This window comes from Legionella jordanis (assembly GCF_900637635.1).
Taxonomy (GTDB): Bacteria; Pseudomonadota; Gammaproteobacteria; order Legionellales; family Legionellaceae; genus Tatlockia; species Tatlockia jordanis.
The window spans coordinates 325,172-381,822 of record NZ_LR134383.1 but is presented as its reverse complement, the minus strand read 5'-3'; the positions used below and the strand labels follow the sequence as shown (position 1 = coordinate 381,822).

The following is a 56,651-nucleotide window of genomic DNA, read 5'->3' as shown; positions in this document are numbered from 1 at the left end:
CCAAAAAACCGGCTTTAATTAAAACGATTCGCAATGGCGGTTATTTGTTTACTTCTCGCGTTATGACCCTTAAAGAAGCGAATGAATCCAAGGCTTAGTGTGCTACACAATGTGATTGCCTCAATAGCTGTATTACTTTTTTCTCTTGGCAACTTTCCACATGCGGACCGTTTTGACCATGTTTTCACCCACCTTTAAAATCTCAATCTGAAAGGTTTCTATTTGCAAACAGCAATCGGCTGGAGGAATATAGCCTAAATATTCAATAATCAAACCGCTTAAAGTTCTTGGTCCAATTGCTGGAAACTGCCAAGCTAATGTACGATGCAAATGCCGGAGAGTGATGCTTGCATCAACCAGAAAAGAACCATCCTTTTGTGGAATAATTTCCTGACCGAGGTCGGCCACATCGGTTGTAAATTCACCCACGACTTCCTCCAGAATATCCTCAAGGGTGACTAAGCCCAACAAATCGCCATACTCATCCACAACAAAACAACTTCGTTTTTTAACTTTCTGGAAATTCAAGATTTGAACATTCAGGGGAGTTTCTTCGGGAATGAAATAAGGCGAATCACAAATTTTAAGTAAATTATCCATATCTAAGCGTTCTTCAAGAACCAAATGGAGCACATCTCGCATATGAATAAGGCCAACTAAATTATCAATGGTTCCCCGGTATAAAGGCAGTCGGTTATGCTGGGCTATTTCTAACTCTTCAATCACTTTATGCCAGGGTTGTTCCAAATCCACACCAACAATGTCTGCTTTAGGAATCATGATGTCTTCAACTGTTGCTTGCTCAAGATCGAGCAAACTAATCAGCATGCTTTTGTGCTCCACGGGCATTAAGCTACCCGCCTCATGTACAACGGAGCGCAGCTCATCTCTTGATAATGCTTCGCGCTGCGTTTTTTCCGCCGAAACATTAAATAATCTTAAAATAACATTCGTTATCCAACTGATGGCTTGAATAAGAGGAGCTAACAGTTTTTGTAAAAATTTTATAGGTATTGAAGCAACAAACGCGATTTGTTGCGGGTGAAGTGCTGCAAGCGTTTTAGGAACCATTTCCGAAAACACCAGGATCAACAAGGTTAGCAAAATGGTTGCCACAGCCACTCCAGTGTCACCATATAAACGCTGGCCTATAAGGGTGGCAACCATGGATGCGACTATATTGGCGAAGGTGTTGCCAATTAAAATAACACTTAACAAACGATCTGGGCGAGAGAGCATCTGGTTAACGCGAATGGCCTGCTTATTATTTTTTTTAACGAGATAACGCAAACGATAGCGATTGAGTGACATCATGCCAATTTCTGACCCAGAAAAAAATGCGGACAGAAGGACTAGAAAGAGCAACACTAAAAATAGAGTTGTCAAAGAAAATTGCACTGAGGCTCCATTGCTATAAGAAAGAATGAGCAACCAATATGGCTGCTAGCCAATATTCAGGAACGTTTCATTATGCCAGAGTCAGGTAAAACTATAAACAGACAGCGTTTCAGGAGTTTGGCCATTCGTGATTACCAAACAAAGGTCCAAATGCCTCCGGCTGTTTTGTTATTTTTCCCCATGAAGCATTACCTAAGTCAAAATGCCACCACTCATACTGATAGGAGGTAAAGCCAACTTTCTCCATGGATTGACGCAATAATTCCCGCCTTTCTTTAAAAACGAGGTCTGCCTCGCTAATCTCCGCTTTGAGTGTGAAATAATCTCGATGCGCCACATCGCTTGGATCATCAAATGGAGTTCCCATATCCAGGGGTTGATTTTGACTAAAATCAAACAGAGTTAAATCAATAGCGCCACCACTTAAATGAGGTGAACAATAACGGTCTCCAACTTTAGAGGGAGCTGCCACGTATTTTAACACTTCGGTTTCGAGTTCTTCTTCGTTCAGATGCGGAGAGCGATTGCGGATTTCATTCTTCATCCAGGCAAACAATTTGCCTTGCACCTCTCTCGGACGATAAACATCCCAAATGAGAAAACCATAGTGTTGAGGTAACGATTGCAGAGCTTGTAATAGTCTATCCAAGACAGCAAAGCGGGCAAACATGTGTGGTACGGGGCTGAAACCCAATTCAAAGTACATGGGCTGTATTTTTAAACGAGGATGGCAATTGTCATGAATTTTTATCGCTTTATAATCTTCCTGGGCAAAATAATCACTTTGCGGGATCATGCATAACTCCAGTTGGCTTGGCGCAATTCATTATGCCATGATTTTAAGCAAACTCATCGCTTGTGTTAAGGGCTATTTATCAGGCTTTACTTGTTTTTCAAAATGAATGAGCCACTCATCGGCAAGTACAGCGGCTTTTTGAAGGGATTCCTTCGGAATGGCCGGCTAAATATTGTCTACAGCCTGCTTAATTATCTTCCATTAATTGTTAGTGCATCAGGGTTTAGCAACTCCCTCTGCTATGCTATAGTTATTGTTTTTGCATCTGAGTATTGGCATGTTTGAAAACTTAACCGAACGCTTAACCCAGGCTTTTAAAACCATCAGTGGACAAGCAAGATTAACCGAGGACAATATCAATGCCCCTTTAAGAGAAATCCGCTTATCTCTTCTGGAGGCCGATGTAGCCTTGCCCGTGGTGAAGGAATTTATTGACGGGGTCAAGCAAAAAGCATTAGGTCAAGAAGTATTGGCCAATTTAAAGCCTGATCAGGCCTTCGTTAAAATTGTCCATGACGAATTGGTCCATGTTTTGGGTGACTCGCGGGCAGAGCTCAATTTTAAAACACAACCACCGGCTGTTTTCCTAATGGCTGGCTTACAAGGTTCAGGTAAAACCACCAGTACTGCCAAATTAGCCCGCTATTTAAAGGAAACCGAAAGCAAAAAAGTCATGTTGGTCAGTTTGGACGTTTATCGACCCGCGGCCATCGAGCAACTTAAATTACTTGCTGAGCAAATAGGCGCGGCATTTTACCCCAGCCAAGCCCAGGAGCGGCCTCTAGAGATTGCGCAAAAAGCCTTGGAAAGTGCAAAAAAGCAATTCATGGATGTGGTCATTTTCGATACTGCAGGCCGCCTGCACATTGATAGCGAAATGATGGATGAAATTAAGGTTCTTCATCATGCACTAAATCCCATCGAAACACTTTTTGTCGTAGACAGCATGACCGGTCAAGATGCGGCCAATACCGCCAAAGCCTTTCATGAAGCCCTCCCTTTGACAGGGGTTATTTTGACCAAAACCGACGGCGATGCCCGCGGTGGGGCTGCTCTTTCTGTTAAGCACATTACAGGTCAACCGATTAAATTTTTAGGTAGTGGGGAAAAAGTAGAAGCTCTTGAGCCGTTTTATCCTGACCGAATTGCCTCTCGTATATTGGGCATGGGAGACATTCTTACCTTAATTGAAGAAGTTGAGCGCAAGGCGGATAAACAAGCCAGTGAGAAATTGGCTAAAAAACTGAAGAAAGGTAAGGGTTTTGATTTAGAAGACTTCAAGCAGCAATTGTTGCAAATGAACAATATGGGGGGTATTGCTGGCATGATGAGTAAATTGCCAGGCATGAGCCAACTGCCTCAAAAAGCACTCAGTCAGGTGAATGATAAAGCCATGGCGCAAACCATTGCCATTATCAACTCCATGACGCCAAAGGAGCGCCGTATTCCCAAAATAATCGTTGGTTCACGCAAGAAAAGAATTGCCTTGGGCTCAGGAACACAAATTCAGGATGTGAATCGTTTGCTTAAGCAATTTGAACAAATGCAAAAAATGATGAAGAAATTCACTAAACCCGGTGGCATTAAGCAGATGATGAGGGGAATGGGAGGCATGACGGGCCTCAAAGGTTTATTCCCTGAAGATTGACCATAAATAATTTCTGGAAAATGGGCTTCCAATGCCGAGTTAATTTTCGTACAATACACGGCATTTTTACGTAAACACTCTTAAAGTAGAGGACATAATGGTAGTTATACGTTTATCACGAGCAGGCGCTAAGAAGCGTCCATTCTATAACATGGTTGTTACCGATAGCCGCAAACGCGGTAATTACATCGAGCGAATTGGCTATTTCAATCCGATTGCACGCGGTCAAGAACCTCGCTTGCACTTGGAAATGGATAAATTAGTCCACTGGCAAAAAGTAGGCGCGCAATTATCTGATCGCGTTCGTGCTTTAGTGAAAGAATACAATAAGAAAAGCGCTGAAACCGCTAAATAAAACGTGGACAAGCTTGCTGATTGGATTGTTATTGGTCGCTTTGGCCGCCCCCATGGGATAAAAGGCTTTGTCACGGTTCATTCCTTTACAGAGCCTCGCGATAACATTCTGCAGTACACGGATTGGCACGCTTACATTAATAAGCAGTGGCAGGCTCTTAAGATCGTACGAGTGGAGATGACTGAAAAGTCCATTCTCGTTCGTCTTGAAGGCTTTAATGAACGTGAGCAAGCGGCTGCTCTTGGCAATGTCGAAATTGCAGTCAGTCGTGCCCAGCTTCCCAACCTGGAAGAAGGTGAATACTACTGGCATGAGCTGGTTGGTATGCAGGTTGTGAATCAGCAAGGCATTCTGCTTGGGGTTGTGAAAGAAATCATGCCAACCGGCTCAAATGACGTGTTGGTGATTGTCGGTGAAAAACGACATTTGATCCCCTATTTGCCGGGGCAATTTATTTTGGATATAGATTCTGAGCGCGCTGTTATCAGCGTCGACTGGGATGTGAATTTTTAAATGCTGCATTTGGCTGTAGTGACTTTAATGCCAGAAATGTTTGAAGCATTAAAGTATGGCGTAGTGGGTCGTGCCATTGAGCACGGCTTAGCAAAATTGGATTACTGGAATCCACGAGACTGGGCAACAGGTCCATATCGCCAGGTAGACGATAAACCCTATGGTGGTGGCCCTGGCATGGTGATGATGTATGAACCTCTTGCAGGTGCCATTAATCACGCCAAAGCACAAATGACAGCGGCTTGCAGGACAATATATTTGAGTCCGCAGGGTAAAACCATTCGTCAGCATGACTTGAATAAGTTGGCTGAAGCTCAACAATCCTTAGTCTTTATAGCAGGACGTTACGAAGGAATAGATGAGCGGATCATTACTCAGCATGTAGATGAAGAATGGTCTTTAGGAGATTTTGTTTTAAGTGGTGGTGAATTGGCAGCCATGGTATTTATTGATGCGATTATTCGCCTCTTGCCTGGAAGCCTTGGGCATTTATGTTCAGCTGAGCAAGATTCGTTTATGAATGGCTTATTGGATTGCCCTCATTACACCAGACCCGCAATGATTAATGGTTTGGAAGTACCATCTGTATTATTAAGCGGGCATCATCGAGATATTGAACGTTGGCGTCGAAAACAAAGCCTGGGCAAAACCTGGCTTAAGCGCCCGGATTTATTAGATAAAATCCAATTAAGCGAGCTCGATAAGCAATTGCTTGCCGAGTTTAAAAGCGAACAGGGTACTTCCTTTTGAAGGAATACCAATTTGAGGAGTGACCATGAGCAACATTATTGATCAATTAAACGCCGAGCAAATGAAAGGCAAAACCGTTCCTGATTTTAGCCCTGGCGACACCGTTTTGGTTCAAGTTAAGGTGATGGAAGGAAACCGTGAGCGTTTACAGGCATTTGAAGGTATCGTAATTGCCAAAAGAAACAGAGGATTGAATTCTGCTTTTACCGTGCGCAAGATTTCTCACGGGGTCGGCGTTGAGCGTGTTTTCCAAACGTACAGTCCTATTGTGGACAGTATTATGGTTAAACGTCGCGGTGACGTGCGTCGTGCAAAATTGTATTACCTCCGTGATCTAGCTGGCCGAGCTGCTCGTATTAAAGAAAAATTGGTCAGTAAGAAAGAAGACTAAGGTATTCAATGCTCATTGTCAGCTCGTTCAAGACGCCAGTCGGTTGGCTTGAGGTTAGTTACAATGAGCATTATTTATTTCAGGCAAGCTTCACTGAAACTCCCACGCAAAACAATCAAAGCAACTCTTTAACCACCCTGATATCTCAGGAAATTGAGCAGTATTTTGCAGATCCTCATTATCGCTTTCGACTGTCCCTTAAGCCACAAGGAACGTCTTACCAACAACGGGTTTGGAATGCTTTATTGGTCATACCCGTCGGCCGCAGTTTAAGCTACGGGGAATTAGCCAGCCGCTTACAATCCAGTCCGCGAGCTATTGGCCAAGCCTGCAAGAGCAATCCGATTGCCTTGTTTATTCCATGTCATCGAGTGGTAGGTAAGCATAATCAAGGGGGTTACATGGGAAAACCTGAGGCTTTATGCTATAAAATTGGCCTGCTCAAACATGAAGGACTCTTAAGCATCTGACGACGGCTAATGAGCTAGGGTTTGCTTCTTAGAATTGGATTCCTTAGACGCCACTTTAGGCAACATTGAATCCAGCATTTTAATGGCAAAAAAATGAAAATGATTGGCGGAGGATTCAAAGATCCGGGAAACAAAGGGTTTATTGACTGAGCCATTAGGAAGCATTTTGTCTAAATAGGCCATTTCCCAATCGTGAGGTTCCATTTTTTTTAAGGCTAAAATAAAACTGCTGATTTCTTCAAGAATTTCCTTGGCAGCAATCGTCTTATCTTTTAAGTACATCTGCAAAGACTGTAATAATCCCTGCCTGATCGCGTGAAATTCTCCTTCGGGTGGAACGGAGGTCAGTTTCTCAAGATATAATTTAAGAAGGTGTTTAACTTCCAAAAGACTGTTGATTTGCTCTCTGATGACTCGAGCTTCTGCTAGACTGTCAGCCACAGCCTGGTTTAGAGCAGTATAACGTTTCATCAATTCTTCATTATTTTTTTGTGGCTCTAAACGTTCATGATTTCGCTGCATCCAGGCTTGGATTTCTTTAGGGTCTTTAAGAGAAACATTTGAATAAAAATCGATGACTTGATAATCAAAAAATACCATGACTTGCATCGCTGCGTTACAGAGCACGGTAGCTTGATAAGCATTTTTTTCTATAAACGGCGGCATTTGTTCATACAATAAATCATACAGCAACTGAATGTGGTGAAAGTCTTCAGGAACAAAACCATGATGAATCAACTCAAAGATAGCAATTTGTAACAACAGGTCGGCATCTCCCTCTGATACCTCATAACGTGCCAAAAGAAACTCAAGCCAGTTGACTGCCTGCAGATAATCACCACAGCGCAAAGCATTTAAATACTCCTCTGTCGACGAATTCATGCATTCTCCTCCATTCTAAAGAATTCCAATGAGCCGACGATAATCAACAATAAGCTCGGCATAAAAGCAATTTGCATCTTTATCAGCTAATAAGCTATTCATTAAGAATGACACTGGTCTAAATAACTGAGTTCGGACATGGCCTTTATGATGCCACATACATTAACTTAGCATGGAGTTGCGATTATGGGAAAAGTGGGTATAGCGATAATTTTATTCTTTACGCTTCTTGGAAAATCATTCGCCAATTGCGATTTAACACGATTTCGCTGGGAATGTGATCTACCAGCACATGCAAACCCTCATCCATCCTCATACTCGCTTGTGTATTGCGGCAACACGCGAGTGTATATAAACCAGGCAGAATATGAAATTCTTACCCGCTATCAACGAGCAAACGTCAATATGGTATTAAAAGTAAATGGCGAATACGTTGATAGCCCTTGTGTTCCCGCTGAGCGGTATATGTCTTATCCTTAAATCGCTATCTTGACTCCTCAACCCCTGAGCGCTGGTTTGGCGTAAACTCTTTTTTTGATATAAAGGCTAAGCACTTATCTAAAGTATTAACCGGTAAAATCCTTTTTAAAAAGACAAATAAATGAGCAGGAATGGTCACGCGATATTTTACTTTTGGATGCTTTGATTCTATCGCATGAATGATTTTTGCAACCACAGCATCCGCTTTGCGGGTGAACAAAGATTGATTTTTGTTGCTGCGATACATTCCCGCCAACACTTGATATTGTTCACGGAAATGACTATTTTCCTGATTGATGCGTTTCATTGAATGATCAATACAGTTATCTCGAAATCGGCTTTCAATAGGCCCTGGTTCGATGGTGATCACTTGTATATTTGAAGGCTTAAGTTCCAGACGCAATGTATCGCTTAGACCTTCCACCGCATATTTGGAGGCATTATAAGCGCCACGAAAGGGCATGCTAATTACCCCGAGGATTGAGCTGATATTAATAATTCGCCCATGGCCTTGTTTGCGCATGGTAGGAATGGCAAGCCGGGTTAAATCCATAAGACCAAACACATTGGTTTCAAATTGCGCCCTTAAAGCTTCCCGAGGCAAATCTTCCAAGGCTCCAGCCTGTCCATAACCCGCATTATTAATGATTGCATCCAGACGACCGTCTGCTTTTTTAAGCATTTCATGAAAGGCCAAACGAACGGAATGGCTGTCATCCATATTCATCTGCAAGGTTTCAAGTCCCAACTCTCGCAGTTTTTTAACATCCTCTTCTTTGCGGCAACTGGCGAATACGCGATGTCCCCTTTGTTGTAAGGCCAAAGCCGTATCATAACCAATTCCACTAGAACAACCCGTAATCAGAATAACTTTAGGTTCCATGAATTTCACCAATTTTCCATACATTGAATCTTTATAGTAGCAATAGATGATATGATAAGCACCCAAAATTCATTTTGAGCCGGCTAACTGGCTAAATACCAATTTATATTGATACAACATGTCGAAACATGAAATTGAACTGGATAATCTCGTAATTGAGGTTGTTAAAAAACCCATAAAACATTTGCACCTGCGGGTTTACCCACCCGACGGCAAAGTTAAAGTGAGTGCCCCGTTACGCTATCGCTTGGAAACCATTCGCCAGCTATTGGAAAGCAAACTCCCATGGATTCGCAGCCGAAGAGAGCATTTAATTGCTAAAGAGCCTAAGTTTACATCGGGCGAAGGCATTGAGTTCCTGGGTAAAGCTCTCATTTTGAGTATTGAGGAGCATAAAAGGTTCCATCTGGCTGTGGAGGGAAATATCCTTCACTTTCACACAAAATCAAGCTCCACAAATAAAGAAAAACAACAAATTTTGCTGAATTGGTACCGAAAAGAGATGAAATCCCTGCTTCCAGCACTCATTGAAAAATGGGAAGCCATCATCAACGTTAAGCTAGGCAGTTGGGGAATTAAACTCATGAAAACCCGTTGGGGTTCTTGTAATATAGGTGCCAAGCGCATCTGGCTAAACTTAAGTCTAATTAAAAAGCCCCTTTCCTGCATGGAATATGTTTTAGTGCATGAAATGGTTCATTTACTTGAAAAAAATCACAACAAACGTTTTTATGCCTTAATGGATCATTTTATGCCGGACTGGCGAAAGCAAAAAATTTTGCTGGAAGCAAGATAAACCATAGAGTAGCAACATGAAAGAAACAATCATCGACCATATTTGCGCCAAAGGGTTTCATGTCATTGACCATTTTTTACCCGTTAAGGACTTTAAACATTTACGAGAAAAGGCGGACGGGTTACAGCAGGATGGGCAATTTAGGAGGGCAAAAATTGGTCGGCAACTCAGCTCCATGTTGCATAATGACATCAGGACAGATGAAATTAACTGGCTTGACGAACACATCGAGGATAAAGCCGTTCAACCCTTTCTTGCCCGTATCAGCGAAATAGCCGCCATGCTTAATCAAGCTTTGTTTTTAGGCCTGGTTGAATTTGAGGCCCATTTTGCAGTTTATCAACCCGGTTCTTTCTACAAGAAGCACATTGATCAATTTGCAACAACCCAAGATCGGCAAATTTCCTGCGTTTACTACTTAAATCATTGCTGGCATGAGCAGGATGGCGGGGAGCTAAAGCTTTATAACCATGAAGGTGAATTGCTTTTTAACACAGCACCTTTGCCCAATCGCTTCATCTGTTTTAGAAGCGATTTGCCTCATGAGGTTTGCGTTACAAAAAATAGCCGCTACAGCATTGCCGGATGGCTAAAACGACGAAGTGAGGCTATTTAAATGGTCTGGGTCAACGCTCCAAGCTTATCGGTTAATTTAACATTTTCGGAGTAATCCACTGGGCAATCAATCAGCACCAGCTCATCGGAGTCAAGCGCTGTTTTTAAAGTTGGCAGTAAATCTTTAGTTGATTCAATCCGATAAGCTTTAATTCCAAAGCTTTCGGCGTATTTAACCAAATCAGGATTACTGAAGTAGACATGAGCAGCATGTCCGAATTCCAAGTTTTGCTTCCATTCAATTAAACCATAGGCTTCGTCGCGCCAAATTAAAATCACAAAAGGGGTTTTTTCCCTCTTTGCCGTTTCAATTTCCTGTGAGTTCATGAGGAAAGAGCCATCTCCCATAACTGCAACAATTTTGCGCTCTGGATAAATTAATTTTGCGGCAATGGCACCTGGTAAACTAAAAGCCATGGTAGCCAAACTGTTTGAAATCAAACAGGTATTGGATTCGTAGCAGGGATACAAGCGCGCCATCCACATTTTAAGGGCTCCAGTATCGCATAAAACAATGTCTTCATCGTCGAGCGATTTTCTAAGATCAGCGATGATCCTTTGCGGCTTAACAGGAAAAGAATCATCGTCCTCGTGCTCTTTAATTTCTTGCTCACTGAAGCACCGTAATGATTTTGTAGCCGAAGTTAAATGTTCGCGAGGTTTTATTTCGCTGACTAGGGCATCCAAGGCTGCAGTAATGCTTCCCTCAATACCTACTGCCAAAACATAATTACTGTCGACTTCTGCGACTGTGCCATGAATGTGGATAATTTTCTTATCGTTTTTAGGATTCCAGGATTTGGGAGCGTATTCAACCAGGTCATACCCTACGGTAATGACCACATCAGCCTCATCAAAGCCGAAGTTGCTGTAGTCATGACGCATAAACCCAATTGTGCCAATTGCAAGTGGATTGCGGGCCGAAACCACCCCCTTGGCCATAAATGTGGTGGCAACAGGAATTTTAGTCTGATTTACAAAGCGAGTAAGCCCTTCTTCAGCATGCTGTCGATAAACACCAGCGCCAGCCAAAATAATGGCATTTTGTGCAGAGTTGATAACCGTTGCAGCTTTTTTAATTTGATCCTGATTGGGCATGGTTAACTTTGGTGATTGCGGCTTTAAAGGAAGAACCGTCGTTTTTTCCTTAGCCACGTCTTCAGGAAGAATAAGAGCCACCGCCCCGCTGCGTTCAGCCTGAGCAACTTTGAATGCTTTACGTAGAAGTTCAGAAGCGACCGAAGGCAAGCTAATCATTGCACTCCATTTAGTAACTGGAGAAAATAACTTCACCAGATCAATGATTTGATGTGATTCCTTGTTCAGACGATTTAATGAAGCTTGGGCGGCTATAGCAATTAAGGGAGAGCTGTCCAAATTGGCATCCGCTGTTCCCAGCAACAGGTTAATAGCACCAGGACCGAGGGTGGCTAAGCAAACGCCTGCATTGCCGGTGAGCCGCCCATAAATATCTGCCATGAAGGATGCCCCTTGCTCATGCCTGGTTAAGATAAAGCGAATAGTCGTTGACTGGTTCAAGGCTTCGATGAAATCAATATTTTCTTCACCAGGTAAACCAAATATGTATTCAACTCCCTCCTCTTCCAGGCATTTTACAAGGAGTTCGGCTACTTTAAGCGAGGCTTTCTGGTCCATGGTAGATTCCTTCAGTAAAAAAAACTGCACATGATAAAGATTTTAGATCTTGTGGTGATTTTTACAACCTGGCTTAATTTGCGATCAAGCACTTAATTTGCTTAAAACAAAGGCTGTTAAAAATCCCAATACGGTGATTAAGCCTGCAAAGTCGTGAGTAACTGCAAATGCTTCGGGAATCATCGTATCCACCAACATGGCCAAAATAGCCCCTGCGGCAATTGCCGTAGTAGCTGCTATCACATCGCCGGAAAAATGACGAAAAATGGCATAGCCGCAGAGAGAGGCAATCCCTGAAAACAGTGCAATGCTTAGCCAAAGCCCAAATATATAAGAAGCACTTCTCCCTGCTTTTTTCATCCCTGTTACACTGGATAATCCTTCTGGAATATTAGATAAAAAAATCGCAGCCACAGCGACGTAATTGATGATTTTTCCTTGCAATAAGCTTAAGCCTATTACAATGGATTCAGGAATGCCGTCCAGTAAAGCTCCCACAGCAATGGCTAAACCACTTCCTTCCATCTCTTCTTCTGAAGGCTGAACATTACTCGATCGTTTTCGATGTTTGGCCCCGTTTTGACTAATGAGCCAGTTCGCTGCGGTATATACGAGAGCACCTATTAAGAAACCCAAAGCCGTCGAATCAAAACCACCTGATTGAAATGCCTTGTCCATTAGCTCAAAGGAGAGTGCCGAAATAAGAACCCCACTGCCATAAGCCATAACTGCAGCAGTAACCCGCTGAGAAACTTGCACATAATAGCCGAAAAAAGCCCCTATCAATAAAGCAAATCCTGTAACACCTCCCCACCAAAAGGCTTGTATCCACAGAGGAAACTGATGCATGTAATATCCTTATATCTTTCTTATGAGGTTAACATAATTCGCTCAATGAGAAACAGCTGGCTTCACTTAGTCCTTCCCCCGATATTTATGGACTTTCTTTCTCGTGTATAATGAATTTTTTTTAGCTTAAATCTCACTATGTATGCCTTGGAAATTAAACAACTGAGAAAAATTTACGGCAATGGCGTTGAAGCGCTAAGAGGAATTGATCTCAAGGTCCAGGAAGGAGATTTTTTTGCACTCCTCGGTGCCAATGGTGCAGGCAAATCAACAACCATCGGACTCATTACGACTTTACTGACGAAGACTTCTGGCAGTATCCATATTTGCGGCCACAATTTAGACAGTAAACCAGAGTTGGCCAAATCCTGTCTTGGGCTTGTTCCACAAGAGGTTAATCTCAATATTTTTGAAACTTGCGAGCAAATCCTCATCAATCAAGGGGGTTATTATGGCATTCCGCGCAAAGAAGCCACCGAACGCGCAAAATCCTTAATTGATCAGCTTGGTCTCTGGGACAAACGCGGCACCATCGTGCGACACCTGTCAGGAGGTATGAAAAGACGGCTAATGATAGCTCGAGCTTTGATTCACCGACCCAAGGTATTAATACTTGATGAACCAACCGCCGGCGTAGACATTGAGATTCGCCGCACCATGTGGGATTTTCTAACACGCACCAATAAAGAAGGCACCACGATTATTTTAACCACTCATTATTTGGAAGAAGCCGAGCAGCTTTGCAAGCATATTGCAATCATTGATCAGGGCCAAATTATAGAAAATACATCCATGAAAACGTTGTTGAAGAGCCTGCATCATCAAACCTTCATTTTTAACACATTAAAACCCATTGAATCTTTGCCTGAAATGAAATCTTTTGTAGTGACTTTAATTGATAATAATACCTTTGAACTGCGAGTGGATAACCAATGGTCCTTAAATCAGGTTTTTGCCGAATTGAGCAAACATGATCTTAATATTTCCAGCATGCGCAACAAGACAAATCGTTTAGAAGAATTATTTTTGGATTTGATTAATCATGGCCATTAAACAACAAAGCATTGCGCTATATACCATTGTTCGACGTGAACTGGTCCGAATGTTTCGAATTGCCAGTCAGGTATTTTTGCCACCGGTCATTACCACGGCTCTATATTTTTTAATTTTTGGCAGTCTAATTGGCTCGCGGATTGGTCCTGTCGCTGGCGTCAATTATCCTCTTTTTATAGCCCCAGGCCTGATTATGATGTCAGTTATCACCAACGCCTACAGCAATGTTTCTACTTCTTTATTTAGCGTGCGCTTTCAAAAGAGTATTGAAGAAATGCTAGTCAGTCCCATGCATGACAGCTTACTGCTCCTAGGCTATGTTTTGGGTGGAGTGTTAAGAGGATTGATTGTGGCGATTTTAGTTTTTGTCGTATCTTGTTTTTTCATGACCGTTGAGTTTCATAACATTCTTTTGAGCCTTGTGGTAGTCCTCCTGGTTTCCGCTTTATTTTCTCTCGCAGGATTTACCAATGCCATGTTAGCTCGCAATTTTGATGACGTAATGATCATTCCCACTTTCGTGTTAGCCCCTCTGACTTATTTAGGCGGCGTGTTCTATACCACCAACATGCTGTCACCCTTCTGGCAAAAGATTTCTCATTTAAATCCCATTCTGTACATGGTCAATGCGCTAAGATACGCCATGATAGGCCAACAAGAAGTAAACATATTGACCGCCATGGCCATTATTTGCATAATGGTTATATTGTTGGCTGCACTCAATATGGTTCTTCTAAAAAGAGGTGTCGGTCTACGTGATTGATGAGAGTAGGCGATGGACGATTTAATTAGAAATTATGTACTGTGTTTAGAAAACTTTGGAAAGCACCACAATTCCCGGGACCTTTGCGAATTGTCTTTGAATTTGGCAGCTGTCCTGAGGCAGAAGCATACCGTCTTAGAGCTTTTGCAGTCGATAACACAAGCCGTTGAAGAGGCCCAGCGCTTTATTGGCGTAGAACCATTAATCAAGCAACTTAAACAATGGGAAATTCATCTGGAAACTCTGGCACAATTGGAAGCCAGTGCCGGAAATGTGTTGCTAACATTACAGTTTGTGGGCAAAACCTTTGCGCTGAAGTCGGTGATGGAAGAAATTTTAAAAACCCCCAATTATACCCTTCACAATAATGGTTTAAGTTTTTTAAAGTATTTGCATTCAAACTCATTGCAACCCTTATTAAATTATCTGGACCAGCTTCCTGCGGTTACCCGTTCTACTGTGACTCAAGTGGGCAGCTTTCAGCATAATTCTTCTCTTGGGTTTGCCTATTCACAATGTGTCGACCTTCTAAATAGCAATTCTAAAGCATTTAATGAACGCAATGAACAACAAGTATTTGCTAACAATTTGTTGCAAACTGTATTACTCATCTATCGCGATCTGCATCGGCAAACACAAAATACCATTGAGCTTAGTGTAAGTTCTTGCGTCTTGAGTTAAGCCACTTTAGTTTGTAAGATTCATTTTTTTGATCTAGGGAATTGAGCATGCTGCGACTTGCCAGTTTTGTGCTGCTTTCTGGCTTAAGCTTTTTAAGCTTGGCCAAAGCTTGTGAAACCAAACGGGAATTATTCATCGAAAACTCTGCTGCCAAGGTGTGGAAAACAACCATTTGTCCGCAGCAAATTTTGCCTTTCCATACTCATGAATACGCACGGGTAGTCATACCGGAAGAGTCTGGAGTTTTGAAAGTTGTTTATGCTTCTGGTAAAGAATATACTTTTAAACTCAAGCAGAAAACCCCAATTTTTTTAAGTCAAGCTCAGGGCAAAGATTCTCATCAAGACATCAATGTGGGCTCCAATGTACTGCACGTTATTGTTGTAGAGCTTCGGAACCAGCCAGATGCCAAATAATATTTTGATTGCCGAAATGAATAACCCATTTTGGCAGTTCTCGCTTAGGGTTTATCATTGTAGGCAAGTCAGAGAAAGTTGCCTGAATTTGCAAGATCAATTTCACGTTAACGTGAATTTGCTGCTTCTTTGCCTTTGGCTTTCCATGTATGTTGAACCCATTGAACAAGAAGAGTTTTTAAGCGCTTGCCATGCGATTAAAAACTGGCAAGATTACTTAACAATTCCGTTAAGAAAGCTACGCCAATTTTTAAAAACAGAAATCAGCAACGATTGGCTCAAGAATTTTTACCATCAGCTCTTACAAGATGAGCTGATTTCTGAAGCCTATCAGCAACATCAGCTGTTCCTGCATTTTAAAGACAAGCAAAGGAGCAAACCTGAAGAAAATAAACAATTGGCTTTTTGTTATTTACAATGGCTATTCACCGATTCGCAATTAGATGCTGACGAATCCACTCTAATCAATTTTATTAACATTCTCTGTGCTGCCTTCGAGGATGAATCCTGAAACTCTCAACTGTCCAGATAAGGAAATTCCTGCTTTAAAATAGCCAATGCATTTGGCAAAAGCTGTTTGTTTTTTATAATGAGTATTACCGTATCATCACCGGCTATGGTGCCAATAATTCCTGAAGGGCTTTCCTCCTGAAAAGAGAAACTCACGTATTTTCGGTCAATAAAGGATGCCAGGCTGCTGGCGCTTGCAGGGTGGGTGTGTAGGACAATTAAACCAAAATCAGAGATTTGCATATTTAACACTAATGGCAGGTTAGGAAGTGCAAAATCAACCACCCGGTACACACCTGCCACTTTGGCAATTTTCAGCTTTTTAAGTTTACGTGACAATGTAGCTTGGGGAATATCATAGCCTCTTTCGCTTAGAAAGTGTTGTAAATCGCTTTGCTCCATAATTTCCCGGGTTTGCACAATGCTTAAAATGTGCCCATCAAGAATGCTGTCGTAGGACATTCATCACTCCATTTGAATATAAAATCATTTTTAGAAATTATATTCACTTCTGGTTGACAAGACAATCCCGTCTTCAGTATAGTCATAAAATGAATAAATTCTGGATATGCAATCATGAAGCCGTTTGTAATTACTATTCTATTGAGCAGCTCTCTATTATTGATGGGATGCAATGATGAAAAAAATGAGCAAGTAATCCATTTTGGCATTGCCGCCGAATATCCACCTTTTGAATATCAAAAAGGCAATCAGCTGAAAGGTTTTGATGTGGACTTAGCCAATTTGATTGCCGCCCATCTGGGTAAAAAAGCTGAGTTTGACAACATGCAGTTTAGCACCATTTTACCAGCCCTAAGCAGCGGTAAAGTGGATGCTGCAATATCCACCATCACCATCACTAAAGAACGAAGCAACAATTTTGACTTTAGTAATCCCTACTATTTTGAAGAAATGGCTACTGTGTTTCGCAATGAGAGCCCTGTGCTTGATTTAAAACATTTGAAGGACAAAAAAACGGCCTGTCAATTGGGCAGCACCATGGAAATCTGGCTAAAGAATCATATACCGGGGGAAAATATTGTCAGCCTGGATAATAACAACCAGGCCATTGAGGCATTAAAAGCTGGACATGTTGAAGCAGTACTCATGGACGCTCCTCAGGCTGCATTATTCAGCCAAAAAAACCCAAGGCTGCTATATGCCATTATTGCCCATTCCGAAGATGGCTATGGCATTGCTTTAAAGAAGGGTTCGCCTTTAAGTGCCAAAATCAATCGTGCACTCAACACTCTGAAAGCCAATGGCAAATTGGAAGAATTAAAAAATAAATGGCTTGTGGGGGTAAAATGAGTGCGGTCTATCAAAATCTACTGTTTATTGGACAGGGCATGGTCTTAACTCTCCTGCTCTTAATTGGCGGTTTAGGCCTTGGGCTTTTGCTGGGAACATTTTTAGCAATTAGCCGCCATCTAAATTGGTTTAAAAGCATCATAAACCGGTTTATTTCCCTGGTGCGGGGTACTCCCTTAATCCTGCAATTGAGCTTTGTTTATTTTGCCTTACCCCAGTTATTGGGTTTGAATTTAACCGTTTTGACGGCTGGTATCTTAACCTTTGGATTAAATAGCTCGGCTTACATTGCTGAAATTTTACGGGCCGGAATAGAACATATCCCCAATGGCCAGTTTGAAGCGGCAAAAACTCTCGAAATTCCTGCATTCTACGTTTGGAAAGATATTATTTTACCCCAGGTGCTAAAAAACATTTTACCGGCCCTTATTAATGAAAGTATTGCCCTTCTTAAAGAAACAGCATTAATTTCAACCATCGGTGGCATGGACCTCATGCGAAAAGCCCAAGCACTTGCGGCAGAACAATTCAGCTATTTTCTCCCGCTTTGCATTGCAGGATTGTATTACTATGGTTTTGTAGTGCTCATTGAATACCTAAGCAAAAAAATTGCACAAGGAGAAGCACATGTTGCAGGTTAAAAACGCCTCTAAAAATTTTGGTATTCATAACGTCTTCAATGCAGTTAGTTTCAGCGTTTTCCCTCATGAAATTGTGGGATTAGCCGGAGCCTCTGGCAGTGGAAAATCTACATTACTGCGTTGCCTTCAAGGTTTTGAACGCCTAGACCATGGCTCAATTCATTTTGATGGGCGAAGCGGCTTCATGTTTCAGGATTTTCAATTGTTTCCACACATGACGGTGCTTAACAATTTAATTTATGCCCCGAATCTTAAAGACGGCAAAGAGCACAAAGAAGAAGCATTCTCTTTGCTCAAGCAATTAGGCATTGCGGATAAAGCCCATGTTTTGCCTGCGCGTTTGTCAGGGGGGCAAAAACAACGCGTCGCCTTAGCGCGAAGCTTAATGATGAAACCTTCCCTTTTGTTGTGCGATGAGCCCACTTCAGGGCTTGATTTGGCAAGCATAGAAGACGTAATTGTTTTGCTCAATACTGTAAAAGCATTGGGAGTTAGCATGGTGATTGCATCGCATGATTTAAATTTTTTAAGTCAATTGTCCGATCGCGTGCTCATCATTGGCAATGGGAAATTGCTCGCAGATTTGCAACCCAAGCAATTGGAAAAACCAATTGAAGAATTAAGACAGTATTACCAGGAGAAAAATCATGACTGAAAGCAATCAAAATAAAATTGTACTGGCCTACTCTGGCGGCTTGGATACGTCGGTTATGATCCCCTGGCTTAAGGAAAATTATCACAACGCAGAAGTTATTGCCGTCATTTGCAACCTAGGACAGCAAGAAAATCTTGAGGCAATCAAGGAGAAGGCGATTAAAAGCGGGGCTGCTAAAGCCTGTTTACTCGATGTACAAGAGGAGTTCATTCATAACTACCTCTGGCGCTTGGTCAAAGCGGGTGCCCTCTACGAAAATCAGTACATCTTAGGCACGATTTCTCGCCCCTTAATTGCCAAAAAGATCATTGAAATCGCCCTAAAAGAAAATGCTTATGCGGTGGCCCACGGCGCAACGGGCAAGGGTAACGATCAAGTGCGGTTTGAATACAGCTTTAAAGCCCTTGCCCCGGACTTGAAAATCATAGCCCCATGGCGTGAATGGGACATTAAATCCCGACAAGAAGCCATTCAATATGCCAAACAGCATGGAATTGAAGTTCCGGTAACGCCACAATCCCCATTTTCTCGCGACCAAAACCTTTGGTATGTTTCACATGAAGGAGGAGTATTAGAAGATCCTGCCCATGAATCGCCTAAAGATTTACTGTTGATCACTTCTCCTTTAGAAGAAACTCCCAACGAAACTGAAGCCATCAGCCTCCAGTTCGAGCAGGGAGTGCCCATTGCTCTAAACGGCGAATGCTTATCCCCGAAACTTCTCTTGCAAAGTTTGAATGAAACAGCCGGCAAGCATGGAATTGGCGTTTGCGACATCATTGAAAACCGCTTAGTAGGTATGAAAATTAGAGGGATCTATGAAGCACCTGGCGCTTTTGTTCTTTACAAAGCGCATCAAATGCTAGAAAGCTTATGCCTTGAGCGTCAATTGCTGCATCTAAAACAATCCTTACAGCATAATTACGCTAATTTGGTGTACGAAGGCCGCTGGTTTTCCCAAACCAGGAAAGCTTTGGATGCTTTCATCGATGAAACGCAACGATACATCAGCGGCACTGTCCATTTAAAATTATTTAAGGGGAACATACTGGCCAGCAGCATGTCCTCACCCTACAGCCTTCATAATCCTGCGTTCGCTACCTTTGAAGAAGATTGCGTGTATGATCAAAAAGACGCAGAAGGTTTTATTAATCTGTTTTCATTGTCGGCCAAAATATACGGCATGGTGCACAAAGGAGACCAGCATGACCAGTAAAACATGGGGGGGACGATTCAAAAAAGCCATCGATGAACGTGTGGCTCAATTTAATGCTTCTTTATCTTTTGACTTCCTGCTATTCCCCTACGATATTGCAGGAAGCAAAGCTCATGCCCGCATGCTGGCTAAACAAGGTTTACTCACTGTAGTGGAGGCCAAGCAAATTGAAGAAGCATTAACTGAGATCGAGATGGAACTAAAGGAAGGTCAGCATGTGTTAGATAACTCCTGTGAAGACGTCCATATGTTTATTGAGCAATTGCTCATCAATAAACTTGGTGAAGTCGGCAAAAAGCTCCATACAGGCCGCAGTCGAAATGATCAAGTTGCCTTGGATTTGCGCTTGTATTCTCGCGAAGCAGGCCAACAGATTGAAGAGTTGTTAAGACAACTTATAGCGACATTGAATAGATTGGCAGAACAACATCAAAACGACCGCCTCCCCGGTTATACCCACCTGCAGCCTGCACAACCCATATATTTAGGCTGGTTTTTCAAAGCTTATCTGTCTATGTTTCAACGTGACATGAGCCGTTTTGAAGACTGGCACAAACGCATGAATTTCTCCCCCCTGGGGGCTGGGGCCTTAGCAGGAAGCAACCTTCCCTTAGACAGACACTGGGTGGCTGAACAACTCGGCTTCCAGGGTATTATCGATAACACGATAGATGCTGTAAGCGATAGGGATTTTGTCATTGAATTTTGCAGCGTTGCGGCCATTATCATGATGCATTTGTCACGCCTGTGTGAGGATTTGATTTTGTGGGCTAGCGAAGAATTTCATTTTGTAGAACTTGATGATGCTTTTGCCACTGGCTCGTCTCTTATGCCCAATAAAAAAAACCCGGATGTTTTGGAGTTAATCCGGGGTAAAACAGGGAGAGTTTATGGCCATCTCGCAGCAATATTAACGGTGATGAAGGCTTTGCCTTTAAGCTACAACAAAGACATGCAGGAGGACAAAGAAATATTATTTGATAAGGTTAACACGCTGAAAGCTTGTTTGAGCATCATACGTCCCTTTTTAGAAAACCTGCATTTTAATACCACAGCAATGGAGGAAAGGGCAAACAGCGGTTACTTAGAAGCTACTCATGTACTGGAAGAGCTCGTGTTGCAGGGAGTTCCTTTTCGCGACGCCCATCATCTCGTTGGCCAATGGGTTAAGCAAGCCATTGATGAGCAATGCTCCCTAGCAGAAATTATTCAACAACAAAATAATCATTTAAATCTAGATTCTAAAGACTAACTGAGCTAACTTAGAACATTAACCCGAACCAAACAACCCATGATTATTGCATATCTGGACAATGGTGCCTTGCAAGCCCACGAAATACATAAGCACAATCTGGCTCTGCTTGAACAAGCCCTTTGGATTGACCTGGTTTCACCCAGCATGGATGAGGAAAACTTGCTGGAGCAAACGCTTAACTTAAATATCCCAACCCGCGAAGAGATGTGGGAAATTGAGTTATCAAGTCGTTTGTATAAAAACAAAGATGCCTTGTTCATGACCGCCAATATGATCGCCCATGCGGATTCCCCAAATCCCAAAAACGAAGCAGTCACCTTTGTCTTGACCAAAAGCAAATTAATCACCGTGCGTTATATCGAACCCTCCGCATTTAAGCTGTTCATCATGCAACTGCACAAATTTGAAGTGAATCGCGCAAATGCAGTGATTCTCTTAATTGGTTTATTGGAAGCTGCTGTGGACCGATTTGCAGACATTCTCGAAAGCATAGCTCATAAATTGGAACAGGTATCGAAAAGCATTTTCCGACCTGAATTGATTGCCGATGATCATGAGGAGCAATTGAATTACCAACAAGTCATTTTGAAAATCGGAAATTTGGCTGATTTGAACACCGCTGCAAGAGAATGCCTGGTGAGCTTCAGTCGCCTCATTGCTTTTTTTAGCCAGGCAGCGTCCACACAAGTAGATAATGAAGGCCAAAGCCGCATCGCAACCCTGACGAAAGATATTAATTCCTTAAGCGATCATGCCAGTTTCATTTCCACCAAGGTAAATTTTTTGCTGGATGCCACTTTGGGAATGATCAACATTGAGCAAAACCGAATCATAAAAATCTTTTCGGTGGCAGCCGTTATTTTTTTACCTCCGACGCTAATTGCAAGCATTTATGGCATGAATTTCAAATGGATGCCTGAACTCGAATCACCCTGGGGATATTGGCTTGCTTTGTCTGCGATGCTTCTTTCGGCAATTTTGCCTTATAAATTTTTTAAATATAAAAAATGGTTATAAATTGCCTGGCAAATTCCAGCCAGGATTCACAACCATCAACTGTTGTTGCTGATCAAGCAACCCAAGTTTATGCATTATTTCACGTGGAGCGACACTTCGCGGTAGATTGAATTGATTAAATCTTGGGTTTTTCCGTGATGACTGAAGAAAAAACTGCCGGTTGCGGCATATTTAAATGCCCCACATATCCCAAGCGGAAGAATCATTAAAGCATTCAACAGAACCAGGCCAATTCGTTGTAAAGAATTGTACTTATCCAAGCCACTGTGGATATATAATTCCTGGATATGCTTGGCAATCTCGGATTCATATTCAGTGGTTTCCTCTTTGGTGATGGTATTTATTAGAAAGCTCAGGGTATTTTCTAATACCTGAATCCGATTATCCTTGCCTTGGTATTTTAATTTCAGGCGCTCAATTTCCTCTTCCAGAAGTGGGATCATTTCCTGATTTACAATCATTGGCACATTTGAAGTGATTATCTTTTCCTTTATCAATAATGTTTTTACATATTTGGGAAGATTGGTTTTAAAGTCAGGCCGTATTCTCCATACGCTTTCGCCATCTTCTTCATCATAACTATAAACATCACTCATGCTAAGGATGCCGTGTTCAGTGAATGGTTCAAGGATTGAGCAGATGCTTTTATCAAGATCAGGAGTTAAGGGGATAGGATAGTAAGGTGATAACAGTGAATTAAAGTTAACAACAATATTATTCAGAATAGTCTGGTAATTATAATTTTTTTCAAAATAATCTTTTAACTGGTTCTGAGTTTGATGATTAAGTCCCTGAGGTTTGAACCGTTCATCACTGTACCCTGAAATTTCATTGCTTCCGGGGATGTTCCAACCCAATGTTTCACCATATCTATTACAAAAATAATGGACATGAATACTACTGCCATCCCTTATTTTATGCTTGGCTATCCATTCCTCAGCAAACTCGTGCACAATATTTTTCCTCAGCTCCGCAAGCCAGGAAATGAGGGTTGGTTTTTGGGTTAATTCAAACACGATTTCTGCTAGCTGGGTATGGGCACCGGTTGCACATACCATCACTCGCTCACCCAGAGCCATAATGAATTGGCGTTTTTTTAGCTCTTCCCAATCCCTTATCAGAAAAAAAATAGTTTCAAGATTCTTTTTGTAGCTCAGATAATAGGCCTTTTGAACTTGCGCATTCTCAGATACATAACTGGTATCCTTAAGCTCCTTTTTAAGTATTTCGACCTCTTCCCTGATTCTTCCCACCTCAGGATTGGCAACATTTTTTAAAACAAAGTTGGCCAACACGTCAATTAAAGCAGCAAGCTGTTCTCCATACTGGGGATTTTCATAGGTATAGCATGGCTCAGCTTTGTATAAAGAAAATAAAACCTTTGACCAATCATGTTGCTCGATTTGAATGGCTTCATAGGCTAAGAAAGCTGACGGAGCGGGTGAATACAAAACCTTAGGCATTTCATCTTCTAAACGAAAAATCAGGCCTATATAATAACAATTTGAATTTTTTTGCACAATAATGCCAAGTAAATAGCCACGAAAAAGCCACTAAGCCAACAGGCATGAATCTTTCTGACGTGTAGAACGTTAACGCCTAAATGAATGACTAGTGCTGTAAGGGGAAAACCAAACCGAAACCATCTGTTTACATCAGTCGATGTTGGGTCTCTTGGAGCTTGCTGTTCTTTATTTGGGCTTAAAGCCTAAAGCCCTTAAGCGCTGCTCCAGACTTGGGTGTGTAGAAAACAGATTATTCAGAGATTTTATCGGGTCAATGCTTGAGGGATCAAACAAGTACGAGGCTTGTCGTACTTGTTCATGGGGAGTCTCACCATATTGATGACGATACTGCTCAGCATGCTGCTGATGATCATCTGCTATTTTCAGTAAAGCGCGAGCCATTGGATCATTATCACGCATCAATTCTACCGCTCCCGCATCGGCCATGTATTCCCGGGTGCGGCTTAAAAATAAAGCCAGTACCACAGTTATAATGGGCAGCAGATAGCGCAATAACATGATTACCATAAATAAAACATTATTATTATCATTGCGCCGGTCTCGTCGATATAGGCTTGAATAAAACAGCATATCAATCACGATGAGCAAAATGTTGCTTAATATGGCCACCGTGAGCGTCAGTTTAATGTCGTGATGCCTGATATGGCTTAATTCATGCGACATCACAGCCTGCATTTCAGCCCGGTTTAACTTTTCCATTAAGCCACGGGTAATTGCAACCATCGCTGACTTTTCGCTGTATCCTGCAGCGAATGCATTCATATAATCGGCTTCAATCAAAAAAACCTTCGGCATAAAATGCAATCCGGCAGCCACTTTCATTTCCTCAACTACATTATACAATTGCTGCTCTTGTAAATTTTGCGCCGTTTCAGCTGTTATTTCACGGTACTCCGTCCCTAACAACATGATGCGATCATAAAACGAGTAAGTAATTAATAAGGAGATTACTGCAACCACCAGCATGATCATGGTGCCATAAGGCCAGACCCTAAAGCTGAGCAAAGCCCACAAGCATTGCTCAAGGGTTGCATTTGGATAATTATTCACCAGGATAACCATGTCTGCTAGCAAACCGATTGCCAGATAAATGGCAAAAAAAATGGCAATGACCAGACGAGTTTTACGTTCATTTTTACGTAACTGCTCTCGCCAGTCGCCCACGGAAGCATGATAATCCTTCAAGGCCATAATGTACTCAGAATTTTACGGTATAAGCCTCACGGGCCTGAATTTGCTCTTCAGGTAATGCCCAATAATCATATTCTTTGTCTAATTTAGAGGAAAACATACTGACAACCATCGATTCAAAAAAGGATTTCTTTTTTGCGTAGTAACGTTCAATGCTGTCATTGTAAGCCTGTTTGGCATAAGACAGTTTATTTTCAGTATTGACTATTTCCTCTTGCAGCTGCAGCGCATTGGTATTCGCTTTTAGATCGGGATATTGTTCAAAAACCACATTAAGTCCCGAAGCAATTTGTGAAATTTGATTCTCGGCATTCATTCGTGCCTTTTCATCCCCAGCGGCTTTGGCCGCTTGAGCCTGGTTACGCAAAGCAACCACATCTTTAAGCGTGGTTTGCTCATAATTCATGTATTTTTTCACCGTCTCAATGAGGGATTCGAATACTTTATAGCGGCGATCCAGTTGGATATCAATTTGCCGTTTGTTGTTATTTATCGCCTCTATCATGCCAATCAACTTGTTAAATACGCCGATTGCCCAGAAAAATATAAGTACAACCAGGACTAAAATGATAATAACCGCAGTACTCATTGCAATTTTCCTTTCATTATTCTTCTTAATGTTATAGTCCTAAAATAAAGGAAAAAGCAAACACTCCTTCAGATTCCAGAACAACTCTAACTGTTCCATGAGTTAGTCCATTTGTACATGTGCTTTCGACACGGGACTGAAAACAACTGCTGGATAAGGAAAAAATCATGATTAACACTAAAAAAATAATTGAAGAGGATGCAAAAATCGCTGCTTTTGTGCTGCCATTGTCTGAGATCGTTAATACTCCCAAAGGAAAGATTGAAATTCTCCATCTAAGCAGCAATTTCAGACCTGCAAAATCTTCAGATGCACCTACGATACTCTTAATTCATGGTGCTATTGGTGGCCATGATCAGAGCGTATGGTTATTTGATTTTCTATTTGGCCTTGGTTTTAATGTCCTGGGTTTATCTCGACCTGGTTATTGCAGAACTCCTCTCGCGCCATCACAAACATTTGTTGAGCAAGCGGATCTGATTGCGGCTGTTCTCGATGAACTAGGCATCAATCAAGTCATCGCCATAGGCCTAAGCGCAGGCGGACCTACACTTTACCAATTAGCCATTCGCCATCCAGATAAAGTAAAGGCTTTAGTCGCCATTAACTGCATCTCCAGGCGCTTTCAAATACTTCGCACTATTCCCAAATTTATGCCTTATTTATTGGGACGGGTAGGAAGCTGGTTCTTGAATCAGTTGGTAAGACTTAAACCTGTGTTGAGCGCGAAGCTCTTTTTAAAAATCAATTCTTTATTAAGCGAAGAAGAGATTGAGGCACGCGCTTTTGAAATCGCAACTGATCCCGCACGATTTAAATACATTAACCGATTCTACAAATGCATTTTACAGTTCAACAAGCTGCGGAAGAATGGCGTAAACAATGATTTAAAACAAGTCCGTGATTTAAAATCTTTGGCTTTGAAAGACATCAAATGCCCAAGCCTGATAATCCATGGGACTGCCGATGCCGCGGTGTTATTTTACGATGGCCTGTATGCTGCATCTTGCATCTTAAAGGCAAAGCCTATTTGGATTGAAGAGGGTTCGCATTTTGGCTTATGGTTAAGTCCACAAGCCAAAGAGATCCAGAGTCAACTTATCCATTTTGTCAAGCAATATGGCGATAGCAATGAGAGTTCTTAGGGGTTATGAACCGCATTGTTTGTAGGTTCAGGCGCCTCCACTGGCACATCAGGTGTGGAGTCAAGTTTTTTGGTCACTGGGGTACTAAAGTTGTCGAAGTAAATGAATCCAAGGATGGCTACCAGGATAACGATAATCATTGTGGCTATACCAACGTTCTTATTTTTCATGATTAGCTCCTTTCCCTACTTGTCTTCAGTATAGCGACAAATAGTTCTTTTATATTAATATTTTATTGTAAAGATTGAGTTAGAAAATTAGTTTTTACTGCCTATTTCTCTTTAGCAAACGCGAATATTCAGGAACTGCCAGGGATCAGTTTCATCAATCTTTTCTTCAAACAATCGGCCGCGATGCTTAAGTGGAGTCCAATCGCTATAATATCCTGCCACTCTTCCCAAGTAAGGCATGGCTATTTCGAGAACATCTCGATAATCCATCTCTTCTGGTTCTACGATTCCGCGAACAGGATTTTGAATGGCCCAAATGAGTCCTGAAAGTATACCTGCTGCGACTTGTAAACTGGTGGCATTATTATAAGGAGCCAGTTTCCGGGCTTCTTGAATCGATAACTGGGAGCCAAACCAATAAGCCCCTCGTTTATTTCCCATTAGCAACACTCCAAGCTCATCAATACCTTGCGTGATCTCAGAAAACAGTAATCGTTTATTTTCTTGAGGAAACCATTCCTGTCCTTGCAGTTCATACAAGGAAAGAACGGCATCAGGACAAGGGTGGTAAGCATAGTGCACAGTAGGTCGGTAAAGCTCCTTTTCTTTTAAAGTCAGGTAGTTCCCTATCGAGATGGATTCCGCATGCGTTATTAAAAAACCATGATAGGCTCCAAAAGTGGGAGTCCAGGAACGAACCCTGGTGCTGGCGCCTGGCCGATTAAGATAAATAGCCGTGTTAGGGCCAAATTCATGCTGGTGAGCATCTTCAGGCCAATGTTTTTCATGCGAGCCCCAGCTCAGCTCAGCCGGTTGACTCCCCTCCGAAATGAAACCATCAACAGACCAGGTGTTTACAAACTCATTAGGATCTTTCACTCGAGTACTGCGCTGGCTATCATGCTCGGCAATGTGAATGCTTTTAATATTTAATTTTTGAGCTAATTTTGCCCATTCAGAGGCCCTTTGTGGATGGGGACAAGATAAGCCATTGTCCTTGGCCATATTCCAAAGTGCCTGTTTCACAAAATGAGAAACTAATCCTGGATTTGCACCATGAGTAATCACAGCTGTTGGTGCTGGGGAGCGACGAAGTTTTAAAACTTCTTCTCTTAAGGCGTAATTCGAGCGTAAAGACGGTGACAATGAAGTATTGGTGTATCCTCCTGCCCAAGGTTCAGTACTTGCATCCAGATAAAGGGCATTTTTTCGCTGGCAAAGTCTAATTAACTCCATACTTGATACATCCACCGATAAGTTCAATAAAAAATCCTCTTCCCTAAGTTCTTCACCAATGGTTTGTTCCAAATTGTCGCGGGTAATGGCGACCACTAAAAATTTTACGGCGTATTCTCTGGCGATGTGCTCTCCCTCAGCATGTTTACTCATGATTAGAATCTGAGAAGGGGATAGATTTAAATGCCGGAACAACAAGGGTAGAACCGCTTGTCCTATGCTGCCGAAACCCAGCATGATGATTCGTTTAGATAAGGCTGAAAGCTTGTTGTTGTTTTTCATGTTTTCCCTCATAGTCAAAGAACGGATGACTGTGCGTTCCTCACCATAAGCTTATGTTTTAAGCGTAGAAGAAATTTTTAAGAAAACAAAATTGAGCCTTCAAGGGAAAGGCATTGGCAAAGCTGTTCTATACTTTAAATAGGAAATAAATTGTCGATTTAAGGATGGCTATTGATGATTCAGACAATTAGAATTTTGGTTTCGCTGCTTATCATCACTCTAATGCCTTTGAGCTATGCAGCCATTGCGATAACTACCAATCCAAGTGGGCAAAACTCCACCACCACGAATTCAAACACCAGCTCGCCTACAGGTAATGAGGTAAAAACTGTCATTGGCACCACCAGTGGAAATTTTACAACCACAGGAACCGACAGCCAAGGTAATCCTGTAGAAAACACAGGCAACCAAGCAACGACTCCCGGAACTGAGACTTCTCCCCTGACCACACCCACTGGCACGGTGACCACACCCACTGGCACGGTGACCACACCCACTGGCACGGTGACCACGCCCACTGGCACGGTGACCACGCCCACTGGCACGGTGACCACGCCCACTGGCACGGTGACCACGCCCACTGGCACGGTGACCACACCCACTGGCACGGTGACCACACCCACTGGCACGGTGACCACGCCAACTGGCACGGTGACCACGCCAACTGGCACGGTGACCACGCCAACTGGCACGGTGACCACGCCAACTGGCACGGTGACCACGCCAACTGGCACGGTGACCACGCCAACTGGCACGGTGACCACGCCCCCAAGTAGGTAAACGCACTCTGCACAACATTCGTAAAATCACAGAATGAACATAGATGAATTCACTTAAAATTTTCCTGGTCTAAAAAAGAAAGTTTGCTTGTTGAAATGTGCTTTTAACTTATTTATGATGAAAACATTTTCTGCCAAAAATGGACTTTTCATGCTAAAAAAAGCCTTGCTATTGCCGCTTCTCTGCTACAGCTTCTCATCACCCTGTGTTGGTGCGGCCGCGGAATCACCGGCTTCGAAATCAGCGGCCGAGCCTCCCCCTTCAAGTTATATGCCGGTGGTGATTAAAGAAACGTTCGCAACCATCATGGAGCGAATGTCTTCACAAAAGGCAGCAATCAACCAACGCCAGCAAAACTTGCTCACTGAACGTTATGATTTGAGCAATAAACCCTCTACAGATGCCAAAATGTCTACAGGCAAACCCATCCAGGAAGGCGTGCGCGTAAAATTACCAGAGGGCGTAACTTGGGAAATGTTATCCAAGATGTCCCCCGAGGAGATCAAACAAAAAAATCTCTACCCCAAAGGTTTTTTACCATTACCGCATCCCAATCATCTTGAAGGTGGAATGGTTTTTCCGAAATTCGAAATTGATGAAATCCATAAGCAGGAAGGCCGTGAGTTAGCCCGCTTTGATTTAGATTTTGACTTACCGGATCATTTCCTGCCGGTTTTTCCTGCGCCAATTTTTTTGACCACACGTCCTGATCTGGGTGATGTTTCTCAGGGGAAATTAATTACTTTGGCGAATTTCTTTGAAACATTCAATGGCATTCTTAATCCAAAACAATTGGAGGGGCTGCGCTTATTGCTCACCCCCTTCCCTCAACAGCAGTTTAACCAAACGGATGATCGTCGTACTAAAGCTGCCAGTCGTGGTGTAGCTTGTTTCGATTGTCATGCCAATGGACATACGAATGGCGCAACCCATTTAGTGGGAGATATTCGTCCCCAGGAAATTCGCCACCGTATAGACACTCCAAGCTTAAGAGGTGTCAACATTCAACGGTTGTTTGGTTCTCAACGTGCTTTAAAAACAGTAGAAGATTTTACCGAGTTTGAACAACGGGCAGCTTATTTCGATGGCGATCCGGTCATTGCCACCAAAAAAGGGGTGAATGTCCTTGAGAGAGGCAGTCAGGTTCATTTCATGGCGGAATTCCAGGAGCTACTCGATTTTCCTCCGGCACCAAAATTGGCTATCGATGGTCGATTGGATCCTGCCAAAGCCACTCCTGCCGAATTGCGGGGAGAAGCACTGTTCTTCGGGAAAGCTAAATGCTCCACTTGTCATGTGCCTCCGTACTACACGGACAATAGCATGCATAATTTAAGAACCGAACGCTTCTTTAACCCGGTAATGGTTAATAACATGAAAGCGATTGGTGATGGGCCTATCAAGACCTTTCCTCTCCGGGGAATCAAAGATTCACCGCCCTATTTACATGATGGTCGTCTGCTAACCCTTGCGGATACGGTTGAGTTTTTTAACTTAATTTTACAAACACAACTGAGTCAACAAGAAAAAGAAGACCTGACTACCTTTTTGAAAGCACTTTAGTTTCAGAATTCCCCTGGCAGGCATAACACGATTGTGTCTGCCGTACTACCAGTTCAGAGAACAGACTCACACCAAAACAAATGTCCAATAATTAAATTAACTGCTTCTCTTAGATACTTTGGCAGCTTATACTCAGATTTCCTTGGCTGAGCTATAGCTGGTTTTATTTCAAAAGCTTGCGTTTTTTGTTGTTGGAATTTTTATGACAAAAGTAGTAATCATTGGCCCTGAGCGCTCAGGAAAAAAACAATTATGCAGGATCATTTCCGGCCAATCCTTTGATGAATCCGAAGCTCCATTGCTTATTCCTGAATATAGGTTTCTCAGTAAGCGTGATGGACAAATAAACATTTCTCATGAAAGGTTAAACTTGGATGATGATCAGCAAGATACTGCTCCTGCTTCACTGATCATATGGACGATTCCGGGAAATAAACGGTTCCGTGGCTTGTGGCCAATGTATTATCGAAATGCAGATATCCTTCTATATTGCGTAAACCTTAGCGAATCTTTTGATCAAAAAACATTGGAAAATACTGCTATGGCCTGCAAAGAGAGAAATCCAAATTGTTTATTTGTCCTGGTTGCCACGAAAACTGATCTTTACTCTCAAGAAGCCCAGGGAATGCTTCATGAAGTCAATTCTGAATGGATAGATTATAAATATCTCACTTCTTCAAAAATTCCTGATTCAAAACATTGCAAAGAGCTGACTCAATTCTTATTTCAGCGCTCACAAGCTGCATTTTACGATGACGAAGAGCAGACTAGAAAAAGAGCAATTTCCAAGAATTATCCTCCAAGGTATACCCACCTTTGGGTTCATGCCAGAATGCTCGACCAGGCGATAAGACAATCTGAGCCTTTGAAGGATTATTATTCGGCCTTAAATCTGCTAAAGGACTACGTCAAAATCAGCGATAATTGGCCCTGTTTTTTCTCAGAGGTTTACCTACTTATTACAGGACATTGGAATAGGCACCATACAAGTAGTGTAAAAAAAACTCTTATTGCAGTTGCTAAATCACCTGAGCAATCCGTGGAAATCATTATAGCTAAACTAACCGAAGCTCTACTCGAGTCGCAAGAGTCAATCAATCCCCAAGGAAGTTTGGCCAGACGGCTGCTGTTTATTCAGGAACAAACAGGCATAACTATTAATCTTGACGAGTTGAACGAACAAATTAAGCAGAGGCAATCTTTAAGCCAACCTCAAATTTGTTCAAATTAAATCATTCCGCAGGATCTGGGACAATACTGCGTGAATCCCAAATACAGAATGCTAATTGATGTTATCACTGTTGACTGCCGCAAAAAGCTCCTGATTCTCGCGATAATCAATAGGTACATTGATGAGCACTGGCATGGTTTGCTGCTGAGCTTCCTTAAGCACAGGAACAATGTCATTGGGGCTTGTCAAATTATAGCCCTTGGCACCAAAGGCTTGGGCAAAATGTATTAAATCAACTTCGCCAAAATTAACCCCACTGATGCGGTTGTATTTCATTTTTTCTTGCTCCAGCACCATATTATAAGTGCCATCTTGCCATACAAAATGAACAAAATGTAACTTCTCACGCACGGCTGTTTCAAGTTCTTGAGCTGAAAATAAAAAGCCCCCATCTCCTGAGATGGAGATTATTTTTTTACCGGGAAATGCCAATTTTGCTGCCATGGCCCACGGCAGTCCAACACCCAAAGTTTGTTGCCCATTGCTAAACATGAGCTGATGAGGTTGATAAGAAATAAAATAGCGAGCCATCCAAATATAAACCGTACCGATGTCACAAGTGATTAAAGTTTCATCATCAATGAATTGACGAAGTTCGTAAATAAAGCGCAGAGGATGGATAGGAAATTCCGTCTTGCCTTTTCCTTGGGCAATTTTATCCTTTAAGGCTTCATGATATTGTTGTACGTGCTTGACGTCTCCCGTCATTTTTATTTCGGCAAGTGCTTTCTTAAGCAACAAAATATTCTCAGCCACAGATCCTAAAATTTCATAGCGTGGTTGGTAACAGTAGTGAATTTCTGGCGAAACTGAATCCATATGCAAAATGAGCTTGTCAGCTTTCGCATTCCAAATTTCGGGATCGTATTCCACAGGGTTATAGCCTATGGTCAGAATCACATCGGCTTTTTCCAGTAATTTATCAGCAGGCTGATTGCAAAAGAGGCCCACTCGTCCAGCAAAACAAGGGAACAATTCTCTGGATATGACCCCAGCTCCTTGATAAGTGCTAATCGTAGCCAGTTTCGTTTGAGTCAAGAGCTCTCGAATGGCTTTTGCATTCTGTGGCTGACTAGCTTCCTCCCCTAAGAACAATACGGGAAGTTTAGCTTCTGCGATGACTTTCGCTACATTATTAATGGTCTTGTCACAAGCTAAGACTATTTCGGTCTCAGCCCTGGGTGAAATCACGAGGTCAGCAACTTCTTCATTCAAGACGTCTTGCGGAAAGCTAATGAAACAAGACCCTGCGCGTGGCATTACTGCTTGTTTAAATGCCATGGCTAGAATTTCAGCAATGTTCGTTGCACTCATGGCTTCGACGCTGTACTTAGTCACTGCTTCCATGAGCTTGGCATTATTAGCCGATTGATGTGAGGTTTTAAAACGCATTGCACGAGAAACATTCCCCCCAATGGCCACTACGGGATCCCCTTCTGTGGTTGCAGTTAAAAGTCCGGTAGCCAGATTGGCTACACCTGGGCCTGAGGTTACTAACACCACTCCTGGTTTTTGAGTCAAACGTCCGTAAGCTGCGGCCATAAAAGCAGCATTTTGTTCGTGCCTGCACAAAATCAATTTTATTTTAGAGTCTAACAGCGCATTAAAAATGCCGTCGACCTTGGCACCGGGAAGACCGAAGACGTACTCCACTCCATGGGCCTCCAGGCATTTCACCACCAGCTCAGCTCCCTTCACCTTGCTGTCTCCCGCAATTCCTCTAATAATCAAACTATAAACCAAAATTCAAATGATGGGTAATGCGTGTCAAACTGCATCACAAAGTGTTCATCCTCTAACATTTGGGTTTTAGTAAAAATTTAAGAAACTGCCCGGTATAGGAGTGTTCGCAGGTTATAAGATCCTCCGGTGTTCCAGTGGCGATGATTTCTCCGCCCTTACTGCCTCCCTCCGGACCAAGATCAATGATCCAGTCAGCGGTTTTGATGACATCAAGGTTATGCTCGATAATAATAATAGAATTGCCTTGATCTCTTAAACGAAACAGGACATGAAGCAATTGCTTGATATCATGAAAGTGCAAACCGGTTGTCGGCTCATCCAAAATATAAAGGGTATTACCTGTATCGCGTTTCGATAACTCACGAGCCAATTTGATTCTTTGTGCCTCTCCTCCAGAGAGAGTGGTGGCGCTTTGCCCCAGACGGATGTAGGATAAACCGACATCAATTAAGGTCTGGCATTTTCTAGCAACAATGGGAATAGCATCAAAGAAAGAACGTGCGTCCTCGATAGTCATATCAAGGACTTCACTGATGTTTTTACCCTTGTATTGAATCTCAAGGGTTTCTCGATTGTAACGTTTCCCTTTGCAAACGTCGCAAGCCACATAAATATCCGGTAGGAAATGCATTTCCACTTTAATTAAGCCATCACCTTGGCAAGCCTCGCAGCGTCCTCCACGAACATTGAAGCTGAAGCGGCCAGGCTGATAACCCCTCGCCCTTGCTTCAGGCGTTGATGCAAACAATTCGCGAATGGGCGTGAACAAACCCGTATAAGTGGCTGGATTGGAACGTGGGGTTCGCCCAATCGGGCTTTGATCAATGTCTATCACCTTATCACAAAATTCAAGACCTTCGATGCCCTCCACAGCTCCAGGGGTAAAAAGACTTGCGCGATTTAATTGATTGGCGGCAATAGGGTAAAGGGTGTCATTGATTAAACTGGACTTACCAGAACCAGAAACTCCAGTGATGCATGTCATTACACCCAAAGGGATGCGGACATTAACATTTTTAAGGTTGTTGCAGCGTACACCTTTTAAATGAAGGCTACGCTCTTCATCAATTGGTTTTCGCTGAGAAGGGATGGCTATGGATTGCGCACCAGATAAGTATTGGCCAGTTAAAGATTGCGGATTTTCCATAATTTCCTGAGGAGTGCCTTTGGCTACAATTTCACCTCCATGCACACCCGCTCGAGGACCAATATCCAATACGAAATCGGCCGCACGAATGGCATCCTCATCATGTTCAACGACAATAACCGTGTTGCCTAAATTGCGCAAATGCAACAGGGTTTTTAATAATCGATCATTATCGCGTTGATGCAGCCCAATCGAAGGTTCATCAAGAATGTACATGACGCCAACCAAGCCTGAGCCAATTTGGCTGGCAAGACGAATCCGCTGGGCTTCACCGCCGGATAAGGTTTCAGCACTTCTTGCCAGGGATAAATAATCAAGACCCACATTGACCAGAAAACCTAAACGTTCAACAATTTCCTTATTAATTTTGGCCGCAATCTCGCCACGATAGCCACTTAATTCCAATCGTTTAAAAAATTCATAACTGTGCTCAATGGAATACGCGGTAATTTCAGGCAAATTTTTATCAGCCACGAACACATGCCGCGCTTCCTCCCGCAATCTGGTACCTTGGCAAGCCTGGCAAGGACGAGATGACAAGTACTTCGCAAGCTCTTCTCGAACCATTGAAGAATCCGACTCCCGATACCGCCGTTCCATGTTGGGAATAACCCCTTCAAAGCTATGCCGCTTTGAAACATAACCCTCTTGCGGACGATGATATTGAAATTCTATGACCTCTTGCCCGCTGCCGTAGAGAATGACATCACGAATAGTTTCTGGCAAATCACAAAATGCTTCTTCAAGATCAAACTGGTAATGGCGGGCGAGCGATTCCAGCATGGGGAAATAATACGTGGTTTTTCGATCCCAGCCACGGATAGCTCCATTAGCAAGGCTTGCAGCCGGATCGTGAACAACCCGCTCAGGATCAAAAAATTGATTGACGCCCAACCCATCGCAAGAGGGACAAGCGCCCATAGGATTATTAAAAGAGAACAACCTAGGCTCTAATTCACTCAGGCTGTAACCACACTCCGGGCAAGCGAATTTAGAGGAGAAGACCTGTTCTGCAAACTCATTTTCAACTGAAGAGACAATGGCCAAACCCTCGGCCAAATTCAATGCATTTTCAAAAGATTCACTTAATCGCTGTGCCAAATCGTCTCTTACACGAAAGCGGTCTACAACGACTTCAATGCTGTGTTTTTGTCGTAAATTTAATTTCGGAGGTTCATCAAGCTCATAGATTTCACCATCAATTCGAGCGCGCACATAACCTTGTGAGGACAATTGCTGCAGGAGTTGTACATGCTCGCCTTTACGCTCACGGACTACAGGCGCAAGAATCATGGCTTTGCTACCCTCAGGCAGTGCCAGCACTTGATCAACCATTTGACTAATGGTTTGCGCATGGAGACTGGTTCCATGTGTAGGACAACGCGGCTCGCCTACACGAGCAAACAGTAGACGTAAGTAATCATAGATCTCCGTAATCGTGCCGACTGTCGATCGTGGATTATGTGACGTGGCTTTCTGTTCGATGGAAATGGCCGGTGACAAACCCTCAATAGAATCTACCTCAGGTTTCTCCATCATGGATAAAAACTGGCGCGCATAAGCAGAAAGCGATTCTACATAGCGGCGTTGGCCTTCTGCATAAAGGGTATCAAATGCCAGAGAAGATTTTCCAGATCCTGACAAACCGGTGATTACCGTTAGGCAGTTGCGAGGGATCTCCACATCGATATTTTTCAAATTGTGAGTTTTCGCACCGCGAATACTAATATAGTCCATGGCCATTTTGGTTAAAAAAAATCCAATTATAACTTTGTGCTTTGGAATGCACAAATGGTTAATAGAAATACTGGCGATTTTAGCCCATTTGGAGCGATTTAAGTGGAAATTTTGAAATAATTTCCAGTCTCCTGAATTTCTAAAGAAAGTTGAAGATTTAATTGGTCGATGGAACGCGCAAAATGAACCTTAAGCAGCTCAATGACTTCTTCAGCTATCTTTTGCAACAGCCCTGGGCTTCGCCCAGGCAATAGTCTGATTTGCAAATGCGCAAAGGCATGGTCCGCTTGACCATCCGCTATGAAGTATTGTTGATGACAAATGGCTCTGCTTTTGCAATTTTGTAATTTGGTCGGCAAGCCTTCTGACAATAGGTCGTGACATTTTCTGAAAAAATCAGCCAATGGAAATTCTTCAATTACATTAGAGCTATACTCCAGAGTGAGCTGCGGCATAAACACTCTCCTTAACCCAGTATGTAAACTTTTAAGATTATGTAAAATTCGCCTAATTCTCTTGGTGGAGAAATTTAAAATGTTATACTTCTTTACCAGAAATTTTTTAAGTGATTAGGCATGCGAGCAATAGTTCATTATTTTGCAACATTTTTACTTATTTTAGTCGTTTCTGGCGCACATGCTGACAAAAAACTGAAAGATTTTGAGCAGGAAATTAGCGATTCAGTTATTACCACTAAAATCACTGCAAAATTCACCAAAAATCGTAATTTAAATCCCTTAAAAATTTATGTATCCACGAAAGACGGTGTAGTCAGTCTTCGAGGCCATGTGAATGATCGCCAAGCCTTTGTTGATGCTTTAAAATTGGCAGTAACCACTAAGGGAGTTAAGGAAGTAGATACGGAAGAACTTGTGATTCAACAAGTGAATACAGCCTTTACCGATGCCTATTTGACTGCGCGAGTTGAAACGGCAATCCTAAAAGCCAAAGTATTTGATGATGAAAGCATCCCTTTGGTCGGCATCAACGCCAAAACCAATAATGGCACCGTCACTTTATCTGGAAGTCTTAAGCAGGAAAAAGCAGTGGGAGCTATCATCAAACGTGTGAGTGCAATTCCTGGTGTTAAGAAAATTATTTCAAGATTGCAAGTCAACAAGGACGCTTAATGAAAGCCCTAACCCGCTTTAGGTTATTTCTTCGCTATTTCGGACACTTTAAAGTACCTTTGATTGGCCATTTACAGCCAAAGCTTATCCATATTGATGATGAGGAAGTGATTGTTAAGTTGCCTTTGACTCGGCGCAGTAAAAACCATCTTAATTCCATGTACTTTGGTGCGCTTGCAGTTGGGGCTGATTTGGCCGGCGGCCTACACGGCTTTTATCATAGTGAGCAAAGCAAGATTAAAAGCTCGATAGTATTTAAGTCATTCCACGCCAATTTTCTGCGTCGTCCTGAGACGGATGTTTACTTTGTTTGTAAACAAGGTCAGGAAGTTAAAACCATGATAGAAGAGTCTAAAAGAACCAAAGAGCGCATCAATAAGCCCATAGAGATTCAAGCTTTCATCCATTACCCTGATGCCCCTGAAGAAGTAGCTCAATTCACTCTTGAACTGTCTATTAAAGTTGTCTAAACAAGGAATAATATGCGTTCTGTCGCCGTCTTTTTATCTTGCCAAGAAATTAAAAACCCTGTTTATCTTAGCGCGGCCGAAGAGCTGGGACGTTGCATGGCCGCTAAAAACATTCAGCTCATCTATGGCGGCTCAAGCCTTGGCCTAATGGGTAATCTTGCCCGCGCTTTACTTGAAAAAAATGGCAAGGTCATTGGCATTTTAACCCACCATCTTAGAGAAAAAGAATTGGAGCAAGACGGCCTGAGCCAATTAATTTTTGTCGATGACATTGCTCAACGCCTGAGGTGTATGCGTGAGCTGGCTGATGCCTTTATCGCATTTCCTGGCGGGCTTGGCACCATGGAAGAATTATTTAATGCCTGGAATGAAATACGTTTGGGCCTGTGCAATAAGAAACTTGGATTATTAAATATCAACGGCTACTACACTCCTTTTCTCGAATTTATTGCCCATATGCATGAGCATGGCTTTGTCAGTTTGGAAAATAAAGAAAAACTCATTGTTGCACAACAGGTAGAGACGCTATTAGACCTTATTTTTTAATCTTATGCATGAGCCATGCGGGTTGAAGTTGATGCTAATCATAGGATTCTTTTCTCTTTTTAACTAGAATAACAAATTCAGCAACCCATACATCAAAAAATGAGAATAGGTTATTGGCAAAGTGCGGTTTTTTTAATCACCTTATTTATCTACTGTGGGTTGTTCTATTTTATTTTGTCCTTCCAACAGGGAATTGATTTTGCCGCCTTTTATTCTTCTGCTCAAATGCTGACAATGGGAAATAATGGCTATCAGGTTCTTTTAGCCACCTATCTGCCTGTTGCGAAAAAAATAGCTGCCAACTTAAATCCTCCCTTTTTTTTAATGCTGTTTAATCCATTGGTGAAGTATCAATATGGGACAGCTTTGCTTATTTGGTGGCTGATATCATTAATCACCAGTTTTATCGGAGCAGGACTTGCTTTTCATCACATATTTCCCCGCTTTTTTCTTAAAAAAAATTGGCTCAATCTTTATCTGATTTTCTTTGTCTTTTTTGGCACTTTAATGAATATGACCATCGCCCAATTCGGTGGGGTTTTGTTATTCTTTGTCATGCTTGGCTACCATTTTTATTGTAAAAATCGGGATTGTGCTGCTGGTATTACCTGGGGAATTATTATTTCCCTTAAGCTTTTCCCTGCTCTTTTATTTATTTTTGCCTTGTTGCAAAAACGATATAAAGTTTTTTGGAGCATGTTTTTTGCTACCCTCCTGCTCTCCGTGACCCCAGCATTCATATACGGGCCAGAGGTATATAAAGATTACCTATCTATGTTTCAATACGTCACCTGGTATGGAGACAGCTGGAACGCTTCCCTATGCGGCTTTTTGTTTCGTATTTTGATTGACGCCCGGGATAAAACCCAAAGCCTGATATGGATTAAACTGGTCTATCTGATTTTATTTGCCATTGGTTTGTTATTTTATTTAAACAAAGCCAAACAAGTCTGGATGGACTCGCAGTACTGTTTTGCATTCACCATTGTCATGATGCTGTTTCTAAGCCCTTTTGGCTGGTTATACTATTTTCCTGTGTTGGTTTTTCCATTAGCATTGAGCTGGTTTGCTGTTTTTGGCCAAGAAGGCCATGCGCCTGCCAAATTTCTATGGTTTGTTAGCTTTTTCCTGCTGAATTTCCCCATGGATTATTGTTGGTCAACTCGCATGCTTACTTTAGAAAGCCGTTTAGGAATTCATTCTCTTTATTTCTACGGCTTGGGGCTACTCATTTTTTTAATGAGTAATTCAAAAATAAAGCCGAGATTTTTTGATTCTGATCATTATGGCTGGTCTTATTTACCAGTGCTTTATTGCATTCTCGGCTTTGGCTTTTTTATTCCCTTTATAGGTTTCGTGGGTCGAATTTTTCACGTCAATTGGTCTAATTTAATTTCTTGAAAATTAATAATATTTCACAAATTCTTCCACATTTGTGCATTGACAAATCACTGTTCAAAGTCTAACGTTAACCATGATATATAAAGAATAGTATTTGATCTTCCAGGACTATGATCGAGCTTAAAATACACACTCAACCTGACGATGAAACCTGCGGACCAACCAGCCTGCATGCTATTTATCGTCACTATGGCTTAAATCTCGATCTTTCCGAGGTGGTAAAAAGTGTTGAGCGTTCCCTTTCTGGCGGAACTCTTGCTCCAATGCTTGGTAAGCATGCCTTACTTCATGATTTTCAAGTGACACTTTATATTAATAACCTAAATATTTTTGATCCCACCTGGTTTGATCACGAACAAGGTGAAGCCTGTCAAGAACTCTTGAAAATCAAATTAAACGCCCAAATGAAGCACAAGAAAACCAAAGCCATTTTGCAGGCCAGTAAAGCTTATTTGGACTTTCTGGAGCTGGGTGGAAAGGTAAGGTTCAGAACCTTGAGTGTGCAATTATTAAAAGATTATTTTTTGAAAAACATACCGATTCTGACCGGCCTAAGTGCCACTTATCTTTACCGTAGCTCTCGAGAGCGCTATGTTAATAGTGAAGCGATTTATGATGATATCCGCGGTTTACCTTGCGGGCATTTTGTGGTGTTATGCGGTTATGATGAGAAAAAAAGATTGGTTGTTGTTGCCGACCCGCATCGGGAAAATCCAATCTCTCAAGACAACTATTATAAGGTCAGTAGTAACCGTTTAATCAATGCCATCATGGTCGGAGTTCTAACCTATGATGCAAACCTAATAATAATTCAACCAAAAGAGCGCTGAATGGAAACTTTAATTGTAACGGATGATCCTTCTGGCTGGGAGTTTTTAAGTCCTCTAGCACGAATTGTTCAAGCTTCAGATTATTTATCCGATGAAAGTTACTACCAATGCAAACCCATCCGAGTCATCAATCTTTGCCAATCATACAACCACCAAACCATCGGTTATTACGTATCTTTGCTCGCGCATGCTCGTGATCACAAAGCAATCCCTTCTGTTCACAGCATTCAAGATGCCCTAAGCGCAGAATTATCTAAATACATTTCCCAGGATGTCGATGAAGAAATCCAGCATAGTCTCCATGACATTAAAGGCGACGACTTTGTTTTAAGCTTGTATTTTGGGCAAAATATGGCCAAATGCCATGCCAATCTAGCTAAAAAACTACATGGCCTTTTCCCTCTACCTTTAATGCGGTTCAGCCTTGAGAAAAAAAAGCAATGGCGAATTAAAGCCTTGCAGGTTTTGTCTCTGTCCGATGTGCCAGAACATCATCTCGCATTTATGCAACAATCTGCAGAAGCCTACCTTTCTAAAAAGCGCTTTCATCAATGGCGAAAAAAGCAACGCTTCCATGACTTGGCCATCCTGATTGACCCTTCAGAGGCCAATGCGCCATCAAACAAGAAAGCTTTGGATATTTTTGCCACAACGGGCGAAGCCATGGGTCTGAACGTAGATTTTATTGAAAAAAGCGACAGCAAATCTTTAGCAGAATACGATGCCTTGTTCATTAGGGCTACTACATCTGTTAACCATTATACCTACCGTATGGCAAGAAGAGCCGCCCAGGAAAACCTGGTTGTGATTGATGATCCGCAATCCATTATTAAATGCAGCAATAAAGTTTACTTGGCCGAGTTGATGCGCAGCCATCAAATTTTAACGCCCGAAACCATTTTCATCAGTAAATTCGATAAAAAAATACCTGATATTGAATTCCCTTGCGTTTTAAAAAGGCCAGACAGCGCCTTTTCACATGGGGTCATCAAATTGGATGATGCCAAGTCGTTACAGAAATCATTAACACAGTTCTTTAAAATTTCCGATTTAGTATTGATTCAACCTTTTATTCCTACAGAGTATGATTGGCGCATTGGAATTTTAGATAATAAACCCATTTTTGCTTGTCGTTATTACATGGCCGATAATCATTGGCAAATATACAACTGGGATGCAATAAAAGACAAAAGAGAGGGCGCTGCAGAAACAGTTCCTCTTCATGAGGTGCCTGAAGCCATTATTAAAACCGCTTTAAAATGTACCCGCCTCATTGGTGATGGGCTTTATGGCGTGGATATTAAAAGCCAGGGCGACAAGCATTATGTGATTGAAGTCAATGACAATCCTAATATTGATTTTGGCATTGAAGACAAAATTCTTGGGGAATCCCTGTATCAGCACATCATGAGTGTTTTCTTACAACGAATTCGCAGGAAACATGGTTATGTCTAACTACCCTATTTTTTCCGTTCTTGGTATTGAAATTGAGTACATGCTGGTTGATCGAGAGCATTTGAATGTCCAGCCTTTAAGCGATGTAATTTTAAAAGCTTTGGCAGGTGAACTCACCAATGAAGTTGCTTTAGGTGACATAGCCGTAAGTAATGAACTGGTCATGCATGTACTCGAATTAAAAAATAATGGTCCAAAACCCCCGACTGCTGCCATTGCCTCTCAGTTCCAGAAAGCAATTAGGGATTTACAGCCTCTTCTTTCAGAGCACAATTTGCAATTAATGCCCACTGGTGCTCACCCCTGGATGGATCCGGTGCAAGAAACAAAGCGTTGGCCGCATGGAAATCGCGATATTTATTTGCAATACGACAAAATTTTCAACTGCCAGGGGCACGGCTGGGCTAATCTGCAAAGCATGCACGTTAATCTACCCTTTGCCAATGATGAAGAATTTTGTCGGCTGCATAATTCCATTCGTTTGCTTTTGCCTCTATTGCCAGCTTTGGCAGCGAGCACACCCTTCTTAGACGGTAAAAAAACCGGTTTAAAGGATTCTCGCCTCTATTTTTACGATAAAAACCAACAAAAAATCCCGGCCATCAGTGGCAACATCATTCCAGAATTCATTCGCAGTGAAAAAGAGTACCAGGAAACCATTTTAGCGCCCATGTATGAAGCCATTAAGCCTCATGATCCCCAAGGGATTTTGCAGTATGAATGGCTGAATTCAAGGGCAGCAATTCCTAAGTTTGATTATAAAGCCATTGAGATACGCATCATTGATTCACAAGAATGCGTGAATGCAGATATTGCCATTGCACTGGCTATACAAGCCATTTTAAAGGACTGGCAAAACTCAGCCTATTATTTAGACAAACCTTGTGATGGCGCGCGTTTACGAGCCGTTTATGAGCAAACAGTAAGCGATGGCTTTAATACTCGCATTGAAGACAGTGAATTGAGTCGACAATGGCGCTTGCCTCTACGGGCGATGACCAGTCGTGAAATTTGGAGTTTGTTGCTCGAACGAGTCAGTTCAAACCTTGATCATCAAAGCCAGCAAACTTTGGAATTCATTCTAACTCATGGGAACTTAAGCGAACGCCTGTTGAAAGCTTGCGGTCCTGAGATTAATAAAACCATTCTTTCTCGAATTTACCGGCAATTGTGTCATTGCCTGGCTTTAAATCAATCCTTCAATCCTTTATGAAAAGACCTGTTCTTGTTTTGAGCTGCGAACATGCTGTTAACAGCATTCCTGAACAATACGCCCCCTATTTCTACGGCTATGAGAAATTATTGCTAAGCCATAGAGCAATCGATTTTGGTGCTTTGGACATTGCAAAATATTTAAGTGAACAGTTTAATGCCATTCTGATTCAGGCTAAAAGCACAAGGCTTCTTATTGATTGCAATCGAAGTTTGAAAAATTCCTCCTGTTTTTCTGAAATTACAAGGTCTTTGCCAAACGAGATCAAACAAGAAATCATCGCGGAATTTTACCTCCCGTTCCGTAAACGAGTGGAAGACACAGTCACTCACTACCTTGCTTCGGGAAGGCAAGTCTTGCATTGTTCTGTGCACAGCTTCACGCCCATTTTCAATGGCTTGGTGCGCAACGCGGATTTGGCTTTTCTGTATGATCCCGGACGCAGTAATGAGCGTTTGTTGGCTAAAGGCTGGCAAAGCAATATAAAGTACAAAGCACCTGAACTTAAAGTGCGGCTTAACTATCCTTACCGAGGGATTAGCGACGGTTTTACGACTCATCTGCGCAAGCAATTTTCTAATGAACAATACCTGGGAATTGAGATTGAAAGCAATCAGGCTATGACTGGCATGGATGAATCTTTAGCTTATCTTTGTAAGATCCTGGCTGAAACCTTGCAAATTTAAACAACGACTTTGGCTGTGAAATTATCAAAAATTTCATCTACCATTTTCTTAAAATTCCCGATTTTTGCACACACCAACAGTGCAATGAATTGCCTCCAATAGTGAGCGTTAGCGAAACAATTTTGCAAAAAAATAAACTATAATAACAGAGGAATTTTTAGGCTTTTGCAGGTTGTTATGTTAAGCGTTTCTAATCATAGTTTATTCAAAAAACAAGTCCCTCATTTCCCTAACATCCAATTCATCTGGATTGGCCCCCCGAAAACCACTGATCCTGCAAATCCCGACATGGATTTGGCGGGTCCATTGCAATTCTATGATTCCTTTAAAAAGCATCGGCTTGATCACAAAATCATGTTCTATTGTCTGGATGAATATTGTCAATCTTTTTCCACGTTGTTTCCTCCTGCTGTCGATATTGAAATTCGTGGATTGGAAAGCTGCTTTATGGCTAATGAGGATAAACTAAAGGATTACAAACTGACTGAAGCAGTCAGTATTTTCAACGAAAACAAGAGCGGTGATGTCCATGAGAAAGTTTCAGCAAAAAATTTGGCAAGCCTACTGGTCCTCTACCTGTATGGGGACTATTTCCTAGATACCACAATATTTCCCATGAAAGACGCAGCTAATTTTGGATTTTATTCCTACTTTCAAGCACCGTTGTTGAGCGAAGACCGGTTAAATATTTTATCTTGCGAGAATTTAGACGTTTTTGACCAATCAACCGCAATGGAAATGCCCTTTCCTGACCGTAGTTTCTACGTCAATCTGTTGCCTTTTGATGAGGAAGGCAGACTCGAGGCTTTTGAAAAAAAATGCCTCCAGAAATTAACAGGGCGTAGTGTTTCCCAATCGCTAAAAAAACAGCGAACTATGGATATCGACTGCTTTATATTGTTTAGTCCCCAGTATTCTTTGCAAGTTGCACAGGCCATTTCTTGCTTTGTTTATTTTTATCCTTTGGTAAGAAAGCAAAAAATGCGGTCGAAAGCCGAGCCCGAAAATAATGAGTTGCAGGAACGGTATCATAAAAGTGACGATGATTTAATGCTTTTATCAATAACGAACGGTTATTACTTGCACTCCAAAAGACGGCAAGAAAAATGGTACGCTGATTTGTATGATTGGGACGAGCATGACGATCCCTCCAGGTTAGTAAATCCTTTAAACATTAAAAAAGTGTTTAAAGGCTCGCATGTGGCGCGGCTGCCTTATGGAACCGATGAAGAAGACGATGGCATTGTTTTTACTTATTAACCAGTCTACTGGGTTGGGATTTCCATGAGCTTTGGGGGCATTTGCTATCGCTTTTTCACCCCCATAGCAGACAAGATTGATCTCGTGATGTCCCGGATAATTTGTCTGATTACCTGCCTAAATAAAGTATTTTTACTGATTTGTTCTACGATGGATGGATCTTCAGCCTTGCTGTATTTTTGACCCTTAGATTTAATTGCAACTTGCTCAGCGACGGCAGTACGAGTAGCGAGAATTTCTTTCGCAGAGCTTCGCTCCTGACGATTTTCATATTTCGGAAAGAGGGAGGACATGGCAATGGCTTGTTGAAGTTCTTTCTCATTTAGAACGCCCATACGTGATTCTGGAGGTCTTATTAAACATTGAACTAAAGGGGTTGGTTGTCCTTTTCCATCCAGACTGCTTAACAGAGCCTCTCCCATTCCAAGGGTAGTTAATAATGCTTCCGTATCGTAATCCTCTGAAGGTGGAAAATTTTGGGCTATGAGTTTCATTGCTTTTCGATCTTTAGCAGTAAAGGCTCTTAAAGCATGCTGAATTTTAAGGCCTAACTGGCTTAAGACCGATTCAGGAACATCATCCGGCGTTTGGGTACAAAAAATGATAGAGATACCTTTTGAGCGAATAAGCTTGACGATGGTATCAAGCATACCCAGCAATGGTTTGCTGGCGTTTTTGAAAATCAGATGGGCCTCATCGATAAACAACACTAATTTAGGCTTAGGAGGATCTCCCAATTCAGGCATTAGACGATATATATCCGACAGCAACTTGAGCATAAACGTTGAGAATAATTTAGGCTTGTCTTGCATATCCATTAGCCGCAGGATGGAAATAATACCCATTCCTTCAGCATTAGTCTTAATTAAATCCAGTACTTGAAACGCCGGTTCGCCGAAAAACTGATTGGCCCCTTGTGCTTCCAATTCAACAATTTTGCGCACAATAGCACCAACTGATGTCGCCGCCATGCCGCCAAAGGCAGATTCAACCTCTTGTTTACCTGCATCGCTTTGCAAAAATTGCAGCAAGGATTTCATATCCGCCAAGTCTATTAAAGGCAGATTTTTACTTTTAGCATACTCAAAAACAATGGTAAGAACCCCGGCTTGAGTTTCATTCACGTCAAGCATGCGGGCAAATAGGATGGGGCCAAAATCTTCAATTTTAGCTCTGACAGGAACTCCTTCTTTAGAGCCGTTCAGCGTCAATATTTCCACGGGGAAAGCTTTCGGTTCAAAGCTTAAATTTAAGGATTGGCTACGCGCCTTTAAATCGTCAGTCTCATCCCCAGGCATTGCCAAGCCGGAAATATCACCTTTGATATCCATAACGAGGCTCGGTACCCCCGCTAATGACAACTGTTCAGCCAAAACCTGCATGGTTTTAGTTTTACCAGTTCCCGTGGCACCTGCAATCAAACCATGACGATTGAATGATTTTAAAACCAGATTCACAGGAGCATTGGGTAACAAGTGGGAGTTTAACAAAATACCCCCCAACTGTATGCTGGGCAAATTGGTTGCTTGGTAAGGTCTAATTAAATCTTCATTCATAAAATAACATCCCTGTTTGGAGGATAAAACTATTATATATGAAAGCTTAGCCCAGAGTTTAGAAGCTCAACAACCTCAGCTTTGCTGTAACGATTGATTGTTGCATCAGCCTTGAGTGATTTCCAGGGAAATTCTTTAAGTTTCGTTAATTCATCCAGCAAAAAAGAAGCAAAGGAGTGCCGATGATAAGCCGTTTTTGGAGCAAGCAAAAATTCATTAATGCTAGCAATGGCAGAAATTTTGTCTGCTGTGTTCACTTCATTTTTGAACGCTGCAGCAAACTGCTGTCCTGTTTTCCCATGGCGAAACCAACTGAAAAAACCATTAGGTCCCCGATCATTGCGGCAAGAGTTGTCCTTTTTATACCATTTTTCGTAATTTTCTTGTGCATTAGCTACAGCGGTTCGCAAATCAATCAGTTCAATATCTTCCATTAGCTGTTCATCAGCATACCGATCTAGCTCTTCAAATTGAAACTCACCCACCTCGATTAAATCACTATTCGGTGGATAATCAATGCCCGCGTCTCTATTAAAGGGGACTAAAACATGTTCAGCACGCCTTTCTTCTTCCACCGCCAATACTGATGAGAAATCGATGTCGATTCCTAATTCGCGAGCAAGATATTTCCCTTCTTCAATCAACAAATTGAAAAAGTATTCTTTTTTCTCCGCATATAATCGTCGCCGACGTTGTTCATCGCTGTTGTAAGTCCTTATGAATTCCTGGGTATTATGATCGGCTGTTGCCACAAAGATTTCTCGATCAAAATCAGTTGCTGCCGCGCGAGCATTAAGCTTCTGATGAACGGAGTGTTCCCTATTGGAAATGATTTCTTTCAGTGCCCTTAAGTAATCAAGGCTTGTTTCAAATGAATCGAAGGAAAATTCATCCAGTTCATCGCTAAATTGCGAGTACAAAAAATCAAGCTGCGCTTCATTAAACAGTGGGGATTCCACATTGTTCCGCGCATGTTGCCGTGCTTTCTTTAAAATATCCTGCTTAAACGCAGAAATCTCTTCTGGGAGGATTGGTAAGCTTGAAAATACCAGTGGATTATCAGCATGTTCTGATTTCTTGTAACTTGCAAAAGGGACATCCTGAGGATTTTTAATGGACTTAAGAAGTCTATTGTAATTTACAGGTTCCCATACTTGGGCCGCCCACCGACTAAGCTCCAAATTACCCGTTAATCGATTGGTCTCTCCCTCGGTATAATATAAGGTATTCTCATACAAGCAGTAGGCCGCTTCGGAGTTATCATTTGGACCATGGCTAAAATAAAGCAGCCAGGTTCCTTTTTTATCGGGTAAATCTTCCCAAGCTCGACAAAGCTTGTTCTCTTCAGGATTTCGTGTACTGATTTGTACTCTAACCTCATCCGATTCGGTTATGAATCGCAACCAGGAATCGAGTTCGGGGCACCAAAAAGGACCTATTGTCATATCGATTTATCACATGATTTAAAACTGGACACAATGGTAGCACAAGAGTCTTAAGTGATGCTTAAGAAGCGCCTTGGCAATTTGGACAAAAGCCATAGATGTTCAATGCGTGATCGGTCATCTTAAAATTAGCTTTTTGAGCGATCATGAGTTGTCTTTGCTCAATAATTTCGTCGACAAACTCCTCAACCTTCCCACATTTTACACAAACCAAATGATCATGATGTTCACCCTGGCTAAGCTCGAATACAGAGTGGCCACCTTCAAAATTATGTCGATGCACCAGACCTGCTGCCTCAAATTGGGTCAATACACGGTACACAGTGGCCAAGCCAACGTCTTCGCCCATGTCTAGCAAGGTTTTGTAAACTCCTTCAGCACTCAAATGATGATCACGCGACTGCTCTAAAATTTGAAGAACTTTCAGGCGAGGCATGGTTATCTTAAGTCCAGCGTCTTTCAATTGTTGGCTCTCTTCCACCCTTACCCCTTTGCAAGTGACATTAATAGTTTAAAATTATTGGCCGTTGTAGTCGCGCATTCATTAAATCAATCCAGCTGTACTTCTACAAATGACATGATATTATGGCGAAATTTTTAATAACAGGCAAAAAAAATGCAAATTAGAACCATTCTCATTGCTTTGACGGCCTCTGCCATCTCCTTTTCGCTAACCAATTGTGCTTCTTATGATTTTTCCAGGAGAATTGTGCAGCAAGGAAATTTGCTTCCGCAATCAAAAATTGAACGTTTGAAATTAGGAATGAGCAAGCAAGATGCCGCTATCTTAATGGGAACCAGCTTACTAAATCCAATGTTTAATAATGATCGTTGGGACTATGCTTATACCTTTAGGCGTGGTACTGGCCCCCTTCAAATGCAAAATCTAAGTTTGTATTTCGCCCATGATCGCCTAATACGAATTGAGCGCAAGCCATAGCGGGATATCTTAGACCCTAATCCGCTTGCGATGAGGCTTATTGGTTTTTTGCCCTTTGCCTGCGCTTTTCCTTTGGGTCAAGGGTAAGAGGTCTGTAAATCTCAATGCGATCACCTGATTTCAATACAGTATCCAAAGGCAAAACCTTGGAAAAAATACCGGTGGAAAAGGATTTGGTCTCAGGATGGTTTTGCCAAAGTTTTACTTCGTCCAAAGCATCTAAAATGGTTGAACCGGATTTTAATTCCAGCCGATGGTGTATGGTGTTGCCATCGGCCTTGATGTAAACGATTTCAACTTTTACCATACAAAGCCTCAGCCCGTTCGCAAAAAGCATCCACCATTTTATCCGTTACCTGCTCAAAAACTGGGCCTAAAAGCATAGAGAACATCCAGCCTGCAAACTCAAACTCGAGGTCAAAGGAAATTTTGCATCCTTCAGGCACTTCATCAAAACGCCAAAATCCCTCTAAATGCTTAAAAGGTCCATCCACCAGGCGGATTTCAATCATTTTATTAGCTTGCAAGCGATTACGGGTGGTAAACGATTTATTCATCCCGGCAGCTGAAATGACCAGAGTAGCCTGAACTTCATCTTCATCGCGATGATGCACCAGACTTTGTGAGCAATAAGGAAGAAAACTGGAGTACTCCTCAACCTTATTGACCAAATCATACATTTGGCTGCAACTAAAATGAACCATACGAGTCTTTTTTACAACAGTCATCGGTCATCTCCTGCAAGAAGATTATTAAGCCAGGCCGATAAATCTTCGATTTCTTCAAGGCAAACGGCGTGATCCATAGGATAGCTGTGCTCGGCCACCTGCAGGTAACCATTCGCTTTCAGCCAGCCTAAGCACAGCTTACTCCAGTCTGGCAAAACCACAGAATCATAGAGGCCATAAGCGAAAAAAATCGCGGTTTCTTTGGCGAGTAAAGGTTTACATTCAGACGCTAGAGGCAAATAGGCTGAGAGGACAATGATGCCCCCTAAAGGCTGATTTAATTTCAAAGCAGTATGCAAAGCCATTGCCCCACCCTGGGAGAAGCCCGCTAACCAGATTTTTTTCGAAGGAATACCCTGTTGGATTTGCTCATTAAGGATTGCCAAAATGTCGTTTTCTGAATCCAAGATGCCTTCCCTGTCCTCACGGGAGGAGAATCTAAGGTCATAAATATCATACCAGGCACGCATTTTAAGGCCATTATTGATGCTTACGGGCCGAACTGGAGCATCAAGAAATACGTGGCGGACGGCATTTGAATTGAGTTGCAACTGACTGGCAAGGCCTGACATGTCATTGGCATCCGCACCCAAACCATGCATCCAGATGATACAAGCTTCAGGCGGTTGTGGCGGTTCCTTTATATAAGCGTTTAACACGGCGTCTCCACAAAATCAAAACCCCAAATTATCCCCAAAGCCTTGGATGATAGCAAGCCAGTCTTGAGCAAAAAGCGGCTTTAGAAGCGCGCTAATTAAGAAGTCCAGAAGCGATGCGATAAACTCTGTCTTATACAGCAAAATCATAATTGATCTATTTCAAACACTGTGTTCATGTTATAATCATTCAGATTGCGATTTACAAAGTATTCAGATGTTAGAAAAAATTCAAAATTTAATTGCCAATTTAGGAAAAAAATCCAAAGCTTATGTGCTTAACCAAAAGGATTGGTTTAATATTTTGATTATTTATTTACAAAGCAATGCGGATGAACGCGAGCTTTTAGCTAAAGGCGTCCAACCCTATGCCCAGATGGAAGTTTTAGACGTTTTTACTTCCCTTGAAGAGCAATCGGAGTTACAAGGGAGCAAAATTCCCAACTTTGCGAAACGCGTTGCTAGCGTTCTTCCTAACATCAGCCGGCTTAACCTCAGTAAAGCAGAATGGCTGCAGTTGATTCGCCGCACTGAAGAGCAAGATGTAAAACGCCTAAGCAGTGCCTTTCTCCTGTCCTGCCTAAGTCAAATCAGAAGGGATGCAGAAAGCCTTGACTTGCTCCAGGGGAGAAAACAGTTACCCCGCCATGTCAAAAAAGCGCCAGCTCCTGAAGAATCAACCCTCCATCGCGTGAAGCGAAGACGATTTAGAAACGATGATTCCGAGGATTTGCCCATATTATTCAGCGACAACAACAAGGAAAATGAGCCTGATCTTAGTAATATTAAAGTAAGGCGAATAGACATTCTCTCCCCCGGCACACCGCTTAAAGGTTATCCAGAAGTTTATCGCACACCCGAAAAACAGACCCGGGTCAGAAAACTATATGGACACAGAACTGGCCTCATGGATTTTACTTTGTTTAAGGCCTTAACCCCCTCTCCTAAAAAGGTACAAATTACTGTAGACGATGAGGAAACCGTCAAGAAAAAAATGCCCAAATTGCTCTTTCAGCAACTGGAGCCCTTGTCCTTTACTGCCACCCTGGAAGCGCTTAAAAAAAGACGTGGGTTAAAGCGCCGGCAAGGACAAAATCAGCTTATGGGTGGCAGCTGCCAACAAGTGTTTGCAATTTGTGGTGAAAATATTGTCATTGAAAGCCAGAGCAAATACCACTGGTCCCATCTCATTGCCTACTTTCTGGGCGGAATGCACTCCGCCGACAATTTAGTCCCTGCAACCGCAGCGTCCAACTACAATGTTCTTGAAATCATCGAACAATTTATTGCGGAAAAACTAATCAAGGAAGACGTTTCAGACGTCTATATTACTGTTTCTCCTGTTTACATAGATGGTTCCAACATCCCCTCAACCTTGTTATTCAATTTGAAGTGGCTGGAACATTCAGTTGAACATAGCGAGGAAATTCATATAAATCCACGTTCCCATGAGCGGGTAAACAAATCCATGCTAAAGGCCATTGATGCCATTAGGAATTTGAGAAACCCAGACGCAGAACAAATGCAAGTGGAAGATCAAGGGCTAAAACTTACCATTTAGTACCCTAAAACTTCGATAGCGCTTTTCACTTGAATTTTTTATACTAGTTGGTTTGCAGAATTAACTATGCGCAAATCTTTGCTAATTGCTATAACAATAATAATAATAAGCCTTACAGGCTGCGGTCAGAAAGGACCTTTGTATTTACCAGATAATCAGAAACAGTCAATCACAAACAAGTGAGCTGAAATGACCATCCGATTTACAAAAATGCATGGATTGGGTAACGATTTCATGGTAATTGACGCCGTACGCCAGACCATCAATGTAGATGCTGCAGACATTGCCAATTGGGCGAAAAGAGATACCGGCATCGGTTTTGACCAATGTCTTATTGTTGAACCGAGTCCAGCACCCGATAGCGATTTTTTTTACCGCATCTTCAATGCCAATGGCCAAGAAGTCGGCCAGTGCGGCAATGGCGCTCGTTGCCTGGCACGTTTTCTCTTGCACTATGACTTAACTTCAAAAAAGCAGATATCCGTTGCCACTCGAACAACTCGAATGATGTTGCAAATTAATCCTGATGATAGTGTTACCGTGGACATGGGCACTCCCAAGCTTGCTCCGCCTGACATTCCTTTGCTTGCTGGCCAACAAGCTACTTTTTATCAGCTGGAATTGGCGAATGGGTTATCCTACCCTGTCCATGCACTCAGTGTCGGAAACCCCCATGCGGTTAGCGTCGTTGAAGCACTTGATCAACTAAACCTCAACCAATTGGGCAAAGAAATTAGTGAGCATCCGCTGTTTCCTGAGCAAAGTAATGCCGGTTTTATGGAGATTATCAATAAAGACCAGATACGCCTTCGTGTATATGAGCGAGGCTGCGGCGAAACCAAAGCTTGCGGCAGCGGCGCTGTTGCGGCTGCGGCCATTGCCAGGCTCTATTATCAATCTTCAAACCTCATTCACGTGCAATTACCAGGGGGAGAGTTAATCATTGAATGGCCCGATGTGAATGGCCCCATTTTTCTAAAAGGGCCCGCGGAGTTTGTCTATGAGGGGGTGTTGCTGTTATGAGAATCGTCATTCTTGGAGCAGGACAAGTCGGAGGAACTTTGGCTCGCAGCTTAGCCCGTGAAGACAATGACATCACCTTGGTTGATTTGGATGAAGACAGGCTTCGCGAATTGCAACATCGTTTGGATATCCGCACGGTTCTTGGTTCAGCCGCCCACCCGAATATTTTAATTAATGCGGGAATTGAGCAAGCTGACATGTTGATTGCGGTCACCAACAGCGATGAAATTAACATGATGGGATGTCAAATTGCATACAGCTTGTTTCGTACACCTACGAAAATTGCCCGTATACGTTCACGCGATTACTACGATTATCCGCAATTATTTTGCAACGATCATGTGCCGGTGGACGTTTGCATTAGTCCTGAAAAACTGGTTACAGAACATATAGAAAACCTCATTGATTATCCAGGTGTAACCCAACTGCTCGAATTTGCTGATGGCAAGTTGTTATTAGCAACTATTAAACCTCAGCCGGGTGGGGTAATGGTAGGCAAAACCATTCAACAGTTGTATGATCATTTAGCACCGATTGAAGCTCGGGTGGTGGCTATTTTTCGCGATAAAACAGCAATTGCCCCAGAAGATAATTGTGAGATTGTTATCGGCGATGATGTACTTTTTATCGCCTCTCCGCACGCTATTCAACAGCTCCTCATCGCCCTTGGCCGCTATACGCACCCAAACCGCCGAATCATGATCGCAGGTGGCGGGCATATCGGTTCAAAACTCGCTGAGACCCTGGAAAACAAGTATCGAATCAAAGTGATAGATCGCAATCTATCGCGCGCAAGCGATCTTGCTTCGCAATTGCATAAAGGGACGGTTTTGCAAGGTGATATCGCTGATCGGGACCTGCTTGTGAGTGAAAACATCGAATTCACAGATGTATTTTGCGCAGTAACTAACGACGATGAGGCCAACATCATGTCCTGTTTGCAAGCCAAACGTTTGGGAGCACGACATGTCATTGCTCTTGTCAATCGCAATGCCTATGTTGACCTAATTGAAGACAGTGTAATTGATCATGCAATCTCGCCTCAATTGATTACCATTGGTAGCATTCTTACTAAACTTCGCCGTGGAAATATGGTTAAGGTATACCGTCTGCAAAATGACGAAGCAGAGGCGATTGAGCTCATTACTCATGGGGATGAGCTAACTTCACAGGTAGTAGGTCGTCAATTGTCGCAAATTGAGCTTCCACCAAGTAGTTTTATTGCTGCCGTGATGCGTGAAGATAAACTGTTAATGCCAGAGCCTGACCTGCAGTTGGAATCTGGTGATCATGTGATTATTTTACTGTTAAAGAGACGTTATGTACGTCAAATTGAATCCTTGTTTCAAGTCAATTTGACGTTTACGAGCTAAATAATGCAAATAAAAACAATTTTTCGTCTTATTGGCCTGTTACTCATGATGTTCAGTGTGAGTATGCTTACACCGCTCGTGATCAATCTTATTTTTCAGGAAAGATTTTGGTTGCCTTTCGTAGCGGCATTTGCCTGTACTTTTTTCACAGGTTTAGTGCTTTGGTTTAGTTTTAGAAAGCAACACCATGAATTAAAAATCAGGGATGGTTTTTTAATTGTCGTTCTCTTTTGGTTCGTGCTTTGTTTTTATGCTTCTCTACCGTTTATTTTTGCAATTCATCATCACAGCCTAACCGATGCTGTTTTCGAATCCGTTTCAGGCTTCACAACCACGGGCGCAAGCATCATTCAACATATTGAAGGCTTACCTCATGCTGTTCTTTTTTATCGTCAGCAATTGCAATTTTTGGGGGGGATGGGAATTGTAGTTTTAGCAGTCGCTATATTGCCAATGCTTGGCGTTGGGGGGATGCAGTTGTATCGGGCAGAAACACCAGGGCCGATGAAAGACAGCAAATTAACGCCAAGAATTGCTCAGACAGCAAAGGCCTTATGGTCCATTTATTTGCTATTGACCTGCATTTGTTGGCTTTGCTACTGGTTAGCAGGTATGGATTGGTTTGATGCCTTAGGGGAAAGTTTTGCCACGGTGTCTACTGGAGGTTTCTCCATGCATGACAGCAGCTTTGCATTTTATCAAAGCGATGTCATTGAATTAATCGCCTGTGTCTTTATGATTCTTGGTGGCACCAATTTTGCCTTGCATTTTCTTGCTTTGAAAAAAAGGAGCTTAAGCCATTATTGGCAGGATGAGGAATTCCGCTTTTACATTACCTTCCTTTTTTTAGCGAGTCTTCTTGTCACCATTAGTCTCATCATTTATGGCTTTTTTGAAGCCAATCATCATGCCCTTATAAAAAGCTTATTCAATGTCATTTCCTTGGCCACAACCACAGGCTTTATGTCTTCTTCGTTCAGCAATTGGCCCACTTATGTTCCAATTCTCATTATGTTGATTGCCCTCGTGGGTGGCTGCGCCGGTTCAACGAGTGGTGGCGTGAAAGTGATCCGCGCACTGTTAATTTATAAGCAAAGCCGAAGAGAAATGGTGCGCTTACTCCATCCCTACGCCTTAATTCCAATTAAATTTGGTAAGCAAACCCTCCCAGAGCCTGTTTTGGAATCCATGTGGGGATTTATTTCAGGGTTTATTGCTCTTTTTCTGCTGCTAATGGTTCTATTTATGGCTCTAGGCAATGATTTTATCACTGCGTTTTCAGCAATTGTTGCTTCTTTAGCCAACGCCGGAGCAGGATTGGGGGGCATTAGTAATAATTTTGCCAACCTGAGTGATGCCAGCAAATGGCTGCTTATTTTCTCTATGTTAGCCGGACGTCTGGAGATATTTTCTCTTCTTATCTTATTTTCCCCACATTTTTGGCAAAAATAAAACAAATATTGAAATTTTTTCTCAAGCAGTTATGCTTGATCTAATCAAAGGAATGAAATCAAGATCAGGGCATTTTGCTGAATGCTTTATGTCTTTGAGCCCCTGAGACAAGGAGTCGCACATGGGCAAATACTTTGAGACAGAATTTCTTTCAGATGCTTTGAATGCTCAAGCATTGTTCATGCAGGAAAAACCGGGTTCTCCAGTACTGAATCCACTCATTAATCAGCTGGTAGACGCCCATAATTTCGAAAAATTAACCGCCCTTTTATCTCTTGTGGGTCAAGGCGAATGGCTGCCCGATAAGGATATACTTAAAGCTAAAATTCTAAGTCACTTGTTAGTGGATGCATTAAATTGCGCAAACAAAGAGCAAATCAAAACAATTCTTCAGGATTTAGACCATTGTCTGACTAATCAACCTAATCAATGGCAAGAGCTCATTTCAAATCTCATTCTTTGGATAGAAAAACATTATCCAAATGAAGAAATTGGTTTCCTGCTACAGCATCTTCCAGCTGCACAGCGAGAACGCTTATACAGTCGACTGCTAGAAACAGCCGATGGGCGCCCGCACTGGCTTGAG

At 42.2% G+C, this 56,651-nt stretch carries 61 protein-coding genes and 1 pseudogene (2 of these 62 running past the window's edge); 40 read left to right on the top strand and 22 right to left on the bottom strand.

All coding sequences use genetic code 11. The features are described from left to right. Positions 1–98, top strand: partial view of a response regulator transcription factor gene (locus tag EL203_RS01780; RefSeq protein WP_058469906.1) — the 3' end only. Its footprint begins 637 nt before the window's first position; the window shows 98 of its 735 coding nt (coding positions 638–735); its start codon lies off the left edge, out of view; the stop codon is at positions 96–98. A 34-nt stretch (positions 99–132) separates the two neighbouring features. Here the strand turns inward: EL203_RS01780 and EL203_RS01775 are convergent, their stop codons facing one another. Together EL203_RS01775 and EL203_RS01770 are read right to left on the bottom strand one after the other, a co-directional pair. Continuing rightward, a complete protein-coding gene (locus EL203_RS01775; protein ID WP_058469905.1) occupies positions 133–1,398 on the bottom strand; it encodes an HlyC/CorC family transporter in 1,266 nt (421 codons plus the stop codon). 109 nt (positions 1,399–1,507) lie between these two features. Further along, on the bottom strand, positions 1,508–2,194 hold the full coding sequence (locus tag EL203_RS01770; RefSeq protein ID WP_058469904.1) for a M15 family metallopeptidase: 687 nt from the start codon (positions 2,192–2,194) through the stop codon (positions 1,508–1,510). 277 nt (positions 2,195–2,471) lie between these two features. Between EL203_RS01770 and ffh the strand changes: the two genes are divergently transcribed. The 6 genes from ffh (at position 2,472) to EL203_RS01740 (ending at position 6,321) form a co-directional block, all read left to right on the top strand. Then, the gene (gene ffh / locus EL203_RS01765; protein WP_058469903.1) at positions 2,472–3,842 is read left to right on the top strand and encodes a signal recognition particle protein; all 1,371 of its coding nucleotides are present in this window, start codon (positions 2,472–2,474) and stop codon (positions 3,840–3,842) included. Between the two features lie 97 nt (positions 3,843–3,939). Next, positions 3,940–4,197: a 30S ribosomal protein S16 gene (gene rpsP / locus EL203_RS01760; RefSeq protein ID WP_058469902.1), complete on the top strand. Its 258-nt coding sequence runs from the start codon at positions 3,940–3,942 to the stop codon at positions 4,195–4,197. Positions 4,198–4,200: 3 nt separating this feature from the next. Next, positions 4,201–4,710, top strand: coding sequence for a ribosome maturation factor RimM (gene rimM / locus EL203_RS01755; RefSeq protein WP_058469901.1), 510 nt, complete (start codon positions 4,201–4,203; stop codon positions 4,708–4,710). Next, positions 4,711–5,460, top strand: coding sequence for a tRNA (guanosine(37)-N1)-methyltransferase TrmD (gene trmD, locus EL203_RS01750; RefSeq protein ID WP_058469900.1), 750 nt, complete (start codon positions 4,711–4,713; stop codon positions 5,458–5,460). Positions 5,461–5,485: 25 nt separating this feature from the next. Continuing rightward, a complete protein-coding gene (gene rplS, locus EL203_RS01745) occupies positions 5,486–5,851 on the top strand; it encodes a 50S ribosomal protein L19 (RefSeq protein ID WP_058469899.1) in 366 nt (121 codons plus the stop codon). Between the two features lie 8 nt (positions 5,852–5,859). Further along, positions 5,860–6,321 carry a methylated-DNA--[protein]-cysteine S-methyltransferase gene (locus tag EL203_RS01740; RefSeq protein WP_058469898.1) on the top strand — a complete coding sequence of 154 codons (462 nt, stop codon included), beginning with the start codon at positions 5,860–5,862 and terminating at the stop codon, positions 6,319–6,321. 6 nt (positions 6,322–6,327) lie between these two features. Here EL203_RS01740 and EL203_RS01735 read toward each other — a convergent pair whose 3' ends face one another. Continuing rightward, positions 6,328–7,203: a helical bundle domain-containing protein gene (locus tag EL203_RS01735; RefSeq protein WP_058469897.1), complete on the bottom strand. Its 876-nt coding sequence runs from the start codon at positions 7,201–7,203 to the stop codon at positions 6,328–6,330. A 183-nt stretch (positions 7,204–7,386) separates the two neighbouring features. Between EL203_RS01735 and EL203_RS01730 the strand changes: the two genes are divergently transcribed. Next, positions 7,387–7,683 (top strand): hypothetical protein, encoded by a 297-nt coding sequence (locus EL203_RS01730; RefSeq protein ID WP_375232626.1) that lies wholly within the window; start codon positions 7,387–7,389, stop codon positions 7,681–7,683. Between the two features lie 4 nt (positions 7,684–7,687). Here EL203_RS01730 and EL203_RS01725 read toward each other — a convergent pair whose 3' ends face one another. Further along, positions 7,688–8,566, bottom strand: a complete 879-nt coding sequence (locus tag EL203_RS01725; RefSeq protein WP_058469914.1) for an SDR family NAD(P)-dependent oxidoreductase — start codon at positions 8,564–8,566, stop codon at positions 7,688–7,690. Positions 8,567–8,684: 118 nt separating this feature from the next. On the opposite strand from EL203_RS01725, the gene EL203_RS01720 reads away from it, so the two are divergent. Together EL203_RS01720 and EL203_RS01715 are read left to right on the top strand one after the other, a co-directional pair. After that, positions 8,685–9,362 (top strand): M48 family metallopeptidase, encoded by a 678-nt coding sequence (locus tag EL203_RS01720; RefSeq protein ID WP_058469896.1) that lies wholly within the window; start codon positions 8,685–8,687, stop codon positions 9,360–9,362. 16 nt (positions 9,363–9,378) lie between these two features. Continuing rightward, positions 9,379–9,978, top strand: coding sequence for a 2OG-Fe(II) oxygenase (locus tag EL203_RS01715; protein WP_058469895.1), 600 nt, complete (start codon positions 9,379–9,381; stop codon positions 9,976–9,978). Here EL203_RS01715 and EL203_RS01710 read toward each other — a convergent pair. Both EL203_RS01710 and EL203_RS01705 read right to left on the bottom strand, forming a co-directional pair. Next, positions 9,975–11,633 (bottom strand): acetolactate synthase large subunit, encoded by a 1,659-nt coding sequence (locus tag EL203_RS01710; RefSeq protein WP_058469894.1) that lies wholly within the window; start codon positions 11,631–11,633, stop codon positions 9,975–9,977. The genes EL203_RS01715 and EL203_RS01710 overlap by 4 nt on opposite strands. A gap of 84 nt (positions 11,634–11,717) precedes the next feature. Next, the gene (locus EL203_RS01705; RefSeq protein ID WP_058469893.1) at positions 11,718–12,482 is read right to left on the bottom strand and encodes a ZIP family metal transporter; all 765 of its coding nucleotides are present in this window, start codon (positions 12,480–12,482) and stop codon (positions 11,718–11,720) included. A 138-nt stretch (positions 12,483–12,620) separates the two neighbouring features. Between EL203_RS01705 and EL203_RS01700 the strand changes: the two genes are divergently transcribed. Genes EL203_RS01700 through EL203_RS01680 form a run of 5 tightly spaced genes read left to right on the top strand, consistent with a single transcriptional unit; the run spans position 12,621 to position 15,906 of the window. Beyond that, positions 12,621–13,535, top strand: a complete 915-nt coding sequence (locus EL203_RS01700) for an ABC transporter ATP-binding protein (RefSeq protein WP_058469892.1) — start codon at positions 12,621–12,623, stop codon at positions 13,533–13,535. Then, complete coding sequence (locus EL203_RS01695) at positions 13,525–14,298, top strand: ABC transporter permease (RefSeq protein WP_058469891.1); 774 nt, start codon at positions 13,525–13,527, stop codon at positions 14,296–14,298. Before EL203_RS01700 ends, EL203_RS01695 begins: the two co-directional genes overlap by 11 nt. 12 nt (positions 14,299–14,310) lie before the next feature. Beyond that, complete coding sequence (locus EL203_RS01690) at positions 14,311–14,979, top strand: hypothetical protein (protein WP_058469890.1); 669 nt, start codon at positions 14,311–14,313, stop codon at positions 14,977–14,979. 47 nt (positions 14,980–15,026) lie between these two features. Beyond that, entirely contained in the window at positions 15,027–15,395 is a 369-nt protein-coding gene (locus tag EL203_RS01685; protein ID WP_058469889.1) for a cupin domain-containing protein, read from the top strand. Further along, positions 15,385–15,906: a TIGR02444 family protein gene (locus tag EL203_RS01680; RefSeq protein WP_058469888.1), complete on the top strand. Its 522-nt coding sequence runs from the start codon at positions 15,385–15,387 to the stop codon at positions 15,904–15,906. Before EL203_RS01685 ends, EL203_RS01680 begins: the two co-directional genes overlap by 11 nt. Before the next feature lie 5 nt (positions 15,907–15,911). Here EL203_RS01680 and EL203_RS01675 read toward each other — a convergent pair whose 3' ends face one another. After that, positions 15,912–16,367 (bottom strand): arginine repressor, encoded by a 456-nt coding sequence (locus EL203_RS01675; protein ID WP_058469887.1) that lies wholly within the window; start codon positions 16,365–16,367, stop codon positions 15,912–15,914. Between the two features lie 114 nt (positions 16,368–16,481). Between EL203_RS01675 and EL203_RS01670 the strand changes: the two genes are divergently transcribed. From EL203_RS01670 to EL203_RS01645, 6 genes are read left to right on the top strand one after another with little or no spacing between them, the layout of a single operon-like run. After that, entirely contained in the window at positions 16,482–17,216 is a 735-nt protein-coding gene (locus tag EL203_RS01670; RefSeq protein WP_058469886.1) for an ABC transporter substrate-binding protein, read from the top strand. Then, complete coding sequence (locus tag EL203_RS01665) at positions 17,213–17,857, top strand: amino acid ABC transporter permease (protein WP_058469885.1); 645 nt, start codon at positions 17,213–17,215, stop codon at positions 17,855–17,857. The genes EL203_RS01670 and EL203_RS01665 overlap by 4 nt, the downstream gene beginning before the upstream one ends. Further along, entirely contained in the window at positions 17,844–18,512 is a 669-nt protein-coding gene (locus tag EL203_RS01660) for an ATP-binding cassette domain-containing protein (protein ID WP_058469884.1), read from the top strand. The genes EL203_RS01665 and EL203_RS01660 overlap by 14 nt, the downstream gene beginning before the upstream one ends. Beyond that, the gene (locus EL203_RS01655; RefSeq protein ID WP_058469883.1) at positions 18,505–19,728 is read left to right on the top strand and encodes an argininosuccinate synthase; all 1,224 of its coding nucleotides are present in this window, start codon (positions 18,505–18,507) and stop codon (positions 19,726–19,728) included. Before EL203_RS01660 ends, EL203_RS01655 begins: the two co-directional genes overlap by 8 nt. Beyond that, entirely contained in the window at positions 19,718–20,980 is a 1,263-nt protein-coding gene (argH, locus tag EL203_RS01650) for an argininosuccinate lyase (RefSeq protein ID WP_058469882.1), read from the top strand. Before EL203_RS01655 ends, argH begins: the two co-directional genes overlap by 11 nt. Positions 20,981–21,019: 39 nt before the next feature. Then, the gene (locus EL203_RS01645) at positions 21,020–22,000 is read left to right on the top strand and encodes a magnesium transporter CorA family protein (RefSeq protein ID WP_058469881.1); all 981 of its coding nucleotides are present in this window, start codon (positions 21,020–21,022) and stop codon (positions 21,998–22,000) included. 74 nt (positions 22,001–22,074) lie between these two features. Here the strand turns inward: EL203_RS01645 and EL203_RS01640 are convergent, their stop codons facing one another. The 3 genes from EL203_RS01640 to EL203_RS01630 form a co-directional block, all read right to left on the bottom strand. Further along, a complete protein-coding gene (locus EL203_RS01640) occupies positions 22,075–23,463 on the bottom strand; it encodes a hypothetical protein (RefSeq protein ID WP_126320077.1) in 1,389 nt (462 codons plus the stop codon). 228 nt (positions 23,464–23,691) lie between these two features. Further along, positions 23,692–24,717, bottom strand: a complete 1,026-nt coding sequence (htpX, locus tag EL203_RS01635) for a zinc metalloprotease HtpX (RefSeq protein WP_058469879.1) — start codon at positions 24,715–24,717, stop codon at positions 23,692–23,694. A 7-nt stretch (positions 24,718–24,724) separates the two neighbouring features. Then, complete coding sequence (locus EL203_RS01630; protein WP_058469878.1) at positions 24,725–25,306, bottom strand: LemA family protein; 582 nt, start codon at positions 25,304–25,306, stop codon at positions 24,725–24,727. 167 nt (positions 25,307–25,473) lie between these two features. Here EL203_RS01630 and EL203_RS01625 point away from each other — a divergent pair, with 167 nt between their 5' ends. Beyond that, positions 25,474–26,451 carry an alpha/beta fold hydrolase gene (locus EL203_RS01625; protein ID WP_058469877.1) on the top strand — a complete coding sequence of 326 codons (978 nt, stop codon included), beginning with the start codon at positions 25,474–25,476 and terminating at the stop codon, positions 26,449–26,451. Here the strand turns inward: EL203_RS01625 and EL203_RS14270 are convergent. The 3 genes from EL203_RS14270 to EL203_RS14510 form a co-directional block, all read right to left on the bottom strand. Then, on the bottom strand, positions 26,448–26,621 hold the full coding sequence (locus EL203_RS14270; protein WP_156413807.1) for a hypothetical protein: 174 nt from the start codon (positions 26,619–26,621) through the stop codon (positions 26,448–26,450). The genes EL203_RS01625 and EL203_RS14270 overlap by 4 nt on opposite strands. 111 nt (positions 26,622–26,732) lie before the next feature. Then, positions 26,733–28,139 (bottom strand): homospermidine synthase, encoded by a 1,407-nt coding sequence (locus EL203_RS01620; RefSeq protein ID WP_058469876.1) that lies wholly within the window; start codon positions 28,137–28,139, stop codon positions 26,733–26,735. A gap of 291 nt (positions 28,140–28,430) precedes the next feature. Then, positions 28,431–28,937, bottom strand: a complete 507-nt coding sequence (locus tag EL203_RS14510; protein WP_197723122.1) for a hypothetical protein — start codon at positions 28,935–28,937, stop codon at positions 28,431–28,433. 132 nt (positions 28,938–29,069) lie between these two features. Between EL203_RS14510 and EL203_RS01610 the strand changes: the two genes are divergently transcribed. Together EL203_RS01610 and EL203_RS01605 are read left to right on the top strand one after the other, a co-directional pair. Continuing rightward, entirely contained in the window at positions 29,070–30,482 is a 1,413-nt protein-coding gene (locus EL203_RS01610; protein ID WP_058471321.1) for a hypothetical protein, read from the top strand. Positions 30,483–30,684: 202 nt separating this feature from the next. Beyond that, positions 30,685–31,713 carry a DUF5617 domain-containing protein gene (locus EL203_RS01605; protein WP_058471322.1) on the top strand — a complete coding sequence of 343 codons (1,029 nt, stop codon included), beginning with the start codon at positions 30,685–30,687 and terminating at the stop codon, positions 31,711–31,713. A gap of 51 nt (positions 31,714–31,764) precedes the next feature. Here the strand turns inward: EL203_RS01605 and alsS are convergent, their stop codons facing one another. The 3 genes from alsS to EL203_RS01590 form a co-directional block, all read right to left on the bottom strand. Further along, positions 31,765–33,411: an acetolactate synthase AlsS gene (gene alsS, locus EL203_RS01600; protein WP_221033344.1), complete on the bottom strand. Its 1,647-nt coding sequence runs from the start codon at positions 33,409–33,411 to the stop codon at positions 31,765–31,767. A 97-nt stretch (positions 33,412–33,508) separates the two neighbouring features. Next, positions 33,509–36,340 carry an excinuclease ABC subunit UvrA gene (gene uvrA, locus EL203_RS01595; RefSeq protein ID WP_058472225.1) on the bottom strand — a complete coding sequence of 944 codons (2,832 nt, stop codon included), beginning with the start codon at positions 36,338–36,340 and terminating at the stop codon, positions 33,509–33,511. A gap of 98 nt (positions 36,341–36,438) precedes the next feature. Continuing rightward, a complete protein-coding gene (locus EL203_RS01590; protein ID WP_058471323.1) occupies positions 36,439–36,795 on the bottom strand; it encodes a 5-carboxymethyl-2-hydroxymuconate Delta-isomerase in 357 nt (118 codons plus the stop codon). A 120-nt stretch (positions 36,796–36,915) separates the two neighbouring features. Between EL203_RS01590 and EL203_RS01585 the strand changes: the two genes are divergently transcribed. From EL203_RS01585 to EL203_RS01545, 9 genes are all read left to right on the top strand, one after another. Further along, positions 36,916–37,470: a BON domain-containing protein gene (locus tag EL203_RS01585; RefSeq protein WP_058471324.1), complete on the top strand. Its 555-nt coding sequence runs from the start codon at positions 36,916–36,918 to the stop codon at positions 37,468–37,470. Further along, positions 37,470–37,940, top strand: coding sequence for a PaaI family thioesterase (locus EL203_RS01580; RefSeq protein WP_058471325.1), 471 nt, complete (start codon positions 37,470–37,472; stop codon positions 37,938–37,940). The genes EL203_RS01585 and EL203_RS01580 overlap by 1 nt, the downstream gene beginning before the upstream one ends. A gap of 12 nt (positions 37,941–37,952) precedes the next feature. Beyond that, positions 37,953–38,486 (top strand): LOG family protein, encoded by a 534-nt coding sequence (locus EL203_RS01575; protein ID WP_058471326.1) that lies wholly within the window; start codon positions 37,953–37,955, stop codon positions 38,484–38,486. Between the two features lie 99 nt (positions 38,487–38,585). Continuing rightward, positions 38,586–39,887 carry a glycosyltransferase family 87 protein gene (locus tag EL203_RS01570; RefSeq protein ID WP_058471327.1) on the top strand — a complete coding sequence of 434 codons (1,302 nt, stop codon included), beginning with the start codon at positions 38,586–38,588 and terminating at the stop codon, positions 39,885–39,887. 110 nt (positions 39,888–39,997) lie between these two features. Beyond that, positions 39,998–40,717: a hypothetical protein gene (locus tag EL203_RS01565; RefSeq protein ID WP_058471328.1), complete on the top strand. Its 720-nt coding sequence runs from the start codon at positions 39,998–40,000 to the stop codon at positions 40,715–40,717. After that, the gene (locus EL203_RS01560) at positions 40,718–42,172 is read left to right on the top strand and encodes a RimK family protein (RefSeq protein ID WP_058471329.1); all 1,455 of its coding nucleotides are present in this window, start codon (positions 40,718–40,720) and stop codon (positions 42,170–42,172) included. It begins immediately after the preceding gene. Then, the gene (locus tag EL203_RS01555) at positions 42,165–43,385 is read left to right on the top strand and encodes a glutamate-cysteine ligase family protein (protein ID WP_058471330.1); all 1,221 of its coding nucleotides are present in this window, start codon (positions 42,165–42,167) and stop codon (positions 43,383–43,385) included. Before EL203_RS01560 ends, EL203_RS01555 begins: the two co-directional genes overlap by 8 nt. Further along, on the top strand, positions 43,382–44,071 hold the full coding sequence (locus EL203_RS01550; protein ID WP_058471331.1) for an N-formylglutamate amidohydrolase: 690 nt from the start codon (positions 43,382–43,384) through the stop codon (positions 44,069–44,071). Before EL203_RS01555 ends, EL203_RS01550 begins: the two co-directional genes overlap by 4 nt. A gap of 177 nt (positions 44,072–44,248) precedes the next feature. Next, positions 44,249–45,331, top strand: coding sequence for a hypothetical protein (locus tag EL203_RS01545; RefSeq protein ID WP_058471332.1), 1,083 nt, complete (start codon positions 44,249–44,251; stop codon positions 45,329–45,331). A 44-nt stretch (positions 45,332–45,375) separates the two neighbouring features. Here EL203_RS01545 and EL203_RS01540 read toward each other — a convergent pair whose 3' ends face one another. The 3 genes from EL203_RS01540 to fur all read right to left on the bottom strand — a co-directional run bounded on the left by EL203_RS01540 (position 45,376) and on the right by fur (position 48,813). Continuing rightward, on the bottom strand, positions 45,376–46,887 hold the full coding sequence (locus tag EL203_RS01540) for a helicase HerA-like domain-containing protein (RefSeq protein ID WP_058471333.1): 1,512 nt from the start codon (positions 46,885–46,887) through the stop codon (positions 45,376–45,378). Positions 46,888–46,919: 32 nt separating this feature from the next. Continuing rightward, positions 46,920–48,332 (bottom strand): hypothetical protein, encoded by a 1,413-nt coding sequence (locus EL203_RS01535; RefSeq protein WP_058471334.1) that lies wholly within the window; start codon positions 48,330–48,332, stop codon positions 46,920–46,922. 61 nt (positions 48,333–48,393) lie between these two features. After that, positions 48,394–48,813, bottom strand: a complete 420-nt coding sequence (fur, locus tag EL203_RS01530; RefSeq protein WP_058471335.1) for a ferric iron uptake transcriptional regulator — start codon at positions 48,811–48,813, stop codon at positions 48,394–48,396. Between the two features lie 104 nt (positions 48,814–48,917). Between fur and EL203_RS01525 the strand changes: the two are divergent. Beyond that, positions 48,918–49,272 (top strand): annotated as a pseudogene (locus tag EL203_RS01525) (outer membrane protein assembly factor BamE). Positions 49,273–49,309: 37 nt separating this feature from the next. Here the strand turns inward: EL203_RS01525 and EL203_RS01520 are convergent. The 3 genes from EL203_RS01520 to EL203_RS01510 are packed head-to-tail and all read right to left on the bottom strand — an operon-like array spanning position 49,310 to position 50,644. Beyond that, complete coding sequence (locus EL203_RS01520; RefSeq protein ID WP_058471336.1) at positions 49,310–49,579, bottom strand: RnfH family protein; 270 nt, start codon at positions 49,577–49,579, stop codon at positions 49,310–49,312. After that, positions 49,566–50,000, bottom strand: a complete 435-nt coding sequence (locus tag EL203_RS01515; RefSeq protein WP_058471337.1) for a type II toxin-antitoxin system RatA family toxin — start codon at positions 49,998–50,000, stop codon at positions 49,566–49,568. Before EL203_RS01515 ends, EL203_RS01520 begins: the two co-directional genes overlap by 14 nt. Then, the gene (locus EL203_RS01510) at positions 49,997–50,644 is read right to left on the bottom strand and encodes an alpha/beta hydrolase (RefSeq protein ID WP_082647215.1); all 648 of its coding nucleotides are present in this window, start codon (positions 50,642–50,644) and stop codon (positions 49,997–49,999) included. Before EL203_RS01510 ends, EL203_RS01515 begins: the two co-directional genes overlap by 4 nt. A 229-nt stretch (positions 50,645–50,873) precedes the next feature. Between EL203_RS01510 and EL203_RS01505 the strand changes: the two genes are divergently transcribed. The 6 genes from EL203_RS01505 to EL203_RS01480 all read left to right on the top strand — a co-directional run. After that, positions 50,874–52,217: a DNA/RNA non-specific endonuclease gene (locus EL203_RS01505; RefSeq protein WP_058471339.1), complete on the top strand. Its 1,344-nt coding sequence runs from the start codon at positions 50,874–50,876 to the stop codon at positions 52,215–52,217. A gap of 66 nt (positions 52,218–52,283) precedes the next feature. Further along, positions 52,284–52,400, top strand: a complete 117-nt coding sequence (lptM, locus tag EL203_RS14730) for an LPS translocon maturation chaperone LptM (protein WP_082647171.1) — start codon at positions 52,284–52,286, stop codon at positions 52,398–52,400. Between the two features lie 6 nt (positions 52,401–52,406). After that, positions 52,407–53,240 carry a diaminopimelate epimerase gene (gene dapF, locus EL203_RS01495; RefSeq protein WP_058471340.1) on the top strand — a complete coding sequence of 278 codons (834 nt, stop codon included), beginning with the start codon at positions 52,407–52,409 and terminating at the stop codon, positions 53,238–53,240. Beyond that, entirely contained in the window at positions 53,237–54,613 is a 1,377-nt protein-coding gene (gene trkA, locus EL203_RS01490) for a Trk system potassium transporter TrkA (RefSeq protein WP_058471341.1), read from the top strand. Before dapF ends, trkA begins: the two co-directional genes overlap by 4 nt. A gap of 3 nt (positions 54,614–54,616) precedes the next feature. Continuing rightward, complete coding sequence (locus EL203_RS01485) at positions 54,617–56,065, top strand: TrkH family potassium uptake protein (RefSeq protein ID WP_058471342.1); 1,449 nt, start codon at positions 54,617–54,619, stop codon at positions 56,063–56,065. Positions 56,066–56,186: 121 nt separating this feature from the next. Then, on the top strand, positions 56,187–56,651 hold the beginning of the coding sequence (locus EL203_RS01480; protein WP_058471343.1) for a hypothetical protein. Its footprint extends 8,103 nt past the window's final position; only the first 465 of its 8,568 coding nucleotides appear in the window; it begins with the start codon at positions 56,187–56,189; the stop codon falls past the right edge of the window.

Excerpts from the sequence above, each read along its gene's own strand:
- EL203_RS01570 (WP_058471327.1), top strand. The coding sequence starts at position 38,586 with ATGAGAATAGGTTATTGGCAAAGTGCGGTTTTTTTAATCACCTTATTT.
- lptM (WP_082647171.1), top strand. The coding sequence starts at position 52,284 with ATGCGCAAATCTTTGCTAATTGCTATAACAATAATAATAATAAGCCTT.
- EL203_RS01740 (WP_058469898.1), top strand. The coding sequence starts at position 5,860 with ATGCTCATTGTCAGCTCGTTCAAGACGCCAGTCGGTTGGCTTGAGGTT.
- EL203_RS01545 (WP_058471332.1), top strand. The coding sequence starts at position 44,249 with ATGTTAAGCGTTTCTAATCATAGTTTATTCAAAAAACAAGTCCCTCAT.
- EL203_RS01625 (WP_058469877.1), top strand. The coding sequence starts at position 25,474 with ATGATTAACACTAAAAAAATAATTGAAGAGGATGCAAAAATCGCTGCT.
- EL203_RS01550 (WP_058471331.1), top strand. The coding sequence starts at position 43,382 with ATGAAAAGACCTGTTCTTGTTTTGAGCTGCGAACATGCTGTTAACAGC.
- EL203_RS01485 (WP_058471342.1), top strand. The coding sequence starts at position 54,617 with ATGCAAATAAAAACAATTTTTCGTCTTATTGGCCTGTTACTCATGATG.
- EL203_RS01640 (WP_126320077.1), bottom strand. The coding sequence starts at position 23,463 with ATGCCTAAGGTTTTGTATTCACCCGCTCCGTCAGCTTTCTTAGCCTAT.
- EL203_RS01605 (WP_058471322.1), top strand. The coding sequence starts at position 30,685 with ATGACAAAAGTAGTAATCATTGGCCCTGAGCGCTCAGGAAAAAAACAA.
- EL203_RS01660 (WP_058469884.1), top strand. The coding sequence starts at position 17,844 with ATGTTGCAGGTTAAAAACGCCTCTAAAAATTTTGGTATTCATAACGTC.
- EL203_RS01685 (WP_058469889.1), top strand. The coding sequence starts at position 15,027 with ATGCTGCGACTTGCCAGTTTTGTGCTGCTTTCTGGCTTAAGCTTTTTA.
- EL203_RS01555 (WP_058471330.1), top strand. The coding sequence starts at position 42,165 with ATGTCTAACTACCCTATTTTTTCCGTTCTTGGTATTGAAATTGAGTAC.
- EL203_RS01665 (WP_058469885.1), top strand. The coding sequence starts at position 17,213 with ATGAGTGCGGTCTATCAAAATCTACTGTTTATTGGACAGGGCATGGTC.
- EL203_RS01520 (WP_058471336.1), bottom strand. The coding sequence starts at position 49,579 with ATGGTAAAAGTTGAAATCGTTTACATCAAGGCCGATGGCAACACCATA.
- EL203_RS01710 (WP_058469894.1), bottom strand. The coding sequence starts at position 11,633 with ATGGACCAGAAAGCCTCGCTTAAAGTAGCCGAACTCCTTGTAAAATGC.
- dapF (WP_058471340.1), top strand. The coding sequence starts at position 52,407 with ATGACCATCCGATTTACAAAAATGCATGGATTGGGTAACGATTTCATG.
- EL203_RS01735 (WP_058469897.1), bottom strand. The coding sequence starts at position 7,203 with ATGAATTCGTCGACAGAGGAGTATTTAAATGCTTTGCGCTGTGGTGAT.
- EL203_RS01670 (WP_058469886.1), top strand. The coding sequence starts at position 16,482 with ATGAAGCCGTTTGTAATTACTATTCTATTGAGCAGCTCTCTATTATTG.
- htpX (WP_058469879.1), bottom strand. The coding sequence starts at position 24,717 with ATGGCCTTGAAGGATTATCATGCTTCCGTGGGCGACTGGCGAGAGCAG.
- EL203_RS01695 (WP_058469891.1), top strand. The coding sequence starts at position 13,525 with ATGGCCATTAAACAACAAAGCATTGCGCTATATACCATTGTTCGACGT.
- EL203_RS01575 (WP_058471326.1), top strand. The coding sequence starts at position 37,953 with ATGCGTTCTGTCGCCGTCTTTTTATCTTGCCAAGAAATTAAAAACCCT.
- EL203_RS01565 (WP_058471328.1), top strand. The coding sequence starts at position 39,998 with ATGATCGAGCTTAAAATACACACTCAACCTGACGATGAAACCTGCGGA.
- EL203_RS01700 (WP_058469892.1), top strand. The coding sequence starts at position 12,621 with ATGTATGCCTTGGAAATTAAACAACTGAGAAAAATTTACGGCAATGGC.
- EL203_RS01515 (WP_058471337.1), bottom strand. The coding sequence starts at position 50,000 with ATGACTGTTGTAAAAAAGACTCGTATGGTTCATTTTAGTTGCAGCCAA.
- rpsP (WP_058469902.1), top strand. The coding sequence starts at position 3,940 with ATGGTAGTTATACGTTTATCACGAGCAGGCGCTAAGAAGCGTCCATTC.
- EL203_RS01655 (WP_058469883.1), top strand. The coding sequence starts at position 18,505 with ATGACTGAAAGCAATCAAAATAAAATTGTACTGGCCTACTCTGGCGGC.
- EL203_RS01620 (WP_058469876.1), bottom strand. The coding sequence starts at position 28,139 with ATGAAAAACAACAACAAGCTTTCAGCCTTATCTAAACGAATCATCATG.
- EL203_RS01585 (WP_058471324.1), top strand. The coding sequence starts at position 36,916 with ATGCGAGCAATAGTTCATTATTTTGCAACATTTTTACTTATTTTAGTC.
- EL203_RS01540 (WP_058471333.1), bottom strand. The coding sequence starts at position 46,887 with ATGAATGAAGATTTAATTAGACCTTACCAAGCAACCAATTTGCCCAGC.
- EL203_RS01535 (WP_058471334.1), bottom strand. The coding sequence starts at position 48,332 with ATGACAATAGGTCCTTTTTGGTGCCCCGAACTCGATTCCTGGTTGCGA.
- EL203_RS01715 (WP_058469895.1), top strand. The coding sequence starts at position 9,379 with ATGAAAGAAACAATCATCGACCATATTTGCGCCAAAGGGTTTCATGTC.
- EL203_RS01630 (WP_058469878.1), bottom strand. The coding sequence starts at position 25,306 with ATGAGTACTGCGGTTATTATCATTTTAGTCCTGGTTGTACTTATATTT.
- EL203_RS01690 (WP_058469890.1), top strand. The coding sequence starts at position 14,311 with ATGGACGATTTAATTAGAAATTATGTACTGTGTTTAGAAAACTTTGGA.
- EL203_RS01725 (WP_058469914.1), bottom strand. The coding sequence starts at position 8,566 with ATGGAACCTAAAGTTATTCTGATTACGGGTTGTTCTAGTGGAATTGGT.
- EL203_RS14510 (WP_197723122.1), bottom strand. The coding sequence starts at position 28,937 with ATGTTGTGCAGAGTGCGTTTACCTACTTGGGGGCGTGGTCACCGTGCC.
- EL203_RS01505 (WP_058471339.1), top strand. The coding sequence starts at position 50,874 with ATGTTAGAAAAAATTCAAAATTTAATTGCCAATTTAGGAAAAAAATCC.
- EL203_RS01610 (WP_058471321.1), top strand. The coding sequence starts at position 29,070 with ATGCTAAAAAAAGCCTTGCTATTGCCGCTTCTCTGCTACAGCTTCTCA.
- EL203_RS01645 (WP_058469881.1), top strand. The coding sequence starts at position 21,020 with ATGATTATTGCATATCTGGACAATGGTGCCTTGCAAGCCCACGAAATA.
- ffh (WP_058469903.1), top strand. The coding sequence starts at position 2,472 with ATGTTTGAAAACTTAACCGAACGCTTAACCCAGGCTTTTAAAACCATC.
- EL203_RS01590 (WP_058471323.1), bottom strand. The coding sequence starts at position 36,795 with ATGCCGCAGCTCACTCTGGAGTATAGCTCTAATGTAATTGAAGAATTT.
- EL203_RS01680 (WP_058469888.1), top strand. The coding sequence starts at position 15,385 with ATGCCAAATAATATTTTGATTGCCGAAATGAATAACCCATTTTGGCAG.
- EL203_RS14270 (WP_156413807.1), bottom strand. The coding sequence starts at position 26,621 with ATGAAAAATAAGAACGTTGGTATAGCCACAATGATTATCGTTATCCTG.
- uvrA (WP_058472225.1), bottom strand. The coding sequence starts at position 36,340 with ATGGACTATATTAGTATTCGCGGTGCGAAAACTCACAATTTGAAAAAT.
- EL203_RS01720 (WP_058469896.1), top strand. The coding sequence starts at position 8,685 with ATGTCGAAACATGAAATTGAACTGGATAATCTCGTAATTGAGGTTGTT.
- EL203_RS01705 (WP_058469893.1), bottom strand. The coding sequence starts at position 12,482 with ATGCATCAGTTTCCTCTGTGGATACAAGCCTTTTGGTGGGGAGGTGTT.
- EL203_RS01560 (WP_058471329.1), top strand. The coding sequence starts at position 40,718 with ATGGAAACTTTAATTGTAACGGATGATCCTTCTGGCTGGGAGTTTTTA.
- EL203_RS01580 (WP_058471325.1), top strand. The coding sequence starts at position 37,470 with ATGAAAGCCCTAACCCGCTTTAGGTTATTTCTTCGCTATTTCGGACAC.
- trkA (WP_058471341.1), top strand. The coding sequence starts at position 53,237 with ATGAGAATCGTCATTCTTGGAGCAGGACAAGTCGGAGGAACTTTGGCT.
- EL203_RS01770 (WP_058469904.1), bottom strand. The coding sequence starts at position 2,194 with ATGATCCCGCAAAGTGATTATTTTGCCCAGGAAGATTATAAAGCGATA.
- trmD (WP_058469900.1), top strand. The coding sequence starts at position 4,711 with ATGCTGCATTTGGCTGTAGTGACTTTAATGCCAGAAATGTTTGAAGCA.
- argH (WP_058469882.1), top strand. The coding sequence starts at position 19,718 with ATGACCAGTAAAACATGGGGGGGACGATTCAAAAAAGCCATCGATGAA.
- EL203_RS01675 (WP_058469887.1), bottom strand. The coding sequence starts at position 16,367 with ATGTCCTACGACAGCATTCTTGATGGGCACATTTTAAGCATTGTGCAA.
- rplS (WP_058469899.1), top strand. The coding sequence starts at position 5,486 with ATGAGCAACATTATTGATCAATTAAACGCCGAGCAAATGAAAGGCAAA.